This window comes from Tropicimonas sp. IMCC6043 (assembly GCF_004146235.1).
Lineage (GTDB): Bacteria > Pseudomonadota > Alphaproteobacteria > Rhodobacterales > Rhodobacteraceae > Tropicimonas.
In genome coordinates this window covers 1-54,164 of the sequence record NZ_SELO01000004.1, presented here as the reverse complement: position 1 = coordinate 54,164, position 54,164 = coordinate 1, and the positions used below count along the sequence as shown (strand labels likewise).

The following is a 54,164-nucleotide window of genomic DNA, read 5'->3' as shown; positions in this document are numbered from 1 at the left end:
CAGCCAGATCGTCAATGCCAGCGCGACGCGCCAGTCGATCGAGGTCAGCAGCAATGCCGAGCCGATCAGCGTCGCCAGTGCGAAGAAGACAACATTGACGATCTCGTTGACGACTTCGGTGACAGCCCGGGCGGTCTGCATCTGTTTCTGGGCGATGCGGCCGGCGAAATCATTGTCGAAGAAGGTAACGGACTGGCCGAGGGTCCAGCGGTGGAGCCGCGAGAGCACGAGCGGCGTCACGTTCGGCTGGACGACGACCGCGCTCGCCAGCGCCGAAGCGCCGAAAAAGACTGGACGCAGCAGCACGAAGAAGGCGACCGCGCCGAGAAGCAGCCACAGATGGCCGGAAAAGAAGGCGTCCGGGCCGGCATCGAGGGCCGTGTCGATGATGCGGCCGAGCAGCAGGGCGCTGACCACCTCAAGCGTGCCGACCATCGCGGAGATCACGCCCGCGCCAAGCAGCACCGGCAGTGCTCCCTTCAGGCACCAGCGCAGGAAGGCCAGCAGGTGGCGCGGCGGCGGCCCCTCGGTGGGCGCGAAGGCTGCGATCAGCGCGGAGGGCTTCACTGGGCCGCCTCGATGCCGGGTTCGGTCGGGTCCATGCCGATGAAGCCGCCCGACTGCCGTTCCCAGAACCGCGCGTAGAGCCCGCCGCGGGCAAGCAGTTCGTCATGCGTGCCCGACTCGGCGACATGGCCGCTGTCGAGCACAAGGATCCTGTCCATCCGGGCGATGGTGGAGAGCCGGTGCGCGATGGCGATGACGGTCTTGCCCTCCATAACGCCGTAGAGCGTGTCCTGAATGGCCGCCTCGACCTCGCTGTCGAGCGCCGACGTGGCCTCGTCGAGCAGCAGGATCGGCGCGTCCTTGAGGATCACTCGCGCCAGCGTGATCCGCTGGCGCTGGCCGCCCGAGAGTTTGACGCCGCGCTCGCCCACCTTGGCGGCATAGCCGGTGTTTCCGTCGGAATCGGTGAGATCAAGAATGAAATCATGCGCGGCGGCCCGCTTTGCCGCGGCGATCATTCCCGTCTCGCTGGCTTCGGGCCGGCCGTAGAGGATGTTTTCGGCGATTGAGCGATGAAGCAGCGCGGACTCCTGCTGAACCATCCCGATCCGGCGGCGAAGCGAATCCTGCGTCACGGCGGTCACGTCCTGCCCGTCGATCTCGATTCTGCCGCCCTCGGGGTCGTAGAAACGCAGGAGCAGTTTCACCAGAGTCGACTTGCCAGCCCCGGACCGGCCGACCAGCCCGACCTTTTCGCCCGGCTCGATGGTGAGCGACACCCGGTCGAGCCCGCCGGCACCGCGGCCGTAGTGGTGGCTCACTTCGTGAAAAGCGATCCGCCCCTCGGTCAGTGCCAGCTCCGGCGCGTTGGCCGCATCGGTGAGGGTGATCGGCTGGGCGATGGTCTCCATCCCCTCGGCCACCACGCCGAGGTTACGGAAGAAGCTGGACACCGCCCACATGATCCAGCCGGTCATCGCATTGAGCCTCAGCGTCAGCGCCGTCGCGGCAGCGACGACACCGACCGTCGCAGCGCCCTGGGACCAGAGCGCGATCGCCCAGCCGACCACGCCGACGATAAGCCAGCCGTTGATCAGCGTGAGCGCGATGTCCATCACGGTGAAGATCCGCATCTCCACCTGGAAGGTGCGGCGGGTGTTCTCGATCGCCTCGCGGGCATAGTCCATTTCCCGGTCGTGATGCGCGAACATCTTGACCGAGTGGATATTGGTATAGGCGTCGACCACCCGGCCGGTGACCTCGGAGCGCGCGTCCGAGGCGGCCTTCGCGGCCGGGCCGACGCTCCGGATCGTCCAGCGCAGCAAAATGGCATAGGCCGCAAACCAGAGGGCCAGCGGCACCGCGAGCCGCGGGTCGGCCTGCATCAGCAGCACCGCGGCGCCGGCGAGATAGGCCAGCGCGAAGGTCAGCGCGTCAAAGATCTGGAAGATCGCCTCGCCGGCGGCCGGCGGCGTCTGCATGATGCGGTTGGCGATCCGGCCGGCGAAATCGTTCTCGAACCACCCGACCGACTGGCGCAGCACGTGCCGGTGCGCGCGCCAGCGGATCAGCGTGCCAAAATTCGGCATGATCGCGTTGTTCAGTACCAGAACGTCGAGGGCCTGGAGTGCCGGGCGCAACAGCAGGATGAAGGCGGCGATTCCGACGAGTTCCCAGCCGTATTCGTCCCAGACCGCACCGGGGGAGCTTCCCGACAGGATGTCGACCACCCGGCCCATGTAGTGGATCAGCCCGACCTCGACCGCCGCCACCAGGACCGAAAGCAGCGCGGCCAGCGCAAATACCCGCCGGAACGGCCGGGCATAGACCGCTAGAAATGGCCAGAGCCGATGCGGCGGGGTGTCGGTCTCCTCATACGGTGTATAGGGATCGACGAGGGTCTCGAAGTGACGGAACACGGAAGGCACACCTTGGAAACAGGACGGGGCGTGGGGATCGCCCGAACCTGTTATCGCAAAAGCGGCACATCCGAAAGGCGGCTCACCCGAGCAGGAGGGCCAGCACGCTCGCCGCGATCACCGCGGCCATGACGAGGTTGAAGCGGCGCAGGTGATGCGCCTTGGTGAGCCAGCGGGTGAAGGCGCGGCCGAGGATGGCCTAGGTGGTGGCACTGCCGAGCCCCATGATGACGAAAACCGCGCCGAGCGTGAGCGCCGAGGCGAACGGGGCCTCGGGCTGGATGAACTGGGAGGTGACCGCCACGGCCAGCGCCCAGCCCTTGGGATTGATCCACTGAAAGGCCGCGGCTTCCAGGAGGGTGAAGGGCCGCTGCTCGCCGTCGGCGCGGCTCATCCCGCCCGACGTGGCGATCTTCCAGGCGATCCAGAGCAGGATCGCCGCACCGATCCAGCGCAGCGACTCGCGCAGCAGCGTCGAGGCCTGAAAGAGACCGCCGAGGAAAAATCCGACAAGGAAGATCATCAGCGGAAAGACAATGCCGATTCCGAGCACATGCGGCAGCGTGCGTCGCAAGCCGAATGTGGCCCCGGAACTGGCGACCAGCGCGTTGTTCGGCCCGGGCGTGAACGCGCCGACGGAAGCGATCGCCAGGAGGGCGAGGAAGCTTTCGAGGCTCATTCGCATCCACCCTTGAGAAGATCGGCGCGGTCCAGCCGGAAGCCGGAATCAATCCATCGCCGCTCCATCGCCTTCATCGCCGTGCCGATCTCGGGGCCCCGATGCGCGGGCATCAGGTCGCGCGCACGAACCGGGAAGACCGCCCGCGCGCCCTGATCGACCGCCGCAAGGGTCGCGGGCGCCACGGACACCCCCATCAGCGCGGCGTGGAGAATGATTGCCGCCGGCCCGTCGACCCGGCCGAGACGGTACCCGGTCTCGCCCGGCGACATCTCAGACCGCGCGGCCTGCGAGATCGCCGCCAGTCGGCGTGCATCCTTGCGGCTGAGCCGCAACCTCTCCTCAACCGATTCCCCACCGAGCGCGGCGAGGCGGAGCACCGGGTCGGGCCGACGGCCGAGCTGGCCTTCGAGATGCACCAGGATCGGCAACGCAGTCACGTCGGCACCGGGCAGGATTGCCGGCAGGACGCCGGTTGTCTGCATGACGCCGGCCGCGTGGCTCGGCTCGGGCGCGGCGAGCAGCTTGCGCATCTCGCTGCCGATCCGCTCGGCAGAGATCTGTGCGAGCCCCGCGCTCTGCGTGGCGCAGGCGTCGAGCGCCTCCGGGTCCATCCCCTGCTCGGGATCGGCGAACCAGGCGGAGAACCGGAAGAACCGCAGGATGCGCAGGTAGTCCTCCTGCACCCGGTGGGTCGCATCGCCCACGAAGCGCAGGCGGCGCGCCCGCAGGTCGGGCAGGCCGTCCAGCGGGTCGTGGATCTCGCCGCGGGCGTCGCAATAGATCGCGTTCATCGTGAAGTCGCGCCGCCGCGCGTCGTCGGCAACGTCGGTTGCGAAGCGTACAACTGCACGGCGGCCATCGGTGGCCACGTCGCGGCGGAATGTCGTGATCTCGAAGGGCTCGTCATCCACCACGACGGTGACGGTACCGTGGTCGATCCCCGTCGGAATGACCTTCAGCCCGGCATCCCGCATCAGCAGGGTGACGTCCTCGGGAGTCGCGTCGGTCGAGAGGTCGTGGTCGGTGACCGGGAACCCCAGCAACGTGTTGCGCACGCAGCCGCCGACGAAGAGCGCCTGGAAGCCGCCAGCTTCAAGCATGGCGCAGACATGCTGCACCGCCGGGATGTCGAGCCAGTGTGCCTCGATCCGCATCAGGGTTGCATCCTGTCAGCGAGGACGCGGAGGATGCGCGCGGTCGCGCCCCAGATGTAATAGGGGCCGTGCGGCACGGTGTAGAAGCTGCGCCAGGTGCCGCGCCAGCGTCGGCGCTCGATGGAAAAGCGGGCCGGGTCGGTGACCAGCGCGAGCGGAACGCGAAAGACTTCCTGCACCTCGCCCGGCTCCGGCACGGGCTCGAACGTGTCACGCAGCAGGCCGACAACGGGCGTAACCCGGAAGCCGGTTACCGTTTCGTGGCTGGGGAGGCGGCCGAGGATCTCGACATTCCCGGGAACGAGGCCGATCTCCTCGCGCGCCTCGCGAAGCGCCGCGGCCTCGAGGCCGGTATCCGTCTCGTCGAGCTTGCCGCCCGGAAACGCGACCTGGCCTGGATGGTGCTTGAGCCGGGAAGAGCGCTTGGTGAGGTAGAGGCGCTGGCCGCGCGGCTCGAGCGCGATAGGGACGAGCACCGCGGCGTCGCGCAGCTTCCGGTTCGGCGGCAGCACGACATCGCGGTTCAGGTCATAGTCCGACGAGGGCAGGCCCGGCGCCGCGATGGCCCTCAGGAGCCGGGTGCGAAGGGTGTCACGCTCCGTCACCCGGTGCCTCCTCGGCCTCGAAGCCGAGCGTTTTCGGGTCGAACACGTAATGCGCGCCGCAGAACTGGCAGTCGGCGGTCACGGTTCCGGCCTCGGTCGTCATGTGGCCGATATCCTTGGCCGAATAGATCGACAGCGACTGGCGCACCTTCGCAGGCGAGCAAGTGCAGCCGAATTCGACCGGCTGGCTTTCGAACACGCGCGGGCTCTCCTCGCCGAAGAGCCGGACCAGGAGATCGGTCGGCTGGACCGCCGGACCGACGAGCTCAAGCGTTTCGACCGTGTCGAGCAGGATGTTGGCCCGGTCCCAGTTCTCTTCTTCCTCGCCCTCGAGAATGTCGCTCGCCTGCAAGAGGCGCGGCGCGTTCTCGTCGGTGTCGGAGGATACGGCGGACGACGCCTTCGGCATCGTCTGCAGCATGATTCCGCCACCGCGCCAGCCTTCGCGGTCGGCTTCGGTCGAGTGGCCGAAGCTGAGCGCGAAACGGGTCGGGAGCTGCTCCGACTGCGCGAAATAGGTCTCGGCGCACTGCGCGAGGCTGCCACCCGCGATCGGCGTGATGCCCTGGTAAGGCGTGGTGCCCTGGCCCTGGTCGATCAGGATCGCGAAATAGCCCCGTCCGACAAGGTCGAAGGGCGGCGCGTCGAGTGGCCGGTTCTCGTCGAAACTGGCATAGGCCCGGATCTGCGCCGGAGCGCCGTCCTGCGCCGGAGCGAAGTAGTCCGTGGCGATCAGCCGGGCCGGCCCGTCGCCGCGAACCTGCAGCGACAGTTTCCAGCGCAGCTTGATCGTCTGGCCGATCAGTGCGGTGAGCAGGACCATCTCGGACACCAGGGCCTCGATCGCCGGCGGGTAGTCGTGCTGTTCGAGTACACGATTCAACACCCCGTCGAGGCGGGCGATCCGGCCACGCATGTCGGAGCGATCGAGTTGAAACGGCAGGACGGTATCGTCCCACGCAATACGGGATCCAAGTGTCATAGGGTTTCCTTGCGTGCCTTGGGCTGGCATATCGCAGCCATGTAGGCGCGGCAATGCGCGGTGAAAAGGGGGGCGGCATGATCCGGCGTGTCGGCGAACGGGTTCAGGCGACGCAGCGATACCAGCTGAGGCCCGGTGTCTATGCGATCCTGCGGCGCGGCGATCTGGTCCTTCTAACCCATCAGGCCGAGCCGGTTCCGGAGCTCCAGCTGCCCGGTGGTGGAATCGACCCCGGCGAGCAACCGATCGCGGCGCTGCATCGCGAGGTCTACGAGGAAACCGGCTGGACGATGCGGGTCACGCGCCGGCTCGGCGCCTTCCGCCGCTTCACCTACATGCCGGATTACGACATCTGGGCGGAGAAACTCTGCGCGGTATATCTTGGTGCGCCCGTGCTCCGGAAAGGATCGCCACCGGAGCCGGGTCATCTCGCGCTGTGGTTGCCCGCTGTGGAGGCGGCTGATGCGCTGGGCAATGCCGGGGACCGGCACTTCATGAGGCGGTTGCTCGGTAAGTGATGCCGGCGAGACTCGGTCAGTCCGCGTTCTGCTTGGGCCCGTCGAATTCGAAGAGCACGGCGGAGACGTCGTCGGTGAACTCCCGGTCTCCGGCATGGTGGCCGAGATCCCAGGTCAGCGCTTCCAGGAACGCCTGTCCTTTCAGAGCCGAATGCGCCGCCATCGATCGGCGGATGCCATCCTCCTCGAACATCTCGCCCTGCGGTGTTTCGCATTCGGTGACACCGTCGGAGGCAATCAGGAGCCGGTCGCCGGGCCGGAGGTCGAACTCGACCCGTTCATAGGATGCCCCGGCCACAAGGCCGATCGGCAGGCCGCCGAACCCCTGGAACTCGACCGATCCGTCGGCCCGCTGGACCGCAGGGTGCGGATGCCCGGCCTGAACCATGGAGACGTGGCCGCTCACAAGGTCGACCTCGGCGAAGAGCAGCGTGAAGTAGGTTTCCGTCTGGATCTCGTCCAGCGTGAGCGCGTTGAGCCGCGCCGCCACCTCCTCGGGAGGATGCGCGTCGTAGATGCCGAACTCGCTCTCGAACAGCGCGAGATTCTGCTCTGGCGAACCGCCGGACAGGTAGCCCGCCAGCCGCGCCGTCATCAAAGCGGAGGCCACACCGTGGCCCGAGACGTCGAGCGCGAACATGGCGATACGGCTGGCGCTGATCGGGAAGAATCCCACAAGATCGCCGCCGACATGTCCACTCGGCCGAAGCAGGAGAGAGATCTGCGAGTCGCCGAAGCTGCGAAACCGCTCCCTGACGAGCGATTGCTGCAGCTTTCGTGCCTCAACAAGATCACTGTCGAGCGAGTCGTAGAGTGTCTGCAGCTCGTGCAGCGTGGCCGTCAGGAGCCGGTTCTTGTCGACCAGTTCTTTCTCCATCCGAAGAATCCGGTCGCCGGCATTGAGACGCGCGCGCAACTCGTCGCCGCTGACCGGCTTGGTGAGGAAATCGTCGGCGCCGGCGTCGAGGCCGTGCGCGACTTCCACTGCCTCGGATTTCGACGTGAGGAGAATGAAATACCCGTAGCTCTCGCGCTCCATCGCCCGGAAGGCCCGGCAGAAATCCGGGCCATTCATTCCGGGCATCATCCAGTCGCTGATGACGAAGTCCGGTTGCAGCGCGGCGCACATTTCCAGCGCTTCTGGCCCGGAAGCTGCTTCCTGGACCTCGAAACCCCAATGTTGGAGCGAGGCGGTAAGAATCCGCCGCTGCAGGCGGCTGTCATCCACGACCAGCACACGCGACCAGGCCCCCGGCCTCTCCTCGATTGCGCGATCCGCTCGCATCCGGTCTGGGATTTCCTTCGCTGTTCGGGCCGTTTGCGGCGCCTCTGACGCCAATGGGTGACACAGCTCCGTTAATGCCCGGTGAAATGCGGCGGCTCGCGGTGGCCTTGCGGGATAAGGCTTTTTTAAGGTCGCGTGGCTAGGTTGCGGTCACGATCACCGGAAACAGGCAGGAGAGGTTCTGACATGATCGACTGGAAACGCGTGTCTGACCTGCACGCCGAAATCGGCGATCCGGATTTCGAGGAGGTGGTCGAGCTGTTCATGGAGGAGGTGGAGGGCGTGATCCTTCGCCTGAGAACCGATCCCAAGCCGGAGCTTTACGCCGAAGACCTCCACTTCCTGAAGGGTTGTGCCGCAAATCTCGGATTCGTCGTATTCGCAACGCTTTGCCTCGCCGCAGAGAACAGGGCGGCGCGCGGTGCGGCAGACACGGTCGACCTGAATGAAATCTTCGATTGCTACGCGAGCTCGAAGGCCGATTTCCTGAGTGGCGTGGCCGAGGGGCTGGCGGCATGAAGCGCCTGATCCGGTGCGCCGATTGAGGCGCGTCAGATGACGAACTCGGCGAGCGTCTCGTCGCGCGTGATGTCGCTGTAAACGAGCCCCGCCGTGTCCAGCCGGGCAAAGAGCGCGGCGAAATTCGCCGGATGGGACGTCTCGATTCCGAGCAGCACCGAACCGAAGTTTCGCGCGGATTTCTTCATGTATTCGAACCGGGCGATGTCGTCGTCGGGTCCGAGGAGATCGAGGAAGTCGCGGAGCGCGCCGGGCCGCTGGGGCAGGCGCAAAAGGATGTATTTCTTGACTCCGGAGTAGCGCTGGGCGCGTTCCTTGACCTCCGGCAGCCGCTCGAAGTCGAAATTCCCGCCCGAGGTGATGCAGACGACGCGCCGGCCGCGGATCTGGTTGGCAAGATCGGGCAAAACGTCGACTGCGAGCGCGCCGGCCGGCTCGAGAACGATGCCCTCGACGTTTAGCATCTCGAGGATCGTGGTGCAGATCCGGTCCTCGGGCGCGCGCAGCACATCCGCGGGCGCCACATGGTCGAGCGCGGCGAAGGGAAGATCGCCGATTCGTGCTACCGCCGCCCCGTCGACAAAGGAGTTCACCTGCGCGAGCGTGACCGGATGTCCCGCGGCGACGGCCGCCGTCAGGCTGGCCCCGCCTTCCGGCTCGACATAGCGCAGCCCCACCATTGGCGCGGTTTCGCGCAGATAACGGGTCGCGCCGGCCGAGAGGCCGCCGCCGCCCACCGGCAGGATCACCACGTCGGGCGGCTCGATTTCATCGAGAATCTCCACCAGGACCGAAGCCTGCCCTTCGATCACGTCGGCATCGTCGAAAGGTGCGAGAAAATGGCCGCCCTCGGCGGCACACCATTTCTGTGCCTCCGCCAGCGTGTTGTCGAAATAGTCGCCGGTGAGCCGGATCTCGATGGAGTCGCCGCCGAAGATCCGCGTCTTCTGGATCTTCTGCTGCGGCGTCGTCACCGGCATGAAGACCACACCGCGCACGCCGAAATGTCGGCAGACATAGGCCATGCCCTGCGCGTGGTTGCCGGCGGAGGCACAGACGAAAAGCGTCTGGCTTGGCCGGGCAGCCAGCACCTTGCGCATGGCGTTGAACGCCCCGCGCAGCTTGTAGGAGCGCACCGGGGCCAGATCCTCGCGCTTGAGCAGGATCTCCGCGCCGTAGCGGTCCGAAAGGTGATCGTTGCGCTGAAGCGGTGTCGGCGGAAACAGGTGACGCAGTTCCGCAGTGGCCGCGCGGGCATTTTCGGCAAATGTGGTCATGCTGCCGGCCCTAGCAGGGACAGCGCTCTCATGCCACGGGAATCCGCCTTGCCCGGCCCCGGCATCCCGTCTAAACGGCAGCGTCTGTTGCAGATTGCGAGGAGCGAGATATGGCCCAGCCAAAGAAAGTGGTGCTTGCCTATTCCGGAGGGCTCGACACCTCGATCATCCTGAAATGGCTGCAGGTCGAATATGGCTGTGAGGTCGTGACCTTCACCGCGGATCTCGGCCAGGGCGAGGAACTCGAGCCCGCGCGCAAGAAGGCCGAGATGCTCGGCATCAAGCCCGAGAACATCTTCATCGAGGATCTGCGCGAGGAATTCGTGCGCGATTTCGTCTTCCCCATGTTCCGGGCAAACGCGCAATACGAGGGGCTCTACCTGCTCGGTACCTCCATCGCGCGGCCACTCATTTCCAAGCGCCTCGTCGAGATCGCCGCCGAAACCGGAGCTGACGCGGTCGCCCACGGCGCGACCGGCAAGGGCAACGACCAGGTCCGCTTCGAGCTTTCGGCCTATGCGCTCAACCCGGAGATCAAGGTGATCGCGCCCTGGCGCGAATGGGATCTTGGCAGCCGCACGAAGCTTCTGGAATTCGCCGAGGAGCACCAGATTCCGATAGCCAAGGACAAGCGCGGCGAGGCGCCGTTCTCGGTCGATGCGAACCTTCTGCACACCTCCTCCGAGGGCAAGGTCCTGGAAGATCCGGCGCAGGAAGCGCCCGACTACGTCTATCAGCGCACCGTGCATCCCGAGGATGCGCCGGACACGCCCGAATTCATCGAGATCACGTTCGAGAAGGGCGATGCAGTTGCCATCAATGGCGAAGCGATGAGCCCGGCAACGATCCTGACCACGCTCAACGAATACGGTGGCAAGCACGGCATCGGCCGGCTGGACCTCGTCGAAGGCCGCTTCGTCGGCATGAAGTCGCGCGGCGTCTACGAGACACCCGGTGGCACGATCCTGCTCGACGCCCATCGCGGCATCGAGTCGATCACGCTCGACCGGATGCAGATCCATCTCAAGGACGAGCTGATGCCCCGCTATTCCGAGATGATCTATAACGGCTTCTGGTACAGCCCCGAACGCGAGATGCTGCAGGCGGCCATCGACAAGAGCCAGGAGCACGTGAGCGGCACAGTGCGGATGAAGCTTTACAAGGGGCTTGCGCGCGTCGTGGCCCGCTGGTCCGATCATTCTCTCTATTCGGAGGAGCAAGTGACCTTCGAGGAGGACATGGGGGCCTACGACCAGGCGGATGCGCAGGGCTTCATTCAGCTCCAGGGTCTCCGCCTCAGGCTTCTGGCAAACCGGGACCGGAAGTTCCGCTGAGCACGCCGAGCGGATAGCGCGCCAGTTCCTCGTGGCGCGCTGGGCCGTGGCCGAGGGTCGAGCGGAAGAGCGCGAAGCTTTCGGCCTCGAACCCTGGGAGAGGTGCCAGCGCGTTGTCTGCGAGGAAGGCTCCGAGCCGGTCGGTCGCGGGCGGGCGGTTGAACCGCGCCAGCGTGACATGCGGCCGGTAGCGACGGCGGGCAAGCGACAGACCGGTGCCGCGGGCCGCCCGCAGCACGCTCTCGTGCAACTGGATCAGTCCCGGTGCCTGCCGGACGCTCGCATGTAGGATTTCCGGGCTTCTTGCTCCGAAGAGGTCGAGCCCTGTGAAGGCGACCGGAACCGATGGGAGATGGATCGCGCCGAGCGCGTCATCGAGCTCAGGTAGCACCGTCTCCGCGACTTCGTCGAGGAAAGCCAACGTGAGGTGAAGGTTTTCCCGCGGTGTCGGGCGACCGAGTGCCAGCCGGGCCGCCAGCGCTTCGAGGCGGTCCAGTAATCCCTCGGGCAGGGAAATCGCAACGAAGAGCCGCATCGCGCCTCAGCCCGCGCCGAGCTTCTCGCGCAGCTCCCGCAACACCGGCAGCGCCTGGCGGACGCGCTCCGGGCCGATCTCCTTGACCACTTCGGCGATGATCGGCGAGACGGCGGCGATCGCAGCCTCGCGCGCCGCGCGCCCCGAGGGGCTGATTGAGACGAACTTGCGCCGCGCGTCGTCCCAGTCGGGCCGGACGTGGACATGGCCGGCCCATTCCAGCTTGGACAGCGTATTGGTCATTGCGCCACGAGTGAGATGGAACGCCTGGGCGAGTTGCGCCGGCGTGCGTTCCTCGCCGACGCGCGCGAGGTGGTTCAGCACCGAGAACTGGCTGATTTCCATGCCGTTCGGGAGCGCCTTGGACAGGCGGTTATGGGCAAGCTGGTCGATCGTGAAGATCTCGGAGAACAGCGCCACGGCCAGGCTGTCAGTCTGCTGGCTCATCCGGGGCCTCCGAACGGCCGGTCATGGGCGAGCGAGGGCACGCGGGCGCGGGCGCGGGCGACCGCCTGGAGGTTGAGATCGACGAGCGTGATCCCGGTGTCCGTTCCCGCATCTGCCAGCACCTCGCCCCAGGGCGAGACGGCCATGGCATGACCATGCGTGTTGCGGGCGCGGCCGCGACTGGCCGCATGGGTCCCGGTCTGGGCGGGCGCCAGCACGTAGGCGCCGCACTCGATCGCCCGGGCCCGCAGGAGCGGCTCCCAATGCGCCGCGCCGGTGACGGGCGAGAAGGCCGCCGGGATAGTCAGGATCTCCGCGCCGGCCTGGGCAAGGCGGCGGTAGAGCTGCGGGAAGCGGATGTCGTAGCACACCGTCATGCCGATGCGGCCGATCGGCGTTTCGGCCAGCACCGCCTCCGCACCCGGCCGAAAGCCCGCGGACTCCCGATAGGTCTCGGTCTCGGAGACCTCGACATCGAACATGTGGATCTTGTCGTAACGCGCGACGATCCCGCCTGAAGGGTCGATCAGGAAGGAGCGGTTGGCGAAGCGGCCGTCAGGGTCGTCGGTCTGGAGCGCGAGCGAGCCGATCAGCAGCCAGATCCCGTGCAAAGCCGCAGCCTCGCGAAGGCCGGCGAGCGTCCGGTCTTCCGCCTCGGGCTGCAGCACCTCGCGCTGGCGCGTCCGGCTGGCCGAAACGCAGTTCGTCACCTCCGGCGTCAGCACGAAACCGGCGCCCTCGCCCACCGCTCGGTCCAGCAGCTTGCGTGTCTCCGGCAGGTTGGCTGCAGGATCGTCCGAGACGTTGAGCTGGAGGAGGCCGGCGCGCATGACGATCTCAGGCGACTGCGCTCAGCAGCGAATCCAGCCTGCCGGCACGTTCCAGCCCGTAGAGCTCGTCGCAGCCTCCGACATGGGAGCCGCCGATGAAGATCTGCGGCACGGAATAGCCGCCATTCGCTCGATTCATCATCTCCTGCCGACGCTGCGGTTCGCGCGCGACATCAACCTCGGAAAAGGCGACGCCCTTCTCTTCGAGAAGGCGTTTGGCGGCATGGCAATAGCCGCAATAGGGTGTTGTGTAGATCTCGACGGGTTGCATGTTACTTGCCTCAGACTGGTCCGGGCGAGACCTTACCTGTCCTTGACAACACGCGCCAGTGCCAGCACCCGCACATCCCCTGCGCCCGCCGAATAGCAGGCTTCCGCACAGGCGGCGAGCGTCGCGCCCGAGGTCAGCACATCGTCGACGAGAAGCACGGGCCGGTCCGCGATCCGTGCGTGATGGCGGGGCGGCACGCGGATCGCTCCGGCGACGTTGGCGAACCTGGCGTCCACGCCCTTGCCCTCTTGGGTTCCGGTGAAACGGTGCCGGACGAGCAGGTCGGGGCAATGCTCGAGGCCAAGCTCCCGGGCGACCACCGACCCCAGCAGCCCGGCCTGGTTGTAGCGGCGCCGGAACAGGCGGCGCCAGTGCAGCGGTGCCGGGGCGACGATCTGGCCGGGCAGGCGGATATCCTGCGCGACCCGCGCCATCCAGCGGCCGGCCGGCTCGGCAAGGTCGGTCCGGTCGCCGTGCTTCAGGGCGAGCACGAGGGTCCGGGCATTGTCGCGATAGGCCAGAACCGCGCGACCGCGGGTCCAGAGGCGCGCGGAGACGCGGCAATCGTCGCAATGGACGATTTCGGTCGGGTCATCACCGAGCAGCGGCGCGCCGCAGAGGTCGCAGCGGAGCCCTGCGAGGAATGGCGTCCTGCTCCAGCAGTCCGGGCAGAGGCCGTGATCGGTTCCGACGATCGCGTTGCAGGTCAGGCAATGGGGAGGATAGACAAGGCGCATCACCGCCTGAACTCCGGATTGCAGAACGGCCGATCTCATCATGACCCACCCCCGATTGACCGACCGTGCCGCCCTCGCCCGCGCGCGTGACCGTGCGCGCCGCAGCCCGGGCGGCATGGCGGATTTCCTCCACCGCTGCGTTGCGGACGATCTGGAGGAGAGACTTCTGATGATTAACAAAAGCTTTACGGATCCGGTTGTGATCTCGGGATATCCCGATCTGTGGGCGGAGCTGATGCCATCGGCGCGGCAGGTCGCCGACGACGAGGTGCTGGCGCTGGAGGCCGGCGCGCATGACCTCGTTGTCCATGCGATGGCGCTGCACTGGGCCGACGACCCTGTGGGCCAGCTCTCGCAGGCGCGACTCGCGCTCCGCCCCGACGGTCTGTTCCTCGGTTTCTCCTTGGGCGGCGAGACATTGACGGAACTGCGGCAGGCGCTCGCCGCGGCCGAGGTTGCGGAGATGGGTGGGCTCTCGCCGCGCGTCGCGCCGATGGGCGAGATCCGCGACATGGGCAGCCTTATGCAGCGCGCGGGCTTTGCCTTGCCGGTCGCCGACAGCCTTCCCCTGACGGTCAGCTACGAGACGCCTTTTCACCTGATGCGCGACCTGCGCGCTATGGGCGAGAACAACGTATTGGCCGAGCGGCACCGCGTGCCGGCGCCGCGCCGCCTCTTCCAGCGCGCGGCCGAGGAATATGCGCGCGCGCATGCCACTGAGGATGGCCGCGTGCGCGCCACCTTCGAGATCATCGTGCTGACCGGTTGGGCGCCGGATACCTCGCAGCCGAAACCTTTGCGCCCAGGATCGGCGGCCATGCGGCTCGCCGACGCGCTCGGCGCGAAGGAAATCGGTCTCGGCGAGAAAGCGCGCCCCGGAAGACGCGACGACGAGGATTGACCCTCAGGGTCAGGCCGCTATGTCGCCAGAAGCGAAATCGTCACCCAGGACACTGCCATGATCATGACCCGCCCCGCCGACCATCCCGAGATACCCGAGGAAAAGATCGGCGTGCTGTTGGCAAATCTGGGCACGCCGGACGGGACGGATTACTGGTCGATGCGCCGCTACCTGAACGAGTTTCTCAGCGACCAGCGGGTCATCGACTACCCGAAGTGGAAATGGCAGCCGCTTCTTCAACTTATCATCCTGTCGAAACGTCCGTTCAGTTCCGGTGCGGCCTATCGCTCGATCTGGAACAACGAGCTCGACGAGAGCCCGTTGATGACGATCAGCCGAGCCCAGAAGGAGGCGATCGCGGCCAATATAGCGGATCGTTTCGGCGACCGGGTCGTGGTCGACCTCTGCATGCGCTACGGCAACCCCTCGACGAAGGAGCGGGTCAAGGCGCTGATCGCGCAGGGTTGCCGGAAGATCCTGTTCCTGCCGCTCTACCCGCACTATGCCGGCGCCACTTCGGCCACGGCGAACGATCAGTTTTTCCGCGTGCTGATGCAGGAGAAATGGCAGCCGACGGCGCGCATCGTGCCGCCCTATTTCGACGAGCCGACCTATATCGACGCGCTGGCGCAGTCCGTGGAGCGCCGGTTCGCGGACATGGAGACGCCACCCGACATGCTCGTCTGCTCCTATCACGGCGTTCCGAAGCGCTACCTGATGGAGGGCGATCCCTATCACTGCCAGTGCCAGAAGACGACGCGGCTCCTGAAGGAACGACTGGGGATCGACGAAGACCGGATCTGCACGACCTTCCAGAGCCAGTTCGGACCGGAGGACTGGCTCCGGCCCTACACGGTCGACCACGTCGCCGACCTCGCGCGGGAGGGCAAGAAGCGGATCGCGGTGATCGCGCCGGCCTTCTCGGCCGATTGCATCGAGACGCTCGAGGAGATCAACGAGGAGATCCGCGAGAGTTTCGAAGAGGCGGGGGGCGAGGAATTCACGTACATTCCGTGCCTTAACGATGATCCGGCGCATATCGCGGCGCTGAGCGAGGTCATCGCGACGAATCTGCGCGGCTGGATCGAGTAAGAATCGGACGCCTGATGGCAGGGATGCCGGGATGTTCCTGGAGAACGGAAATCAGAGGATTCCGGAGCTGATCGAAACGCGATCGCTCGTGGTCTTGCCAGACGGTGCTTGCTCGTCGCTCCCTCGACGACTCAGATCTCAGGTCGCGTCATCGGCAATGTCCGCGCAGGGGACGCAGCCGCCATCAAAGAGCGCCGTCTCGGCCCCGCCTGTGCTGGCCTCGGTGCAATGCACGGCATAGCCGAGGACGATCGCCACGGCGAGCAGGGTCGGCTTGAGATTGTACAGAACGGCCTTCATCTTGCGCTCCTTTCGATGGAAACCATTCTGCTGGGGCAGGTCGCTCGCCGGCAACACACCGGCGCGTGATCTCACGCAGTGGTGACGCAGGTTACAGGCTTTCCTTCGACCGCCGGCCGGCCTAGCGTCTGCGCCATGACAGAACATGACGCGATCACCACCCACCAGGCGGCCGAGGACGCCCGCAACGACACTATCCTGATCTGGCTCAACGGCCGGGTTGTGCCGAAGCCGGAGGCGGTTGTGTCGGTCTATGACAGCGGCTTCATGCTGGGCGATGGCGTCTGGGAGGGGCTCAGGCTCTACGACGGACGCTGGGCGTTCCTCGACGAGCATCTCGACCGCCTCTTCGAGGCAGCGAAAGCCATCGATCTCGACATCGGGATGGATCGCGCCGGCGTTGCCGCGGCGCTGGAGGAGACGCGCCGTGCAAACGGCATGGAGAGCGACGCCCATGCGCGGCTTATGGTGACGCGGGGCGTGAAGAGCCGGCCGTTCCAGCACCCGTCGCTCTCGCGGCAGGGGCCGACGGTCGCGATCATCATGGAACATTCGAAGCCGTCGCTGCCGCGCCCGATCCGGCTGGCGACGGTGCCGCATATCCGCGGGCTGCCGATGAGCCAGGACCCGAAGCTCAACTCGCATTCCAAGCTCAACTGCATACTGGCCTGTATCGCCGCCGAGAAGGCTGGGGCGGACGAGGCGCTGATGTTGGACGTAAATGGCTTCGTGAACACCACCAACGCCTGCAACTTCTTCATCGTCCGAAAGGGGGAGGTTTGGACCTCCACCGGCGATTACTGCATGAACGGGATCACCCGCCAGAAGGTCATCGACCTTTGCCGGGCGAACGATATCCCAGTCTTTGAACGGAACTACTCGCTTGTCGACACCTACGGCGCCGACGAGGCGTTCCTGACCGGCACCTTCGGGGCGCAGACCCCGGTAGGCGAGATCGACGGGCGGCAGATCGGCAGCGGCGAACTTGGCCCGGTGACGGAGCGTATCCGCGGGCTCTACAAGGCGCTGGTCGCCGGGGAGTGCGACTGATGCGAATCGCGATGTGGTCCGGGCCGCGAAACCTTTCGACGGCGATGATGTATGCGTTCGACAACCGGGCGGATTGCGCGGCAATCGACGAGCCATTCTATGCCGCCTATCTCGCCGCGACCGGGCTCGACCACCCGATGCGCGAGGAGATCCTGGCCGCGCAGCCGACCGACCCGAATGAGGTGGTCTCCGCTCTCACCGGATCGGTGCCGGGCGGCAAGGCGCATTTCTACCAGAAACTCATGTGCCACCACATGGTGCCGGGCGTGCCGCGCGGCTGGATGACGGATGTGGTCAATGTCTTCCTGATCCGGCACCCGGCGCGGGTGATCGCGAGCTATGGAGCGAAGCGGGAGAACCCGTCGCTTGACGACATCGCCTTCTGGCAGCAGGCCGAGCTCTATGACCAGGTGGGCGGCATCGTGATCGACAGCCACGACATCCGCGACGATCCGGAGGGGATGCTGCGCGCGCTCTGCGCTGAAATCGGCCTCGATTTCGACCCTGCGATGCTGAACTGGCCAGCGGGTGGACGCGGTTGCGACGGCGTCTGGGCGCCGCATTGGTACAATGCCGTATGGAAGAGCACCGGATTCGCCGGGCGCGAGGGCCCGCTTCCCGAGATCCCCGCGGATCTGCGCGCCGTGTCCGACGCCGCGCTTCCGTACTACGAGCGGATGGCGGCGAAGGCGCTTCGGTCCTGACGTCAGCTTGCCGTCTTCAGATCGGCAATGAGCGCGTCGATATTGCCTCCGCGCCGGTCAAGCATGGCGCCGATCTCGGTCTTCTCGGTCAGTACCATGTTGACGCCCTCAATATACATGTTGATGAACTTTTCGCGCCCCGAGCGGTCCGAGATCACGAAGGCGACCTCGAAGGGATCCTCGCCGCGCAGGAACGCGGTGGTTTTCACCTCGACGTATTTCTTCACCGTCTTGGAACTTTCGATTTCCAGCCGTCCACCGATGAACTCGCGGAATCTCCTGCCGTATTTGCGCGAGATGTAGCCCTGGAAGGCCGCGACATAGGCGCGCTTCTGGGCGTCGGTCGCGCGGCGCCAGTCCGCTCCCAGGGATACGCCGGCGATGCTCGGTACATCAGCATATGTCACGAAGATCCGCTCGAAATCGCGATACATCGACCGCTCGGACTTGCCGGAATTGATGACGTTGTTGATATCGGCGATCAGGCTTTCGACCAGCTTGCTCGCCGATTGCGGCGTCGAGGCGTGTGCCGCCGCCGGGAGGAGGGCGGCGGCCAGTCCCAGCGTGGCGGTGCGGGCAAAAGTTCGGCGGGTCAGGTCAGTCACCATAAAATTCCTCAAACAGGTCCAGGCTTTCATCGTTCTCGGCCAGTTCGCCGCGGCTCAACTCGAAGCGCCGGTTCTGAAGGTAGATCAGGCGCGATTGGGCATAACTGTCCTCGGAATCATATAGGATCGATTCCACGGTTTCCCCATAGCGAATGCGATCCGTCGCCTCGCTCGCCCAAGTCGCCCCATTGGCTACAATACTTTGTGGCCACGGAAAGACATACCACAAGGGGTTCATAGCGAAATCCACAACGCGCCCGGCGGTATCCCGCCGGGTCGAGGGGCCGACGACTGGCAGCTCCTGATAGGGGCCTTCCGGAAAACCCCAGACATGCAGGGTTTCGCCGAAATTCGTGTCGACCTCGGGCAGACCGGCGGCGCGGGCGACATCGAACAGGCCGAGCAGGCCGACTGTGGAGTTGAGTCCGAATCGCATCGTGTTGCGCGCCGCGTCGCCAGGGCGCACCTGCAACAGGGAATTCACGATCTTGCGCGGCGTATCGAGATTGGTGCCGAAATTGCTCACCGCGATCAGCGTCGGGCTGACCGGTTTTAGTGGCGCGTCGCTTGCCTCCGTCCCGTCGCTCTCCGCGTCGCGTCCGCCGCCAAGCGATTGGTCCAACGACTTGTTGAAGGCATGAACGCGCCGGTTTGCGGTTTCGTAGGGGTCGTCGATCCCGGTCGGGATGGCCGCCGGTCCGCAGCCTGCCAGCAGCGCGATTCCGCCCAGGAGACCCGCGGCGGTGCAATGCTGACGGAAGCCCTTTCCGCGGCGGGTCGTTGTCTTTATCAAAAGCTTCATCATATTTTGCCATCCAGACCGCAAGGCGCCCCGCGCGGCCCCAAACGGGCTCAAACCTATCCGCCTCAGAGCGCGGAAACAACCGGCCGAACGTCAGGGAGACGATCAACCATGCGGGAGTCCGATATCGAGCGCGGCCGCAACGAGCTTCGCGCTGCACGGGCAGAAAGCCGGGAGCTTTTCGCTGCGGCCTTCATTTTCTCGGTCTTCGTCAACCTGCTGATGCTCACCGGCCCGCTCTACATGCTGCAGGTCTATGACCGGGTGCTGGGGTCCCGCTCCGAGGAGACGCTGATGGCGCTCTCGGTGCTTGTAGCGTTCCTCTACCTCGTCATGGGAATTCTGGATTACACGCGCGGTCGAGTCATGGCGCGGGTGGGAGCGCGGTTTCAGACGCGCCTGGACCGCCGCGTCTTTTCTGCCGTGTTGCGCAGCGAAACCGGCGCGCCCGGCAGCGAGACCACGGCATCGAGCCTGCGAGACCTTGAGATCGTTCAGAGATTCCTCGGCTCCCCCGCGCTCCTCGCTCTGTTCGACATTCCCTGGACGCCGCTCTTCATCGCCGCAATTTTCGTTTTTCACACCTGGCTCGGGGTGCTCGCTATTGTCGGAGGCGCCCTCCTCATCAGCCTCACGCTGCTCAACCAGTGGCGCACCCGCCGCCCGGCGATCGAGGCGACGCGGCTGAACCAGGCGGCCGAACGCATGTCGGACCAGATGCGGGAGGAGGCCGAATCGATCGAGGCGCTCGGCATGCGCAATGCCACGTTCGAGCGCTGGCAGACGGCGCGCGACGCGGCGCTGTCGGCCGGCCTCGGCGCGACGGACCGCGCCGGCGGCTTCACATCTGCGACCAAGGCATTTCGGCTCTTCCTGCAGTCGGCAATGCTCGGCCTCGGCGCCTATCTCGTCCTGCAGGGCGAGCTGTCCGCCGGCGCGATGATCGCCGGTTCGATCCTGCTCGGGCGCGCGTTGGCGCCGGTGGAACAGTCGATTGGTCAGTGGGAGCTGCTTCAACGCGCCAGCCGCGGCTGGCAGAACCTGTCGCGCCTCCTTGGCGAGGTGCCGCCGGTGGTCGAGCGCACGCCACTGCCGGTGCCTGCCGCGCGCCTCGAGGGCAGCCAGGTCACCGTGGTGCCGCCGGGCGAAACGCAGGCGTCCCTCCGGATGGTGAGCTTCCTTCTACCGCCCGGTCAGGCGATGGGCGTGATCGGCCCCTCGGGCTCCGGCAAGACGACGCTGGCGCGCGCGATCACCGGCGTCTGGCGCTGTGCGGGCGGCAAGATCCGGCTCGATGGCGCGGCTCTGGACCAATATGACCCCGACGTGCTGGGCAGGCACATCGGTTACCTGCCCCAGCGCATCCGGCTCTTTGACGGCACGATCGCCGAGAACATCGCCCGCCTGTCGGTCCGGCCGGACGCCGCAAAGGTCGTCGAAGCGGCCAAGAAGGCCGACGCCCATGCGATGATCCTGAAGCTGCCCCGCGGTTACGACACGCCGCTCAAGGCGGCGGCGAACCGGCTGTCGGGCGGCCAGATCCAGCGGATCGGTCTGGCGCGGGCGCTCTATGGCGATCCGCGCATCCTCGTTCTCGACGAGCCGAACTCGAACCTCGACAATGAGGGGTCCGAGGCGCTCAACCGGGCGATCCGGCAGATGAAGGCCGAGCAGCGCTCGGTTATCATCATGGCGCACCGGCCGGCGGCGATCCAGGAATGCGACCTGCTGCTCGTGCTCGACGGCGGTGTGCGGCGCGCCTTCGGACCGCGCGACGAGGTGCTGCGCGACACGGTTCAGAACGCCCGCGAGATCCAACGGGCAAAGGGTCAGGGAGGGGTCCAGTGACGCAGGTTCCAAGCGCGCGGTTTCATCTCGCCCTGGGGTTTCTGGCCCTGCTGCTGCTGGTGGGCGGCTTCGGAAGCTGGGCGGTTCTGACTAATATCTCCGGCGCGATCGTCGCCCCGGGCCAGCTCGAGGTCGACCAGAACCGGCAGGTGGTCCAGCATCTCGACGGCGGGATCGTCGACAAGGTTCTGGTCGAGGAGGGCGACACCGTCGTGGCCGGTCAGGTGATGATCGAACTCGATTCCAGCGACCTGACCTCGGAGATGACCATCGTCGAGGGCCAGCTCTTCGAACTGATGGCCCGCGTCGGAAGGCTGGTCGCGGAGCGGGATGGTTCGGAGACGATCGAATGGCCCGAGGAGTTGGTGCAGGCGGCGGCAGAGCGCGCGGAGGTCGCCGATCTGATCGACGGGCAATGGCGCCTCTTCGAGGCGCGGCGCGAAACTCTTGCCCGGGAGACCGAGCAGCTCGCGCGTCGCCGTGACCAGATCGGGAACCAGGTCGAGGGAATCGATTACCAGAGCACCGCGCTTGCAGAGCAGCTGGCGCTGATCGAACAGGAGCTGGCGGACCAGAAGACGCTTTTCGACAAGGGGCTTGCACAGGCCTCGCGGGTGCTCGCGCTACAGCGGGAGAAGGCCGAGCTCTCCGGCTCGATCGGCGAGCTGAAGGCGTCCCGTGCCGAGGCGCTCGGCCGGACGACCGAGATCGAAATCGAGATCCTCAAGCTGGAGACAAACCAGCGCGAGGAAGCGATCACCCAGCTCCGCGACCTGCAATACAACGTGCTCGAACTGGCGGAGCGCCGGCATTCACTGCGCCAGAAGCTGGCGCGGCTGGAGATCACCGCCCCGGTCGGCGGCGTGGTCTATGCCATGACGGTCAACACACCGCGCTCGGTGGTCCGCGCCGCCGATCCGGTCGCCTATATCGTGCCGCAGGACCGCCCGCTGGTGATCGCCGCGCGGATCGAGCCCGTGCATGTCGACGAGGTCCATCTCGGACAGGAGGTCGTGCTGCGCTTCCCGGCTTTCGACTCGCGCAGCACGCCGGAGCTCAGCGGCCGCGTGGTGAAGATCTCCGCCGACGCCTTCACCGACGAGCGCACCGCCGCCTCCTTCTACCGCGCCGAGATCGAGTTGACTCCGGGCGAACTCGGCAAGCTCGGCGAAGGCAAGGAAATCCTTCCCGGCATGCCAGTCGAGGCCTATATCCGGACCGGAGACCGAACGCCGCTCGCCTACCTGGTCAAGCCGTTCACGGACTATTTCAACAAGGCCTTCAGGGAGAGCTGACGGTCGAAAGGAGCGCCCCATGCCCGGAGCCATTGAAACCCGACTTGCCGAGCTCGGCGTGACCCTGCCGGACGCGCCCGCGCCCAAGGCGAACTACGTCCCCTTCGTGCGGGTCGGCGACCTTGTCCACGTTTCGGGCCAGGTCAGCAGCGGCCCGCAGGGGCTCATCGTCGGAAAGCTCGGAGCAGACATGGATGTCGCGGCCGGTGCCTCGGCGGCGCGGAGCTGTGCGATCGCTCTTCTGGCGCAATGCCGGTCGGCCTGCGATGGCGATCTCGAACGGTTGGTGCGTGTCGTCAAGCTCACCGGTTTCGTCAACTCGACTGCCGAGTTCGTGGACCAGCCGCAAGTGATCAACGGCGCCTCGGACTTCCTCGTCGAGGCACTTGGCGACGCCGGACGCCACGCCCGATCGGCCGTCTCCGCAGCGTCGCTGCCGCTTGGAGTTGCTGTCGAGATCGAGGCAATCTTCCAGACCCGCTGAGCAACGAGACGATGGCCCTGCATCCCGGTTTCCTGACCCGTCCGCTCGCCCACCGGGGGTTTCACGACCGCGCGGCCGGGCGGCCGGAAAACTCCCGCGCCGCCATCCGCGCGGCGATCGCCCGCGGCTACGGAATCGAGATCGACCTGCAGCTTTCTGCGGACGGGCAGGCGGTGGTCTTTCACGACGACACCCTTGATCGTCTGACCGACGAAGTCGGACCGGTGCGCGAGCGCCCGTTTGCCGAGCTTTCGCGGATGGTCCTGAAGGGCAGTACGGAGACGATCCCGAGCTTTTCCGACGTTCTCGATATCGTCGCCGGCCAGGTCCCTCTGCTGGTGGAGATCAAGGACCAGGACGGCGCGCTCGGGCCCGATGTCGGCGCGCTCGAGAAGGCCGCGGCCGCTGCGGCCCGGGACTATTCCGGCCCGCTCGCGTTCATGTCCTTCAATCCGCATTCGATGATCGCGCTCAAGCGCATCGCGCCGAAATGCGTGCGCGGCATGACGTCCGATGCCTTCTTGGAAGAGGACTGGCCCGATGTTCCCGCGCCGGTTCGGCAGCGGCTGTCCGGAATCCCCGACCTCGAGGCCGTGGGCGCGGCCTTTGTCAGCCATGACGCGCAGGCGCTCCGCATGCCCCGCATCGCCGAGATCAAGGCAGCCGGTCTGCCTGTCCTCTGCTGGACGATCCGGACGCCCGAAGCGGAAGCAGAGGCCCGGCGAATTGCCGACAACGTGACGTTCGAAGGCTACGAAGCGGCTTGAACCTCGCGCGCCCAGTGACAAGTCTGGAGGAGCGGAAAGTACAGGCAACATGACGGAAACCGCCATCGACATCGAGCTTCTGCCCTCGATCGCCGCAATACCGGCGTCGGAGTGGGATTCCTGTGCCTGCCCTGAGGCCGCTGACGGTTTCCGCCCGAACGACCCGTTCACCACGCATCGTTTCCTCAGAGCGCTTGAGGACAGCGGATCGGTCGGCCCCGGCACCGGCTGGCAGCCCTCCTATCTGGCCGCCCGCCGCGACGGCGAACTTGTCGCCTGCGCGCCGCTCTACGCCAAGACGCACAGCCAAGGCGAGTATGTGTTCGATCATTCCTGGGCCCATGCCTATGAGACGGCCGGCGGCGCGTATTACCCCAAGCTGCAGGTCGCTGTGCCCTTCACCCCCGTCACCGGCCGCCGCTTCCTGGCGAAACCCGATCACGAGGCGCTCGGCCTGTCGGCGCTGGTTCAGGGGGCAGTCAAGCTCGCGGCCACGAACGACGTCTCCTCGCTTCACGTCACATTCTGCACCCCGTGGGAGGCCGAAGCCGGCCGGAAGATCGGGCTCATGCACCGACGCGGTCAGCAATTCCACTGGGAGAACAATGGTTACGAGGATTTCGACGGTTTCCTCGCAGCACTTTCCTCGCGCAAGCGCAAGAACATCCGAAAGGAGCGCCGCACCGCGCAGGACTTCGGCGGACGCATCCGGCAGCTCTCCGGCGACGAGATCGCGCCGCATCACTGGGACGATATCTGGGCCTTCTACCAAGACACCGGGGCGCGGAAATGGGGCCGGCCCTATCTCACCCGCGCCTTCTTCGAGATTGCCCATGACACGCTGCGCGACGACATCCTATTGGTGCTGGCCGAGCGCGACGGTACCAACATCGCGGGCGCTCTAAATTTCATTGGCCGAACAAGGCTCTACGGCCGATACTGGGGGGCTATCGCGCATCATCCCTGCCTGCATTTCGAGATCTGCTATTATCAGGCCATCGACTACGCGATCGCGCATGGTCTCGCCACGGTCGAGGCCGGCGCGCAGGGGGAGCACAAACTGTCCCGCGGATATCTTCCGGTCGAAACCCATTCGCTGCACTGGGTGGCCGATCCGGGGTTCGAGCGGGCGATACGAGAGTTTTTGCGGGGTGAGTCCGCGGCAGTGGACGAGGAAATCGAGATCCTCACCAGCTACGGCCCGTTCCGCCAAACAGGGGAGGACCACGATTGACCCAGAAAGACTATGACCCCGCCGCCCTCGACGCGCTCCTGGCCAATGGCTGGGCGCTGACGCAGGAGAGCAAGGCACTGGAAAAGACCTTTCAGTTCCGTGACTTCATACAGGCGTTTGGCTGGATGACACGTCTTGCCATCCAGGCCGAAAAAATGAACCATCACCCCGAATGGAAAAATGTCTACCGCTCCGTCACGGTGACGCTGACAACCCATGATACGGGCTCGCTGACCGGCAAGGACATCGCACTTGCCGAGGCCATGGACAGGGAAGCGGACTGATCGCCGGTTGCCCGGCGGCAGACAGCACACGGGACCCGCGGCGCAGCCCGGGCGATGGAGGAATGCATGTCGGGGATCGTGATCTTGGGCGCCGGACAGGCCGGAGCGTCCCTCGCGGCGCGCCTGCGGAGCAAGGGCTACACGGGGCCGTTGACCCTCGTTGGCGAGGAGGACGTGCCGCCCTACCAGCGCCCGCCACTGTCGAAGGCCTATCTCCTGGGCGAAATGGAACGGGAGAGGCTCTTTCTGCGGCCCGAGTCCTTCTATGCCGAGAACGACATAACCTTGCGCACCGGTTGCCGGGTGGACGCGATCGATTGCGGTGCCCGCAGCCTCGGTCTCGGGAGCGAGTCGCTCGTCTATGACAAGCTGGCGCTGACCACAGGCGCGGTTCCGCGCCGGCTGCCGTCCGGCATAGGCGGGTCGCTCGACGGCGTTCACGTCGTGCGCACGCTGCGGGATATCGACCGGATGGCGCCCGAGATGACGGCCGGTCGCCGGCTGCTCGTCGTCGGCGGCGGGTATATCGGGCTCGAGGCGGCCGCGGTGGCGCGGAAACTCGGGCTCGACGTCGTGCTGGTGGAAGCCGCGGAGCGGATCCTGCAGCGGGTGGCGGCGCCCGAGACATCCGCCTTCTTTCGGGCGCTGCATCGGGGTCAGGGGGTGGATCTTCGCGAAGGTGTCGGGCTCGAGCGCCTGACGGGCGAAGGGCGCGTGACGGGCGCCGTACTCGGCGACGGCACGGAATTGGCCGTGGATCTCGCGATCGTCGGCATCGGCGTGACACCGGCGACCGGGCTGGCCGAGGCCGCCGGGCTCGCCATCGACAACGGAATCGCGGTAGATGCGCAGGGTCGGACGTCCGATTCCCATATCTGGTCGGCCGGCGATTGCGCCTCCTTCCCGCGGAACGGAGTGCGCATCCGGCTCGAAAGCGTGCAGAACGCCATCGACCAGGCGGAACTGGTGGCCGACAACATGCTCGGCCCCGGGGTCGCCTACGATCCGAAGATCTGGTTCTGGTCGGATCAATATGACGTCAAGTTGCAGATCGCCGGACTCAACACCGGCTATGACCGTGTCATCGTGCGGCAGGGTGAGGCTGCGGTATCGCATTGGTATTTTGCGGGCGCGCGACTGCTCGCCGTGGACGCGATGAACGACCCCCGCGCCTACATGGTCGGCAAGCGGTTGATCGATGCCGGGCGCAGTGCCGACCCGGCGGTGCTGGCCGATCCAGCGACGGACCTCAAGGCACTGCTCCGGGCATGAGGATCATCGGCGGGCAGCACCGGGGGCTGGCGCTCGCCTCGGTCGGCAAGGGCGACGCGGCGGCGCATCTTCGCCCGACATCCGACCGGGTGCGCGAAAGCCTCTTCAACCTGCTCGCCCATGCCCATGGCGATCCTGTTCCGGGTGCGCGGGTCCTCGACCTCTTCGCCGGCACCGGGGCGCTGGGGCTCGAGGCGCTGTCGCGCGGCGCGCGCCACGTGACCCTGATCGACGAAGGCGCCAAGGCGCGCGCGCTCTGCCGGGAGAATATCGAGAAGATGAGAGCCTACGGCACAACGAAGCTCTACCGGCGCGACGCCACGCGCATGGGCGAGAATCGTGGCGAAACCTTCGACCTGATCTTTCTCGACCCGCCCTATGGCAAGGGCCTGGGCGTGCGGGCCATCGCCTCTGCGTTGGCCGGCGGATGGATCGCGCCGGGTGCGATGATCGTCTGGGAAGAAAATGCGCCGCAGGAGGCGCCGGAGGGTTTCGACCTGCTCGACCGGCGCACATATGGCGACACGCATGTCACCATTCTCGGGGCGCCGGGCTGACCGTTCATCGCGTCCGCCCGGCCGGTCCGGGATCACTTCGTGGCGTCGTCCACCATCGCCCGGACATCGGCGACGAGCCCGGCGCCGTCCAGCCCACGGCTGCTGACCTCCTCCATCCACTCCGCGACAACTTCATCGCCGAGCGCCTGGATCCGAGCGGTTTCCTCGGGGCTGATCTCGGCGATCTCGTTGCCGGCCGCTGCCATCTCCGCGCGTCCGTCCTTGTCGCCAGTGTCATGCGCCTTGCCGGCCCAGGCAGAGGCCCTGAGGCCGGAATTGGCGTCGATCACTGCCTTGAGATCGTCCGGAAGGCTCTCGTATTTCTCCTTGTTCATCGCCCAGATGAAATAGAGGTTGTAGAGCGCCCGGTCGCCGGCGACGTCGGTGTGGCTGTCGGTCAGCTCGTCGAGCTTGAGCGAGGGCGACATCTCCCAGGTGATCACGCCGCCGTCGAGTACGCCCTTGGCCAGCGCCTCCGGGAAGGCCGGGACCGGCATGCCGACGGGGTTCGCGCCGAGCTTCTTCAGGAGCAGGGTAGCCGGCCGCGAAGGGCCGCGCAGGCGCAGACCGTCAAAATCCTCAAGCGTTTCCAGCGCGTTGCCCTTCTTGTGGACGATGCCCGGCCCGTGCATGTGAGCGGCGAAGACGTGAACGTCGGCAAAATCGTCCATCAGGTATTTCTGGGTGAAGTTCCAGGCCGCGATTGAGGAGAGCTCGCCCGATTTCGGCATCATGAAGGGCAGTTCCAGCGCCTCTGCCTCCGGGAAGCGACCCGGCTGGTAGCCGGGGATGACCCAGCCGCCGTCGATCACGCCGTCGCGGATCATGTCGTACTGGCTCTGCGCCTTCCCCCCGAGCGCCATCAACGGGTAGATCTCGACCTTGATCCGACCGTTCGACTGCGCCTCGACCGCCTCCGCCCAGGGCTCGATGAAGTAGGTCGGGTTGGCGGATTTCGGCGACACGAAATGCTGAAAGCGCAGCGTCACCTCCTGTGCCGAAGCGAAGCCGGCGCTCGTGGCGAGCGCCGCGGCCAGGGTGAGGCTACGAAGGGTGATGGGCACGAGGGCGTCTCCTGTCGTGTTTCTCATCAGCGCGCTCCAATCGGAGCGCCGGCCGTATTTACTTTAGGGACGGAGCGGCGACAACCACCGCCAGCGTTCACTCCCAGGTCGGGTGGAACTTTCCCGCGGGCGAGAGGGTGAAGATCTCGAAGCCGTCGGCGGTCACGCCGATGGAGTGCTCGAACTGCGCCGAGAGCGACTTGTCGCGAGTCACGGCGGTCCAGTCGTCAGCGAGGACCTTGGTCTCCGGCCGGCCGAGATTGACCATCGGCTCGATGGTGAAGATCATGCCCTCCTCGAGCACCGGCCCGGTGCCCGGCCGGCCGTAATGGAGCACGTTGGGCGGCGCGTGGAAGACGCGGCCCAGCCCGTGGCCGCAGAAATCGCGCACGACGCTCATCCGATGTGCCTCGACATAGCTCTGGATCGCGTGGCCGATGTCGCCGAAAGTCGCGCCGGGACGGACGGCTTCGATGCCCTTGAACAAACCGTCATGCGTGACCTGGATGAGGCGCTCCGCCTTCCGTGGCAGCTTGCCGGCGACATACATCCGGCTTGTGTCGCCGAACCAGCCGTCGACGATCACGGTGACGTCGATATTCAGGATATCGCCATCGTGGAGCGTCTTGTCGCCCGGGATGCCGTGGCAGACGACGTGGTTGACCGAAATGCAGGTCGCGTGCTGGTAACCCTTGTAGCCGATCGTGGCCGAGGTGGCGCCTGCTTCCGTGATCATCTCCTCGACCGCCTTGTCGATGGCGGCGGTGGATTGCCCGGGAATGACGAGCGGCGCGACCCTGTCGAGAATCTCTGCGGCCAGCCGGCCCGCCTTGGCCATGCCGGGGAAATCCGACACGCTGTCATAGAGCCGGATGCCGTCCTTGGTCAGCTGTGCGCTGGTGTCGTCCACTTCGTCCTCGGTCTCGTCTGTCGCTTCAGGCGAAACATAATGTTCCCGAAAGAAAATTGCCAGACAGGCTGTCCGGTCACGTCAGCCGGTCGCGCGGGCCGCCTGTGACTCCATGGAGTCGTTCACGAATCTGGCGATCTTGTAGTAGCCGGCGCGGGTGTCGTCGTCGCTGTCCTGGGAATCCTCGAGCGCGAGCAGGCGGTCGAGATCGACGAGGCTGGCCTAGGGCGCGCGGGCGCAGGACTCGGCGCGCATCCGGTCGCTCGGGCCGGACTCCGGCAGGAAAGCGGGACCAAATGGCGGCTTGATGCGGGAAACCGTGGTCGCATAGGATCCGATCGTCACGGTAACCCCGGACGGAAGGCGACGGATGCGCTCCCATCGCAGGACCAAGAGGACATGCTTAACCGGCCTCATCGCCGGTCTCCTCGCGATTCTGTCGATGACCGTGCAGGCCGTCCTCTATGTCGACCATATCGGCGCCGTCGCGGCGAAATCGATCGCAGGCGGCGGTCCGGACCCGCGCTACGGTTTTCTCGAGATCTGCTCGGGCAACGGCGTCGAACTGATCCGGTTCGACGGCAGCCCGGCCGCTTCGCCGCACGACTGCCCGGTCTGCGAGAATGCCAGCATGATGGCGTTCGACTCGCCGGCAGCCCTTCCGGCCCCCGATCTCTGTCTCGTCGACGTCGCTTTGACGTGGTCGTTGCCCCGCAGCACCGATCAGGCGCAGGGGCATTTTCCCGGCAGGAAACCGATCCGCGCGCCGCCGGTCGCCGCCTGACCCGACCGGGCTTTCACCCCGGATCGTGCGTACGTTCCACGGCGCTGACCATCGGGGCAAATGACCCATTCGCGTAGTCCCGCCGCCCGGCGGCCCGTTCCCCGATCACCGGGGGACCGGCTGGGCGTGGCGAGGGGCAACCGGCGACATAGAACTTCGAAGGAAAACCTCATGAATCGTCGCGATTTCCTCGTGACCGGCTCCACCGGAGCCATCCTCGCCGCTGCCGGAACGGCCGGCGCACAGGGCAGCATGCCGATGCAGAGCCCCTGGGACTGGACCGATGAACACGGTCCGGCCAGCTTCCTCAGGACCGACCCAGACCCGCTGGAGAACGAGTTCGAGAAATATCCGCGCTGCCCCTATTGCGGCATGGTGCGCGAGATGTGGAGCCACACAAGGCACCTGATCGTCTATGAGGACGATGCGGTTGACGGCACCTGTTCGCTGCATTGCGCGGCGATCAGCCTGTCGATCAACATGGATCGCGGACCCAAGACGATCTATGCCGGCGATGCCGGGGCCGATGCCGAGATCAAGCCGCTCGCAGACAGCGCCGGGATGACCTACGTCATCGACCCGAGCAAGATGGGCACCATGACCAGGGTCTCGAAATGGGCCTATGCCGACCCTGACAAGGCCGAGGCGGCCGCGTCCGCGGCGGCGGATGCCCGCATGGTCGGTTTCGACGACGCGTTGCGGCTGGCCTTCGCCAGTATGGCCGAAGACACGATTGCCATCCGCAAGCGCCGTGCCGAGCGCCGCGCCCGCTCCACCCAGTAACTCAACAGCCCCTGGACCCGCCTGGCCCGGCGCCGGGCGGGTGTTTCCCCGAGCGAAGGAGAGACCGACATGTGCGGCCAGTCCAATCACCGCCCGAGCCGCCGCCGCGTGCTCGCCACCCTTCCCGCCGCCGCGCTCCTGAGCGGCTTCGGCCTCGGTGCCGCCCGTGCCGACGCACCAGGGATCGATCTGCCCGCGCCGGGGCCGCGCGACACCTGTCCGGTCTGCGGCATGTTCGTCGCCAGGTATCCCGAGTGGGTCGCCACAATCCTATGGGACGACGGCGAGGCGGTGCATTTCGACGGGGCCAAGGATTTCTTCAAGTATCTTCAGGACCTGGAAAAGTACGCTCCCGGCCGCAGCCCCGCCGGGATCGCCGGTATGGGGGTGACGGAGTATTACGGGTTGACCCTGATCGATGCGGGGCAGGCGGTTTACGTGATCGGATCCGACGTGTTGGGGCCGATGGGCCACGAGCTGGTGCCTCTGGCCAATGCGGCGGATGTGGCAGAGTTCTTCGAGGATCACGACGGCAAGCGACAGGTCACATTCTCCGAGGTCACGCCTCCGTTGCTGGCGGATCTCGACCGGGGGCGTTTCAAATGAGTGGGCGCGCGCCGTTGCCGCGCGCCACCCGGAGGCTGCGGCTGGTCCTCGCTCTGTTCGGCGCCGGATTGGCGGCACTGGCGCTGGAGGCGGCCCATGCAAGGCTTTCCCGCCCCGCCGCGGAACTGCGCATGGCAGCCTCGGCAGAGCTTGTGCGGGCCGCCGGCCTTACGGATCTCGCGCTCTTCACAGAGGCACGCCACAGCCGCAATCCGGCGCTGGCCGATCTGCACACGGCCTTTCAGGACGCGCCGATGTCCTTCGGGCATTTCCCGTCAGGCAGCTTCGCGCCGCGCCCTGCCGCGGGTTTCGGCAAGGGCACGCTGGGCTTCGACGCCGACGAGGTGCGCCGATGACACCGGGTCTCCGTCGCCAGCGGGCGCTGGCCGAATACACGCTCGCCGCGATGGCGCGGCGGCGCGGGAAGAATATCGGGCTCGTGGCGGTCTATGCCGCGGTGGTCTTCTTCGTCGCTTCGGCGATGCTTTTCTCGGCGGCGCTGCGCCGGGAGGCCGCGATCGTCCTCTCGGAGGCACCGGAACTGGTAGTCCAGAACCTGCTCATGGGGCGGCACGAGCTGATGCCCGGCGCGGCGGTCGAGACGCTCGCCGGTATCCGCGGTGTGGCCGGCGCCCAGGGCCGGCTCTGGGGCTATTTCTACGACCGCGTGAACGGCGCGAACTATACCCTGATGGTTCCGTTTGATCCCGCGCTCATACCGCCTGCCGGCGCGGCGATCTTCGGAGAGGCGATCCCGCGCACGCGCGACCACCCCTGGCTTGGCGCGCCGCTGTTTCTGAGCCGCCACCCCGGCGATCTGGTGCGCTTCAACGCGGCCGGGCAGCTCACCGCCGCGCAGGGGTTGGTGTCGAGCGATCTGATCCTGATCGGCGAGGCGGATTTCCGGGCGTTTTTCGGGCTGCCGCCGGAGGTCTATACAGACATCGCGGTCACGATCCGCAACCCGCGCGAGATTGACACCATCGTGCAGAAGGCCGAGGCGCTCCTGCCCGATGCCCGCTTCGTCACCCGCGACGAGATCCTGCGCACCTATCAGAAAATCTTCTCCTGGCGCGAAGGAATCCTGGTGGCGCTGGCCGGCGCCTCGATCCTCGCCTTCGCGATCTTCGCTGCCGAGAAGGCGTCGGGGCTATCGGCCGACGAGGCACGCGAGATCGGCATTCTCAAGGCGATCGGCTGGGATATGCGGGACGTCATCGCGATGAAGCTCTGGGAGGGTGGGCTGGTCTCGGTCGGTGCCTTCCTCGCCGGAACGGTGGCGGCCTATCTGCATGTCTTCGCGTTCGGCGCGGCACTCTTCGCGCCGGTCCTCAAGGGCTGGTCGGTGATCTATCCCGACTTCCCGCTTGCCCCGGAGATCGACGGCATCGAGATGACCGCGCTCTTCTTCCTGACCGTTCTGCCCTACCTGGCGGCAACGCTGGTGCCGATCTGGCGCATCGCCAGCGCCGATCCCGACCAGGTCATGCGATGAGGTGCCGAGGATGATTTCCCTTCGATCCGTTACCAAGCTCTACAACGAGGGGCGCCCCAACGAACTCCGCGCGCTGAGCGATGTGAGCTTGGAGATCGGCCGCGATGCGGTCACCGTGTTCAAGGGGCCCTCCGGGTCGGGCAAGACAACGCTACTGTCGATCGTCGGCTGCATGGCGCGCCCGACCTCGGGCCGGGTCCTGGTGGACGGCCGCATGGTCTCGGGCCTTCCCGAGACCTTCCTGACCGAGGAGCGGCGCAGCACCTTCGGATTTGTTTTTCAGCGTTTCAATCTGATCCGTGGCCTGACCGTGGCCGAGAACGTGGCGCTGCCGGCCGCGCCGCTCGGCCCTGATCCGCGCGCCCTCGCGGCGCGGATCGAGACGCGGCTGGAAGCGCTCGACCTCGCCGACAAGGCGGACACGCCGGTCGAACATCTCTCGGGCGGCGAGATGCAGCGCGCGGCGATCGCGCGCGCGCTCATCAACGACGCGCCGGTTCTGATCGCCGACGAACCGACGGCCAATCTCGATACCGACCTGACGCATCGCTTTCTCGATATCGTCGCCGACCTGCGCGCCGAAGGGCGCAGCGTGATCCTCTCGAGTCACGATCCGCGGATCTGGCAATCCGACCTCGTCGACCGGGTTGTCGGCATGGCAGACGGTCGTCTGGCGGAGGTGGCGGCATGATCCTGCAAACCCCGATCCTCGCTCTCCTGCTGGCGGCCGCGCTCTCGAACGCCGTTGCGCTCTGGACCGCCTGGTTCGGCCTCCGCGTGCTGCGCGGATGGGACATCGCCTCGGGCAGCCGCGCGCAGCTCCGGCTGGAACGCCGGACCGGACTCGCCTCGACGCTGTTCGGCTTCGTGATGCTGATCCAGATCGCGGCGCTGCTGCTCTTCGTCTTCAACGCCGACCGGATGGCCACGCTCTTTGTCGGCGCGATGTGCGCGGTGGGCACGCTGAATGTGAACGCCTACGGCTTTCCGGCGCTCTACCTCAAGATTGCGGTGTTCTTCGCGGCCAGCCTGTGGCTGATCCTCGATCGCGTGGACCGGCAAGGGCGGGACTACCCGCTCACCCGCCTGAAATTTTCCGGCGCACTGCTGATCGCGCCGCTCGTGCTGACCGGCGCCGGGACGGAGCTGGCCTTTTTCCTCGGGTTGAAAACGGATGTGATCACTTCGTGCTGCTCGAAGATGTTCACCCCGGCCAATGACGGGATCGCCGCAGAGATGACCGGGACCGCACCGGCGACGGCGCTCTGGTTCCTTGGGCTGGCGGGCGTGGCAGTGGCAGCCACCGGCACGGTCAGCCTCGCCGCGGCGCGGCTCCAGTGGCTCTTCGCCCTTGCCGGCGGAGTTTTCTTCGCCGCGGCGCTCACCGCCATCGTCTCGGTGATCTCGCTCTATGTGTACGACCACCCGAACCACCATTGCCCGTTCTGCCTTCTGCAGCGGGAATATGGCTATGTCGGCTATGCCCTGTACGTGCCGCTCTTTGCCGGCACCGCGCTTGCGATGGGCGCCGGGCTCCTGTCGCTCTTCGCCGGGACCGGAAGCCTGGCGACGGTCCTGCCCGGAGCGCTGCGCCGGCTGGTGTGGGCTTCCCTCATCTGTCACGGCCTCTTCGGCGCGGTCGTTCTTTCAGTGATTGCCACGTCGCGGCTCGTGCTCTTCGGGTAAGCCGAGGGTGTCACCCAATACAGGCCAGTAGCCTCTGTGCCTCGGAGGCGATTTCGCCTTTGCCGCGTTGGCGCACCGGCTGCGGTGGATCCCGCACCAGAGCGACGCGGCCCGGCGACGACGTGAGGAGAACGATCCGTTCGGCAATCCGCGCCGCCTCCTGCGCGTCATGGGTGATCAGCAGCGCAGTCGCGCCGTCCTGCTCCACCTGGTCGCGCACCAGCGCATGCATCTGCCGGGCCAACTGCGCGTCGAGCGCTCCGAACGGTTCGTCGAGCAGCAGCAGGTCGGGCTCGACCACCAGCGCCCGCGCGAGCGCCACCCGCTGGCGCATTCCGCCCGAGAGCTGGCGCGGGAACTTTGTCGCATCCTCGGCGGTCAGGCCGACGCGCGCCAGCATCGCCGCCGCCCGGTCACGCCGTTCGGCCGCCGGCAGGCCCTCCGCCTTCAGCGCGAAGGCGACATTTGCCAGGGCCGTGCGCCATGGGAGCAACAGCGGGTCCTGGAACATGATGGCGGACCGGCGGCACCGCCGCTCGACCTCTCCCGCGTTCGGACTCAACAGCCCGGCCGCCAGCAGCATCAGCGTGCTCTTGCCGCAGCCCGACGGCCCCATCAGAGCGGTCACGCGGCCCGTCGGCACGTCGAAGCCGATGTCCTCCAGCACCGCAGTGGCGCCATAGGCGAAGGCGATTCCGTCAAATCCGAGCGCGGCCATGCTCATCCCGCCCGTCCCCCGGTATCGGTGCGCCAGAGCTCCATGTGGCGGCGCAGGCGGCGCAGCAGCAGATGGTCCACCGTTATGAGCACGGCCACCACGACGACCACCCAGGCCATCGTTTCGGCCGTGTCGACCCGTGCCCGGGCGCCGGCGATCCCGTCGCCGATGCCGCCCGCGCCGGAGAGCAGTTCGGCCATCACCGAGACCTTCCATGACATCGCCAGCGCGGCGGCCAGGGCGGGGAAGAGATGACTGAACATGTGCGGGCCGTAGACGTCGAGCGCCATGGCAGCCGGTGGTGCGCGGAAGGCCCGCGCCATGCGGGCGAGGTCGCCATCGAGACTGCGAGCGCCCTGAACGGCGGCGGCGAAGATCAGCGGCCCGGTGGCGATGGCGACCGTGAAGATCACCGCCGACGCGCCGCCGAACCAGAGCAGCGCCAGCACGATCCAGGCAATCGACGGGATGCCGAGAAGCACCACAGAGACCGGTTGCAGCATGTGACGTATCCCGGCGCGCAGCCCCGCAGCGGTGCCGGCAAGCGTCCCGATCACGGCCCCCAGCAGCCAGCCGGCGCCGGCATGGGCCGCTGTTGCGGCAAGCGCCGGGCCAACGGTGCCGTCGCGGAGGAGACGCCACAGGGTTCGGGCGGTCTCGTCCAGCCCCGGCAGCACGATGGCGCCATAGGCACGATGCCCGGCTTCCCACAGGGCGAGCAGGGCGAGGATCCCGATGGCGCCATAGACCCGCGCCAAGCGTTCAGCCCCAGTAGAAACCCGGATCGGGCAGCTTGCCGCCGACGATGCCGGGGTCGAGATTCATCAGATTCTCGAAATAGATCTCGATATCCTCCCGCGCCTGCAGCGCCGACCTTACGTCAAGGTGAATGTAGAGCACAGATTTCGCGATGATTGGGGCCGGCAGCGGCAACGTCTCGCTGGCCAAACGCCCGGCCGCCTCCGGGTTGGCCAGAACCCACTCGCCCGCCTCGACACAGGCTGCGTGGACCGCCGATACGACATCCGCATGCGCCTCGAGGAAAGCCGGGTTGGCGGCCAGCCCGACCTGCGGGATTCGCGGGCCGCGGCCCGTGTGCCGGCCATAGACCTCAGTCACGTCGATGGCACGGAAAAGCGGCAGGCCCGCCGTGCTTGCCCGCACCAGAGCGGCGGTGGCGGCGGGCTCGTGCATCACGGCCACGTCGCCGCGGCCGGCGAGGTAGAGCGGAACGGCCTCGCCCGGGCTGCCGACATAGTCCAGTTCAACGTCTCTGTCCGGATCGAGCCCGGACCACTCCAGCACCATCCGAAACAGCAGATCCGGCGCCTCGTTCTTGTTCGACAGCAGAACCTTCCGGCCCGCAAGATCCGCGATCGTGGCGATGCTCTCGTCGCGCGCCATCACATAGAGCACGCCCCATGTCACGACATTAACCATGGTCGTCCCTGCGCCGCGATTGAAGAAATTGGCGGCCGCATAGGTCGAGGTGGCAAAGAGTTGGAAGTCGCCCGAGGCGATGCCGGCGCGCATCTGGTCCGTGCTCTTCCAGACATCGAAGGCGGTGCCGGGCGCGACGGTCTCCAATGCGCCGGACGCCACCGCACGGGCAAAGACCGCCGAGGGAGTGGCGGGAATGCCCCAGAGCGTCAGCCCATCGACGGGCGCGGCCGCCGCAGGACCTGCGCCGACGGGTGGAAGACCGGCCGCCCCGGCCGCGGCGAGCCCGCACAGGAACCGGCGCCGGTCGATCGGCATGGATTGGCTGAGTGGCATCGCAAGCTCCTTGACCTTTTCGGCGGCCCGAGCCGAATGGGGCAGGCCATTCGAACGTCGCACTGGCTGGCGCGGGCAGTTTGGCTCAATACACCATCGTGCTCATCGTGATGTCGTCCCAGATCTCCTTCACCGTGTACTGCATCTGGCGGCGGCGGTCCGTGTAGTGAGTGTGGAGCAGGTGATGGGCTTTCTCCGAGTTCGGCGCCTCGAGGAAATCCCGGTAGAGCGTCTTGACCTGCGCGTTGTTGTGCGACTGCCGGACGGTCTTCTTCCGGTCGACATTGTAGATCGTCTCGCGTCGTTTTATGGCCAATGGCAGGTAGGCCTTCTTGGAGCGCAGCGAGCCGCCGCCGTCGACGCAGCCGCCGGGGCAGGCCATGATCTCGATGAAATCGAAATCCGCCTCTCCGCTGCGCACAGCCTCAACCAGGGCGCGCGTCTCGCCGAGCCCGTGCGCCATCGCCACCCGGACCTCGCCGATCGGTCCGCCGAGATCGACCGTGGCGGCGCGCACCCCTTCGAAGCCGCGTAGCTGCTCGAGCTCGATATCCTCCAGCTCCTTGCCATTGACCACCGCATAGATTGTGCGGACGGCCGCCTCCATCACGCCGCCGGTCGTGCCGAAGATGGCGCCGGCGCCGGAATATTCGCTCATGTAGGGGTTGTCGAAGCTGGACGGAGCGATGGTCTTCAGGTCGATCCCCTCGCGCCGTAGCAGCCGGGCGAATTCGCGGGTGGTCAGCACCAGGTCTGTCTCCTGCATGCCATCGGTCATGTTCTGCGGCCGCACCGCCTCGTCCTTCTTGGCAATGCAGGGCATGATCGAGATCACCCGGATCTTCTCGGCCGGAACACCGATCTTCTCCGGCAAATAGGTCTTGGCCATGGTCGAGAGCACCTGCTGCGGCGACTTCGTCGAACTGAGCAGCGGCAGGATGTCGGGATAGTGGATCTCCGCGAAATTGATCCAGGCCGGGCAGCAGGAGGTGAAGGTCGGCTTCCGCCCGGCTTTCAGGCGGCTCAGAAGCTCAGTTCCTTCCTCCATGATGACCACGTCGGCGGCGAAGTTGGTGTCGAGCACGACGTCGGCACCAATCTTGCGGCAGGCGGCGATGATCTGGCCCTCCACATTGGTCCCCGCCGGCATGTCGAACTCCTCGCCGAAGGCCACCCGCACCGCCGGCGCAAACTGCACCACCGTGGTGATCTCGGGATCGCAGAGATAATCCAGCGCCCGGTCGGTCTCGTCCCGCTCGCCGAGCGCGCCGGTCGGGCAGACCAGCACGCATTGCCCGCAGGACACGCAGAGCGAACTAGCGTAGTCGTCCGCACCGCGAAGCGCCACCAGTCGGTCGAGCCCGGTGCCTTCCAGCACCAGCGCGTCGACCCGCTGATGGTAGCGGCAGACGGCGACGCAGCGCTGGCAGCGCACGCAGCGCTGCATGTCGCGGATCATCGAGGGCGAACTGTCGTCATGGACACGCGCTTCGGTCCGGGCCCGGTCGAAGAAGCGGTTCTCGGTGAGGCCGACGAACTGCGCGACATCCTGCAACTCGCAATTGCCGTGCCGCACGCAGGTCGCGCAATCCTGCAGGTGGTCGGCCATCAGCAATTCCACCTGCAACCGCTGCATGTCCCGCGCCCGCTTGCTTCGGGTTTGCACCACCATGCCCTCGCGGACCGGCGTGTTGCAGGAAGTTACGATCTGGTGCTTCTCCTGGCCGGCCTGGATGATCTCGACCAGGCAGACCCGGCAGGTGCCGGGCGTGTGGTCGATGTCGTCGAGTTCGCAGAGCGTGGGCACGTAGATATCGTACCTACGCGCGCAGGAGAGGATGGTCTCGTTCGGAAAGGCCGCGCAGTCCTTGCCGTTGATGGAGAGCGATATCGTCGCCTCGGCCGGGTCGCGCCCGATGACGTTCACATGGTCGGTGCACATGGCTCAAACCGCTCCTTCGGGGATAGGATGCTCGGTGACGACGGAATAGACCCGGTAGCAACGCATGCAGCGCTGCGCCTCGGCATAGGCTTCCGCATCGCTGATGGTCTGCTCGACTTCGCCGAACATCCGCTTGCGCAGGTCCGGGTCGAGTTCGGGATTGTGCACGCGGTAGGCGTTTCGCACCGGTGTCTCGACCACGTCGCTTGCGAGGATACTGTTGTCCGAAAGCAGGCTGCGCATGCGCGAGCGCTTGAAGAATCGCACCGAGCCGCGCTGGATCCAGTCGTCGATGCTGCGCGCCGCCTTCAGCCCCGCCGCCATCGCCCAGATCAGCGTCGACGCGCCGGTGACGCAGTCGCCCCCGGCAAAGACGCCGGGCCGTGCGGTTTCGAGCTTCGTGTTGGCCTCCACGCAGCGCCACTTGTCGAGCGCGATCCCGTCGCCTTCCACCAGGGCGCCGTCCTCGACCTGCTGGCCGATGGCCGGGATGAACGTGTCGCTGGGCAGGATGAACTCGCTGCCCCGGATCGGGCGCACGTTGCGGCGGCCGCTGGCGTCCGGCTCGGTCTGCTCCATGCGCACAAGTTCGACGCCTGTCACCTTGCCGTTCTCGGTAATCAGGCGGGTCGGATTGGTCAGGGTGTGAAACCGGATGTCCTCGGCATGGGCGGCGACGATCTCTTCGTGATCGGCCGGCATGTCGGCCTCCGTGCGCCGGTAGACGACGTGCACGTTGTCGGCCCCAAGCCGCACCGAGGAGCGGAGACAATCCATGGCGACGTTGCCGCCGCCGACCACGATCACCTCACCTTTCAGATCGAGCGGGGCGACCTTGTTCACGTGGTCATGCACCCTGAGCAGGAAGTCGATGCCGCTGTAATAGCCTTCACGGGCGGCCTCCTCGCCCTCGATCCCGAGCGCGGTGCCCTTCTGGCAGCCCAGCCCGAGGAACACGGCCTTGTAGCCCTGCGCGAAGAGGTCATCGATCGAGAAGTCGCGCCCGAGCGCCTGCCCGTATCGGAAGCGTCCACCAAGCTCGACGATGATGTCGGTCTCCATCGCCAGCGTGTCCTTCGGCAGCCGGTAGGAGGGGATGCCGATCTGCGCCATGCCGCCGGCCTGGTCCGACTTCTCGAAGACGTCGACATGGTAGCCATGCAGGAGGAGGTGATAGGCGCAGGAGATTCCCGCGGGACCGGCGCCGACCACGGCCACCTTCATCCCCTTGTCGAGCGGTGTGCGGATCATGTCGCGGGTGAACTTCAGCGCGTTCGGACCCTTCTGCTGGTCGGCGACGTAACGCTTTAGCGTCTTGATCCCCACCGCCTCGTCGACGAATTTGCGCCGGCAGGCCATTTCGCAGTAGCGCACGCAGACCCGGCCGCAGGTGGCGGCCATAGGGTATTTCTGGAGCAGCACCCCCAGTGAGTTCTCCGGCTTTCCGTCGCGGATATAGTCGATATAGCGCGGAACGTTGACCTTGGACGGGCAAGCTTCGATGCAGGGCGCCGTCATGTAGGCCATGCCGTGCTGCGCCTTGACCGGCCGTTGCGACTCGACTTCGGCCTCGACCCTGTCGCGGAAATTCCGAAGCACGTCGAGCAGGGCGACGGAACATGTCTGTCCCAATCCGCAGAGCGAGGTTTCCTTCATCTGCTCGCCCAGCATCTCGATGTCGTCGAAGCCGAGCGGCGAGTCGAGCCCGCGCCGCATCCGGTCAAGCGCGTCCCGCACCAGGACGGTGCCCATCCGGCAGGGCGTACAGGCGCCACAGGACTGTTCGGCAGCCTTTTCCATGTAGTGATACAGCCCGTCGATCAGGCTCACCTTCTCGTCGAAGACGAAGAAGCCGCGATCCCCGAAAAACGCCCGGATGCGGTTGCCCTCGTCAAATTCGTCGAAGTTTTTAAGTGCCGTGATCGGAGTCCCGGTGTCTCCGGTTTCGAGTCTCGGGTCGTGGACCACTCCGTCCCACACACCATAGGCGACTTGTGCCATACCATTTCCTCTCGTGACGACCGGACCGCCAGCGCAGGATAGCCCCGTGCCATGGGCCCTGCCGTGGATTCTGGCGGCGTCGCATGAGCCACGAAAGCCGAGGCGACACTGTCCGATCGTCGCGCCGGCAGTGCGCGGCGGCCGAGTCCATGGTGCACGTCTAGCGCGGTCGGACCGGACCGGGTAGGCGACATTTGATGGCAATTCGCACGGGGTGGCCGGGGCATCTTGCCGCGCCCGAAATCGAGCGCGCTGCGCCCGGCCCAATCGGCGGACGTGACCGTTGTCTTCCATCTTCTCTTTGTTTTTCCGACATATTCGAATATACGCGGTCCGCAGACCTCTTGCGGGACTGGCCCCCGGTTTCGACAGGGAAAGCACGCCGATGACGCTGCCAATGGCCTACGCGCCGCGACCGACATTCCAGGGAAACCGAGCCATGCCGCACACCCATCCGACACTGCGTCAGTTCCTTCTGAACGAATACAGGACCCACGGTACGGAAAAGGATCTGGTCTTCCTGCTGGAAGATATCGCCACGGCCTGCCGGGTGATTTCCAGCCGAATCCGAAATGGCTCCTTCGAGGGAGAACTGGGAAGCGCCGGCTCCACGAATATCCAGGGAGAGACCCAGAAACAGCTCGACGTGATCGCCAATGACGAGTTCGAGAGCCATTGCCGGAACTGCAGCCGCGTGGCGGCCCTTGTCTCCGAGGAGGTCGAAGAGGTGACCTGGCTCAAGCAGCGCCCGGTCGCCGGCGATTACGTGGTGTATTTCGATCCGCTCGACGGCTCGTCCAATCTCGACGTTAACCTGTCGGTCGGCTCGATCTTCTCGATCGTTCAGCTTGCCGAGGCGATCGACGCGACGGATGACCGCTCCGTGCTGCTTCCCGGCAGCGAGCAGATCTGCGCCGGATATGCGGTCTACGGCCCGGCTACATCCTTCGTCATCACCACCGGCTACGGCGTGCATGGTTTCACCAACCATCTCGGGCATGGTGAGTTCCGGCTGGTGTCGCACGGCATGACGATCCCCGAGGAGACAGAAGAATTTGCCATCAACGCGTCGCGTCACACGCGCTGGGACCCGCCTATTCGCCGCTACTTCGACGAATGCGTCGCCGGCAGTAACGGTCCGCGCGGCAAGTCATTCAACATGCGCTGGACGGCGTCGATGGTCCTCGACATCCACCGCATCCTCACCCGCGGCGGCGTCTTCCTCTACCCGGTGGACAGCGCGAACCGGGCGCAGGGCGGCAAGCTGCGCCTGCTCTACGAGGCCAACCCGATGGCAATGCTCATCGAGCAAGCCGGCGGCCGCGCCACGACCGGCCGGGAGCGCATACTCGAGATCCAGCCCGAATCGAGCCACGAGCGCGTGCCCGTCATCTTCGGCTCGAAAGCCGAGGTCGAACGGATCGAATGCTATTTCCGGGAGGACGCGTCCGGGCAGGCCGAAGACCCGGCCACCTGACGCTCCGGTCGCGCATCGGGACCTTCGCTTCCCAGAACCGGGCTCGGCTCCGCGAGACGCCGTGCCGCGGCGCGAATCGCTGCCGATCTTGATCTGGGTCATGGGCGTGCGCGACCGGATCGGCAGGATCGCCTCAGGTCCTGCCCGCCGTAACGATGTGCCCAAAGGAGATCCGAAATGAGCGGCCTGCCAATGAACTACACGACGTCCTACCGCTGGAGCGGGGAGGCCGAGCTCGGAACCTCCGGCGCCGAGGGGCGGTCCGATCTCCCGCTTGCCGGGCCGCATGTCGGCGACCGTTACAACCCCGAACTCTTCCTCGTCATGGCCGCCGAGAGCTGCCTGGCAAACTCGCTCTTCGCAGTCGCCGGTATGTCGCAGCTGGAGATCCGTGGTTACAGCTCCGAGGCCGAGGGCGAGCTGGAGCTCGAGAAGGGAAAGGGCTATCGCTTCAAGCGCATCACCATCCACCCCGTCGTCACCGTGGAAGCCGGCAAAGAAGAACGCGCCGCGAAACTGCTCGACAAGGCGCATGCGATCTGCCTGGTCTCGCGCTCGCTGAACTGTCCGGTGGAGATGGAGCCGGAAATCCTGGCGGGATGATCTTACGGCCGGGGGTGGCGGCTCCGGACGCATCCCGGAGTGCCGGTCCTGGGCGGGCGAAGAGGATTCCGGCATGACCGGATCACGGTATCTCATTCGCGGCCTCGTGCAGGGCGTGGGGTTTCGTCCGGCTGTGTGGAGACTGGCCCGCGAGATGGGGCTGGCCGGCGATGTTCGTAATTCGGCTGAAGGTGTCGAACTCCGGATCTGGGGCGAAGGTCACGAGGGGTTCCCGGAGCGGTTGCGTGCCACGCTGCCGGTCCTGGCGCGGATCGACGCCATCGAGGCGACCGCCCTCGCAGGTTCGCCGCCGCATTCCGGCTTCGAGATCATTGCGACCGACGGCAGCGGCATGCACACCGGCGTCGTGCCCGATGCCGCCACTTGCGACGCGTGCCGCGCCGAGATCTTCGATCCCGCCGCGCGGCGCCACGGCTATCCTTTCGCGAACTGCACGAATTGCGGCCCAAGATTCTCGATCGTGCGGGCCGGGCCTTATGATCGCGCGCGGACCACGATGGCGGGGTTCGATCTCTGCCCCGCCTGCGCCGCAGAATATGCAGACCCTGCCGACCGCCGGTTTCACGCCCAACCGATCGCCTGCCCGGATTGCGGTCCGCGGATCTGGCTCGAGAGCCTCCGCGCGGACACCGACCTTCCGCAAGACCTCCCGGCCCGGCAATGCGTCGATCTGCTGGCCAGGATGCTGTGCGAGGGCCGGATCGTCGCCATCAAGGGAATCGGCGGCGTGCACCTCGCCTGCGATGCGACCAATGCAGAGGTCGTTCAGGACCTGCGCCGTCGCAAACGCCGCCCCGCCAAGCCCTTTGCGCTCATGGCGCGCGATCTGGAGGTCATCTCGACATTCGCGCTGGTGACGGAGGAGGAAACGTCGGTCCTGCAGGCGAGCGCGGCGCCGATCGTGCTCCTCAGATCCCGCCCCGGCACCCTGCCCGAGGCGATCGCGCCAGGTCTCGACCGGATCGGCGTCATGCTGCCGCATTCGCCGCTGCATCACATGGTGCTGGCGGGGTTCGACCGGCCGCTCGTGATGACCTCCGGCAACGTCTCGGACCAGCCGCAATGCACGGCGAACCAGGAGGTGCGGGAGCGGCTCGTGACGGTTGCGGACTATGCCTGCCTCAACGACCGCGACATCGCCAACCGAGTCGACGACAGCGTGGTACGTGTCGACCTCGGACGACCCCGGCTGCTGCGGCGCGCTCGCGGCTACGCGCCGAAACCAATCCCCCTGCCGCGGGGCTTTGGTTGCACGCGTCAGGTGCTTGCGATGGGTGGGCACCTGAAGAACACCTTCTGCCTTCTGCGCGACGGTCAGGCTACGCTTAGCCAGCATATCGGCGATCTGGAGGACTCTTCGACCGCCGGCGAGCTGCGCCGCAACATTGCTCTCTACATGGATCTCTTCGACCACGCGCCGGAGATCTTCGCCATCGATTTCCATCCCGACTATCTCTCGACCCGACTCGGGCGGGAGATCGCCGGAGACCGGCCGGTGGTCGAGGTCCAGCACCACCACGCCCATGTTGCGGCCTGCATGGCCGATAACGGGCATCCGCTGGATGGCGGGCAGGTTCTCGGCATTGCCCTCGACGGGCTCGGCTGGGGTCGGGACGGCACGGTCTGGGGAGGCGAGTTCCTGATCGCCGACTATTCCGGCTATCGCCGGGCCGGCTGCTTGCGGCCCGTCGCGCTTCCGGGCGGCGCGGCCGCGGTCCGCGAGCCATGGCGAAACGCCTTCGCACAGCTGGCGGCGGGACCGGGATGGGAGAATGTCGCGCGCGATTACAATGGCTTGAGCGTCGTGCATCGACTGGATGAGTCGCCGGTCGAAACCCTCGCCGCTATGGTCCGAACGGGCCTGAACAGCCCGCTCTCCTCGTCCTGCGGCCGGCTTTTCGATGCCGCGGCGGCGCTCGCGGGGCTCGCCTGGGAGCGGCAGGACTATGAGGGGCAGGCGGCGATGCTGTTCGAAGCGGCCATCGATGCGATGGCGATGCGGGAGCCGGCCGAGTGCGCCTACGCCTTCGGCATCGTTGACGCCGATCCCGCCACGAATTGCCCGATCATCGACGCGTCCGGGGTATGGCGTGCGATGCTGGCCGACCTAGCCCGGGCGGTTCCGGTCGGCACGATCTCCGCGCGTTTCCACCGTGGACTGGCCTGGGCGGTGACCGACCTGGCGGCCCGGATCTGCCGTGCGCAGGGGCTATCCGCCGTCGCTCTGACCGGTGGCTGTTTTCAGAACGCGACCCTGCTAGGCTTGGTTCACGAGGGCGTGTCGGCGCAGGGGCTGGCGGTCCTGACACATGGCGAGGTGCCGGCCAATGACGGCGGGCTCTCGTTCGGGCAGGCGGTGGTCGCCCTGGCCCGACAGCAGCGGGGAGAAGAAGATGTGCCTCGGCATTCCGGGCCGGATCGTTGAGATCTCCGACCCGACGCGCAAGCTGGCAACGATCGATGTCGCAGGGGTTCGCCGGGAGGTCAACGTCATGTGCATCGAGGGCGACGCGCCGCTCGACACGCTCGTCGGGGCCTGGGTGCTGATCCATGTCGGCTTCGCGATGAGCCGGATCGACGAGGAGGAGGCCCGCGCGACCCTCGATATCCTCGCGCAGATGGGCGAGGCCGAAGACGAGGTCGCGGCGATGCGTGCTTCCGAGCGGATGCTGGGAGCGGAGAGATGAAATTCTCCAGCGAGTTCCGAGACCCCGAGCTGGCAAGGGGCGTGCTGACCGCGATCGCGCGGACGGTCGCGGAGATCGGGGCCACGGCGGAGCGGCCGGTCCGGATCATGGAGATCTGCGGCGGGCACACCCATGCCATCTTCCGCAACGGGATCGACCGGCTGGTGCCGGAGGGGCTCGAGTTCATCCACGGACCGGGCTGCCCGGTCTGCGTGCTGCCAATGGCGCGGGTGGACGAGGCGGTCCGCATCGCGCGGCTCCCGGGAGTGGTCTTCACCACTTTCGGCGACGCGATGCGGGTGCCGGGCACGCTCGGCTCGCTCAACCAGGCCAAGGCCGAGGGCGCGGACATCCGCATGGTCTATTCGCCTCTCGACGCGCTGGAACTGGCCCGCCGCTTGCCCGACCGGGAGATCGTCTTTTTCGGTCTGGGCTTCGAGACCACGACGCCGTCGACGGCACTGACCATCCGGCAGGCGCGGGACGAGGGCGTGACGAATTTCACCGTTTTCTGCAACCACATCGCCGTGACGCCTCCGCTTCGCGTGCTGCTCGAGGACCCTCACATGCTCCTCGACGGGTTTATCGGGCCGGGGCATGTGTCGATGGTGATCGGGACGCGACCCTACGCATTTATCGCCAACGAGTTCGGCAAGCCCATCGTGGTTGCCGGGTTCGAGCCGCTCGACCTGCTGCAATCGGTGCTGATGGTGCTGCGCCAGATTCGCGACGGGCGGGCCGAAGTGGAAAACCAGTATGCGCGGGTCGTGCCGGAGGCGGGCAACCCTGTGGCGCTGGCGGTCTGCGATGAGGTCTACGAGCCGCGCCGCTCCTTCGAATGGCGCGGTCTGGGTGAGATCGACCGCTCCGGCCTCCGGATTCGAGAAGCATACGCCGATTTCGATGCCGAACGCCGGTTCGAGATCGGCTACGGCGCCCGAAGCGCGGCGGACCCCGATGGCTGCGCCTGTGGCGAGGTCATGACCGGACGCCTGAAGCCCTTCCAGTGCCCGCAATTCGGCACCGGCTGCACGCCCCGCATGCCGCTCGGCGCATTGATGGTGTCGTCCGAAGGCGCCTGCGCGGCCTGCTACCAATATGGCGGGCAACGGCGGCCCGAACCGGTCGGGTGAGCGGGATGGCGGCAGGATCGCGGCTTCGGGACGATCGGATCACGCTGGCACATGGCAGCGGCGGAACCGCGATGCGGGACCTGATCGACGAGATATTCGTGACCGCCTTCGAGCCTGCCGAGATGGAGGACCAGGCGCGGCTTGCCGACGAGGCCATGCGCGCGGCGGGCGCCCGTCTCGCCTTCACCACCGACAGTTTCGTCGTCTCGCCACTCGAGTTCCCAGGCGGCGACATCGGCACACTGGCGGTGAACGGCACGGTGAACGACCTTGCCGTGGGCGGCGCGCGCCCGCTCTGGCTCTCGGCGGCCTTCATTCTCGAGGAAGGATTCGAGATCGTCCGGCTTCGCCGCATTGCCCGCTCGATGGCGCGTGCGGCGGCGGCGGCGGGGGTGGCCATCGTGACCGGGGACACCAAGGTGGTGGGCCGGGGAAGCGCGGACGGGCTCTTTGTGACGACGTCGGGGATTGGCGTGATCCCGCCCGGGCGGGAGCTCGGCGAGGTGCATGTCCGACCGGGCGACGTCGCCATCGTCAGCGGCGTGCTCGGCGACCACGGCGCGGCGATCCTGGTGGCGCGTGGCGACATGGCGCTCTCGGTCGATCTCGAGAGCGACTGTCAGCCTCTGAACGGCCTGATGGACGCCGTACTGGCGGCGGTTCCCGAGGTTCGGGCGGCGCGGGATGCCACGCGTGGCGGGCTTGCCGCGGTGCTGAACGAAGTGGCCGGGGCTGCGCGATGCGGCGTGGTCATCGACGAGGCGGCGCTGCCGCTGCGCGACGAGGTCACCGGGCTCTGCGAGATCCTCGGGCTCGATCCGCTCTACCTGGCCAACGAAGGCACGCTGGTGCTGTTCGTTCCGCCGGGGCGGGCTGCCGCGGCTCTCGACGCGATGCGCGCCACGGAGGCCGGGCGCGGCGCCGTGGCGGTCGGCCGGGCGGTGGCGGACCATCCGGGCATGGTGGTGATGCGCACGGCGCTCGGGGGCGAACGAATCGTCGACATGCTGGTCGGAGACCAGTTGCCGCGGATCTGCTGAACCGACCGAACCATGGACTCCCCTCCGCCGAGGCGTATGATCGTCCTGGAGGAAACCCATGCACGAGGTCGGACTTGCCCGGTCGATCTTTGCCATGGTCGCCGAACGTGCCGGCGGCCGCCCAGTCTCGTGTGTCCGCCTTTCCCTTGGTCCGCTCGCCTGCGTCGAACCGTCGGCGCTCGCGTTCAGCTGGCAGGTTCTGACCGAGGGAACAGCGCTTGACGGGGCGGCGTTGCAGTTTCTCGACGGCGAGGGTGACAGCCTCGTCGTGCGGGAGTTCGAATTTGCGGAGACTGTGTGATGTGTGAAAGCTGCGGCTGTGGTGATCCGGACTCGACGGTGACGCTGACGGATCTCGGGAGCGGCGCCCGGACGGTCCTGCGCGCGCCGCACGCGCATTCCCACCCTCACGGGCAGGACATCGGTCAACTGGATCACGCGCCGCATCGGCACGGCCCCGGTGGCGAGGTGATCCGGCTGGATGAGCCGGTGCTGGCCGCGAATGCCAGGATCGCCGCGCGCAACCGCGGCTGGTTCGAGGGGCGCGGCGTGTTGGCGCTGAATCTCGTCTCCTCGCCCGGGTCCGGCAAGACGACCCTGCTGGAACGCACCATCGCTTCGCTGGCCGGCGAGATCGAGATTTGCGTCATCGAGGGCGACCAGATGACCGATAGAGACGGCGAACGCATCCGAGCGGCCGGCGCTCGGACGGTTCAGATCAATACCGGGGCCGGCTGTCACCTCGAGGCCGACATGGTCGCCAGCGCCGTCGAGACGCTCGACCCCGCCAGCGGATCCATCCTGATGATCGAGAATGTCGGCAACCTCGTCTGTCCGGCGATGTTCGATCTCGGCGAGCGGATGAAAGTGGCGGTGATCTCGACCCCGGAAGGCGACGACAAGCCGCTGAAATACCCGCACATGTTCCGTGCCGCGGGGTTGGTTCTGATCAACAAGACCGACCTCGCGCCCTATCTGGATTTCGACGAGGGCGCTTGCCGTCGCAACCTGGCCGAGGTCAACCCCGCCGCGGAAATGCTCAGCCTGTCGGCCCGGACCGGTGCGGGCATGGATGCCTGGCTCGACCGGCTGCGCGCGATGCTTGCGTCGGTGTCGGGAACATCCGGCTCGGCGCGGGCCTGATCTCCGGCGGTCAGGGCCGGGGAATGGCTCTCTCCGCCGCAGCGAGGCAGGCGGGGATCTCCGCGACACAGCGCTCCACCGCCGCCGAGACCGCCGGCGTCATCGCTGCTCCGAGAGAGAAATCCGCGCCCTCGATCGCCCAGAGGTCGCAACGCTCCGGCAGAACGCCGAGCGCCCGGCCGAGGCGAATGGCCTCTTCGACGCCGGAGCCGTGGCTCGAGACCGCGCGCGGGGAGGCGGGCAGGGTGCCGGTGATGGCGTCGAAGCGCAGCAACGTGCCGGGTGCCGCGCCGGACCGGCAGGCATCGACGACAAGCACCCGCGCCCGCCCTTCGAAGAGGAGAACAAGATCGGCGGCCATGCCCTGGCATTCGGCGATGTCGAAGCCGCGATCGTTCCCAGCGAGCCTCTGCGCGACGAGCCGGCCGGCGGCGTCGTCTCCGGCCATGGGCATGCCGACACCGATCACCAGCGGGCGGGCCACCGGCTCAGCCCCGGTCGATGGTGAGGTTGAGGAAATGCGTCGCGCAGGAGATGCAGGGATCGTAATTCCGGATCGTCTGCTCGCAGAGTTCCCGTATCTCCTGCTCCGGCCGGTCGAGGATGTCGCCGATGAACTGCGCGAGATCCTCCTCGATCGACGGCTGATTCTGCGATGTCGGCGGAACGATCTGTGCCGTCCTGATCGTGCCGTCGTCGGCCAGCGTGTACTGGTGGAAGAGCATCCCCCGCGGAGCCTCCGTCGCGCCCATCCCGGTGCCGGCCCGCAGCGTGACCTCCACGGCGGGCGCGCCGGGTTCCTCGTATGCCTCAATCAGCCGAAGCGCCTCTTCGATGGCGCAAAGCGCCTCCACCGCGCGAATGGTGATCGAGCGATAGGGGTTGCGGCAGTCCGGACCGATCCCGACGCGTCCCGCCGCCGCCTTCGCGCGGGGCGGAAGCTGGTCGAAGCAGAGCGCGAAACGGGCGACCGGGCCCACGAGATAGCGCCCCACGCCGACCATGTGGCAGTGCAGGGCATTGGACTGGGCAACGTGATCCTCGGTAAAATGCGCGCCGAACTCCGCAACCGGGATGTCGAGGCCACGGTTCGAGACGATCCGTCCCTCGCCCATCGGGTACTCGTCCGGGTGGCGCAGCGACACCAGGGCGTAGTCACGCGCCTTGTCGGGAAAGTCAAAACTCGCTGTCCAGTCGATGAACGTCTCGCACATCTCGCCCGCGCGCAGCAGTTTCTCGCGCAGCGGCGCGAAGTCCTGCCTGCGGGGGACTTTGTAGAAACCGCCCACCCGGACGTTGATCGGATGGATCTCCCGCCCGCCGAGGAAAGCGACGACATCGTTGCCGATCTTCTTCAGGTCAAGCGCGAGCTTCACAGTGTCGGCATGGCCGTCATTGGCCATCTCCACGGCACCGGCATAGCCCAGGAAGTCGGGCGCGTGCAGCATTGCGGCGTGCAGGATGTGGCTCTCGATCCATTCGCCGCAATAGAGCATCCGGCGCAGGTCGCGGATCGGTTGCGGGACGGTGACGCCGAGCGCCATCTCCATCGCCTGCACCGAACTCATCTGGTAGGCCACCGGGCAGATGCCGCAGATCCGCGCGGTGATATCCGGTGCCTCGCGGAAATCGCGCCCGCGCAGGAATGCCTCGAAGAAGCGCGGCGGTTCGAAGATGCGGAACTCGGTGGCGACGATCCGGCCGTCGCGAACCGTGACCTTGAAGGCGCCTTCGCCCTCGACGCGTGCGAGAAGGTCGACCTTGATCGTCTTGTCAGCCATGCCGCTGGGCCTCCTGACGGAACGCCGGCGCGTTGGTGTTGAAGGTGGAGAACAGGCGCCGAATGGCGCGCCCGTCGGCGCCATTTTCCGCGAGCCGCGCAGCCAGCGCGGAGGTGTTGGCCCGTTCTTTCGGCCCGAAACAGCCATAGCAGCCGCGCGCATAGCCCGGGCAGAGCGCGCCGCAGCCTGCATGCGTCACCGGGCCGAGGCAGGGAGAGCCGGCAGCGACCATCACGCAGACATGCCCGGCCCGCTTGCATTCCATGCAGGTGGCATGCGGCGGGGTCTGCGGCCAGCGTCCCGCGAGAGTCGCGGCGATCAGTTCGATCAGCTGATGCTTGGATATCGGGCAGCCGCGCAGCTCGTAGTCGACCGGGACGTGATCCTTGATCGGCGTGCAGGAATCCAGCGTGCTGATGAATTCGGGGTTGGTGTAGACCGCAGAGATGAAATCCGCGACGTCGGCGCCGTTCTTCAGCGCCTGGATGCCGCCCGAGGTGGCGCAGGCGCCGATGGTGATGAGCTTCGTCGAACGGTCGCGGATCGAGTGGATGAACTTTGCTTCGTGTAGCGTCGTCACCGAGCCTTCGACGAGCGCGATGTCGTACTGGCCTTCGTCCTCGGCCCGCGTCGCTTCGGGAAAATAGGCGATGTCGACGGCCCCGGCGACCGCGAGAAGCTCGTCCTCGCAGTCGAGAAGCGAGAGCTGGCAGCCGTCGCAGGAGGAGAACTTGAAGACTCCGATCCGCGGTTTCGCGCCCATCTCACAATTCCTCCTGCATCATCAGTGGCTTCAATCGCGCCCAGTCGAAGATCGGGCCGTCGCGGCAGATGAAGACCGGGCCGAGCTGGCAATGGCCGCAGAGGCCGATCGCGCAATGCATGTTGCGCTCCATCGACATCCAGATCTCACCGGGCGCGACGCCGGCATCGACAAGCGCGCGGGCGGCGAAGCGCATCATGATCTCAGGGCCGCAGACAAAGGCGCTGGTGCTGGCCGGATCGAACCCGACATTCCGCAGCAGCGAGGTAACCACGCCGACATGCCCGTGCCAGCCGATGGCGGCATGGTCGACGGTCACCGCGACCTCGATGTCGAACCGCGCCCGCCAGGCGGAAAGCTCGCCGGTGAACAGCATCTCCTCCGGACGCCGCGCGCCGTAGAGCAGGATCACCTTGTTGAAATCATTTCGGTTCTCGAGAAGATGGTAGAGAACGGGCCGCACCGGGGCGAGGCCGAGCCCGCCGGCGATGACGACGACGTCCCGGCCCCGGGCGGTCTCCACGGGCCACTCATTGCCGAAGGGGCCGCGCAGACCGAGTGCGGCGCCCTCGGCGAGCCCGGCGAGGGCGCGCGAAACCGGACCCACGGCGCGAATGGTGTGGACGAGGCGGTCCGGCTCCGAGGCCGGGCCGGAAATCGAGATCGGGATCTCGCCGACGCCGAAGACGCCGAGCATGTTGAATTGCCCGGGCGCGAATCCGTTCCAGTCCGGCGCCTCCATCTCGAAGGTGACCACGTCGGGGACTTCCTCGATCCGGCGCGTGATCCGCGCAAGCACCGGAACCATCGGGTCGGCTTGGGGGTTAGGAGCGAGCACCGTAGACATCCAGCAATTGCAGTCGCGTATCGTGCAGGCGCTTCACGATGGCCGGCATGAAGCGTTTCATAACCTCGTAGCCGAGCGCTGGATCCCGGTCGCACTTGCCGCGCAGGCAGGTGGCGTCGAGCGAAATCGCCCGCACGTCGTCCTGCGCGCGGGCGTCATAGGTCCAGCGATAGGGCGGCACCAGCCAGGCGAGGCCAATTACGCTGTTCGGACCGATCGTCAGGAAGGTCATCCGTCCCTGTCCCGGCGCGCCGATTTCCTGCGCCACATGGCCGTCGCGCACCATGAAGATCTGGTCGGCGGGATCACCTTCCCGGCAGAGATATTCTCCGGCGCGGAAGCGTACGTTGCTGGCGCAGCCGCTGACCAGTTCGAGAAACTCGTCGCCGAAACCGGCGAACAGGGCATGCGCACCGACGATCCTTTCCAGCCCCTCGATGGCCATCCTATCCTCCCTCGGTTGAGCCGCGTATCGCCGCGGCCTCTTCGGTGATGTCGATCCCGACCGGGCACCATGTGATGCAGCGCCCGCAGCCGACGCAGCCCGAGGTGCCGAACTGGTCGTGCCAGGTCGCGAGCTTGTGGGTCATCCATTGCCTGTAGCGTGAGCGCGAACTCTCGCGCACCGCGCCGCCGCCGTGCAAATAGGTGAAATCGGCGGTGAAACAGGAAGCCCAACGCTGGACGCGGGCGCTGTCGCCGCTGGCGAGATCGTTGATCTCCTCCACGTCGGTGCAGAAGCAGGTCGGGCAGACCATGGTGCAATTGGCGCACCCGAGGCAGCGCGCTGCAACTTCGTCCCAGCGCGGGTGTTCGGGAGACGTCTTCAGGATTTCCGGAAGCCCGCGCGTTTCCAGGCGCCGGGTGATCTGGCGGGCGGCCGCGTCGGTCGCGGCCTCGGCCGCATCGACATCCGCCGCGTCCGCCGGGCGGCCGGACAGCGCGCCGAGGATCTCCGTGCCTTCCGTGCTGCCGGCATTGGCGAGAAACCGGCCGTCGGAGAACTCGGTCAGCGTGATGTCGTAGCACTCCCGCGCTTTCGGACCGGTGCCCATGGAAGTGCAGAAACAGGTTTCCGCCGACCGACTGCAATTCACCGCGACGATGAACAGACCCTCGCGGCGGGCCGCATAATGGGGGTCGCGATACGGCCCATCGAGAAACACCTTGTCCTGCATTGCGATCGCCGCCAGCTCGCAGGGACGCACGCCAAGAAGCGCGTGCCGGGTCTCGTCGACCGGGGCGGCGTCGATCCGGATCTCGCCATCGCGTGTCCCGCAGCGCCAAAGTGGCTGCTCCGGCGGGTGCAGGAGCCGTTTCCACGACGAAGGACCGACGGTGTAGCCGAAATAGGCGTCTCCCTCCTGATGGAGCCGGTAGCGGCCGCCACTCTGCGCATCGACCCAGCCACGCGGCAGGTCCGCACTGGATTCGACGTGATCGTGGATGATCGCACCATCACGCCGAACCGGGCCGAGAACTTCGAACCCCTTGCTTTTCAGGATAGAGATCAACTGATCGAGCGCGCTGGCTTCGATGACGACGGGTGTCGCGGCGTCTGCCATGGACATGTCGCCTCCCTTCGAAAATGCAATTTCGGCGACACGCATTGAGCGTCAGTTCCGAACTGCGAAGCGACTCCGTTCTGTCGCTCATCGTGACAGCCAGACCCGCTGAGTCAAGGAAATTGGCGCTTGAAACGACCACCTGGAACCAGACGCCGCAGCCGGTCTTATCCCAGCTTCGGAGATCGCCCGAGCCGCCGCTTGGCACCACCGCAGCCGCTTGGCCGCTCGGCGCAGATGTTTACGCGAACGGAGCCATACGACGGCCCCTCCCGAGGGGAATCCAACACCACCCCCGGGGCGTCAGACGATCTGACCTGAGACCCGGCTTCCCTCCAGCCTTTGGGAGAATCCGTCGGTTGATTTCTGGCCTTATGCGGCCTTGGTTTCCAGTCTCGATTTCATTGCGAAATCCCGCGGCGTGAGATTGCCGAGGGATGAGTGGGGCCTGTTGCGGTTGTAGTCCTCCTTCCAGGCTGTGATTTTCTCGCGGGCCTCCGCCAGCGATGAGAACAGGGTTTCGTTCAAGAGTTCGTCCC

The 54,164-nt window shown here is 66.6% G+C and carries 60 protein-coding genes and 1 pseudogene (1 of these 61 running past the window's edge); 30 read left to right on the top strand and 31 right to left on the bottom strand.

Annotated features, from left to right (window positions below; translation table 11 throughout):
* The 6 genes from EU800_RS06260 to EU800_RS06235 form a co-directional block, all read right to left on the bottom strand.
* On the bottom strand, positions 1-567 hold the start of the coding sequence (locus EU800_RS06260) for an ABC transporter ATP-binding protein (RefSeq protein ID WP_129629694.1). The gene continues 1,272 nt to the left of window position 1, outside the view; 567 of the gene's 1,839 nt are visible here — the first part of the coding sequence; its start codon is at positions 565-567; its stop codon lies off the left edge, out of view.
* Complete coding sequence (locus EU800_RS06255) at positions 564-2,426, bottom strand: ABC transporter ATP-binding protein (RefSeq protein WP_129629692.1); 1,863 nt, start codon at positions 2,424-2,426, stop codon at positions 564-566. Before EU800_RS06255 ends, EU800_RS06260 begins: the two co-directional genes overlap by 4 nt.
* A 199-nt stretch (positions 2,427-2,625) precedes the next feature.
* Complete coding sequence (locus EU800_RS06250; RefSeq protein ID WP_165354577.1) at positions 2,626-3,105, bottom strand: LysE family translocator; 480 nt, start codon at positions 3,103-3,105, stop codon at positions 2,626-2,628.
* The gene (locus tag EU800_RS06245) at positions 3,102-4,262 is read right to left on the bottom strand and encodes a CCA tRNA nucleotidyltransferase (protein ID WP_129629688.1); all 1,161 of its coding nucleotides are present in this window, start codon (positions 4,260-4,262) and stop codon (positions 3,102-3,104) included. Before EU800_RS06245 ends, EU800_RS06250 begins: the two co-directional genes overlap by 4 nt.
* Entirely contained in the window at positions 4,262-4,867 is a 606-nt protein-coding gene (locus tag EU800_RS06240) for a CoA pyrophosphatase (RefSeq protein WP_129629686.1), read from the bottom strand. The genes EU800_RS06245 and EU800_RS06240 overlap by 1 nt, the downstream gene beginning before the upstream one ends.
* Positions 4,854-5,849, bottom strand: a complete 996-nt coding sequence (locus EU800_RS06235; RefSeq protein WP_129629684.1) for an Hsp33 family molecular chaperone HslO — start codon at positions 5,847-5,849, stop codon at positions 4,854-4,856. The genes EU800_RS06240 and EU800_RS06235 overlap by 14 nt, the downstream gene beginning before the upstream one ends.
* Positions 5,850-5,926: 77 nt before the next feature.
* Between EU800_RS06235 and EU800_RS06230 the strand changes: the two genes are divergently transcribed.
* Positions 5,927-6,367, top strand: a complete 441-nt coding sequence (locus EU800_RS06230) for an NUDIX domain-containing protein (protein WP_129629682.1) — start codon at positions 5,927-5,929, stop codon at positions 6,365-6,367.
* Between the two features lie 16 nt (positions 6,368-6,383).
* On the opposite strand, the gene EU800_RS06225 is transcribed toward EU800_RS06230, so the two are convergent.
* A complete protein-coding gene (locus EU800_RS06225) occupies positions 6,384-7,652 on the bottom strand; it encodes a PP2C family protein-serine/threonine phosphatase (protein ID WP_129629680.1) in 1,269 nt (422 codons plus the stop codon).
* A gap of 186 nt (positions 7,653-7,838) precedes the next feature.
* Between EU800_RS06225 and EU800_RS06220 the strand changes: the two genes are divergently transcribed.
* Positions 7,839-8,171 carry an Hpt domain-containing protein gene (locus tag EU800_RS06220; RefSeq protein WP_129629678.1) on the top strand — a complete coding sequence of 111 codons (333 nt, stop codon included), beginning with the start codon at positions 7,839-7,841 and terminating at the stop codon, positions 8,169-8,171.
* Between the two features lie 32 nt (positions 8,172-8,203).
* Here EU800_RS06220 and ilvA read toward each other — a convergent pair whose 3' ends face one another.
* Positions 8,204-9,448 (bottom strand): threonine ammonia-lyase IlvA, encoded by a 1,245-nt coding sequence (gene ilvA / locus EU800_RS06215; RefSeq protein WP_129629676.1) that lies wholly within the window; start codon positions 9,446-9,448, stop codon positions 8,204-8,206.
* Between the two features lie 110 nt (positions 9,449-9,558).
* Between ilvA and EU800_RS06210 the strand changes: the two genes are divergently transcribed.
* On the top strand, positions 9,559-10,782 hold the full coding sequence (locus tag EU800_RS06210; RefSeq protein ID WP_129629674.1) for an argininosuccinate synthase: 1,224 nt from the start codon (positions 9,559-9,561) through the stop codon (positions 10,780-10,782).
* Here EU800_RS06210 and thpR read toward each other — a convergent pair.
* Genes thpR through EU800_RS06185 form a run of 5 tightly spaced genes read right to left on the bottom strand, consistent with a single transcriptional unit; the run spans position 10,745 to position 13,644 of the window.
* Entirely contained in the window at positions 10,745-11,317 is a 573-nt protein-coding gene (gene thpR / locus EU800_RS06205) for an RNA 2',3'-cyclic phosphodiesterase (protein WP_129629672.1), read from the bottom strand. The two genes, EU800_RS06210 and thpR, sit on opposite strands and share 38 nt — an antisense overlap.
* Before the next feature lie 6 nt (positions 11,318-11,323).
* The gene (locus EU800_RS06200; protein ID WP_129629670.1) at positions 11,324-11,764 is read right to left on the bottom strand and encodes a MarR family winged helix-turn-helix transcriptional regulator; all 441 of its coding nucleotides are present in this window, start codon (positions 11,762-11,764) and stop codon (positions 11,324-11,326) included.
* A complete protein-coding gene (locus tag EU800_RS06195) occupies positions 11,761-12,594 on the bottom strand; it encodes a carbon-nitrogen hydrolase family protein (protein ID WP_129629668.1) in 834 nt (277 codons plus the stop codon). The genes EU800_RS06200 and EU800_RS06195 overlap by 4 nt, the downstream gene beginning before the upstream one ends.
* 7 nt (positions 12,595-12,601) lie before the next feature.
* A complete protein-coding gene (gene grxC / locus EU800_RS06190; protein ID WP_129629666.1) occupies positions 12,602-12,865 on the bottom strand; it encodes a glutaredoxin 3 in 264 nt (87 codons plus the stop codon).
* A gap of 32 nt (positions 12,866-12,897) precedes the next feature.
* The gene (locus EU800_RS06185) at positions 12,898-13,644 is read right to left on the bottom strand and encodes a double zinc ribbon domain-containing protein (RefSeq protein ID WP_371685583.1); all 747 of its coding nucleotides are present in this window, start codon (positions 13,642-13,644) and stop codon (positions 12,898-12,900) included.
* Between EU800_RS06185 and EU800_RS06180 the strand changes: the two genes are divergently transcribed.
* Positions 13,643-14,503, top strand: coding sequence for an SAM-dependent methyltransferase (locus EU800_RS06180; RefSeq protein ID WP_129629664.1), 861 nt, complete (start codon positions 13,643-13,645; stop codon positions 14,501-14,503). The two genes, EU800_RS06185 and EU800_RS06180, sit on opposite strands and share 2 nt — an antisense overlap.
* A 57-nt stretch (positions 14,504-14,560) precedes the next feature.
* Positions 14,561-15,595 (top strand): ferrochelatase, encoded by a 1,035-nt coding sequence (gene hemH, locus EU800_RS06175; protein ID WP_129629663.1) that lies wholly within the window; start codon positions 14,561-14,563, stop codon positions 15,593-15,595.
* A 138-nt stretch (positions 15,596-15,733) separates the two neighbouring features.
* On the opposite strand, the gene EU800_RS26735 is transcribed toward hemH, so the two are convergent.
* Positions 15,734-15,895 (bottom strand): hypothetical protein, encoded by a 162-nt coding sequence (locus EU800_RS26735; protein ID WP_165354576.1) that lies wholly within the window; start codon positions 15,893-15,895, stop codon positions 15,734-15,736.
* Between the two features lie 135 nt (positions 15,896-16,030).
* Between EU800_RS26735 and EU800_RS06170 the strand changes: the two genes are divergently transcribed.
* Together EU800_RS06170 and EU800_RS06165 are read left to right on the top strand one after the other, a co-directional pair.
* Positions 16,031-16,945 (top strand): D-amino acid aminotransferase, encoded by a 915-nt coding sequence (locus EU800_RS06170; protein WP_129629661.1) that lies wholly within the window; start codon positions 16,031-16,033, stop codon positions 16,943-16,945.
* Positions 16,945-17,649: an HAD family hydrolase gene (locus EU800_RS06165; RefSeq protein WP_129629659.1), complete on the top strand. Its 705-nt coding sequence runs from the start codon at positions 16,945-16,947 to the stop codon at positions 17,647-17,649. The genes EU800_RS06170 and EU800_RS06165 overlap by 1 nt, the downstream gene beginning before the upstream one ends.
* Positions 17,650-17,651: 2 nt before the next feature.
* On the opposite strand, the gene EU800_RS06160 is transcribed toward EU800_RS06165, so the two are convergent.
* Entirely contained in the window at positions 17,652-18,257 is a 606-nt protein-coding gene (locus EU800_RS06160) for a phospholipid-binding protein MlaC (RefSeq protein WP_129629657.1), read from the bottom strand.
* A complete protein-coding gene (locus EU800_RS06155) occupies positions 18,247-19,059 on the bottom strand; it encodes a VacJ family lipoprotein (RefSeq protein ID WP_129629655.1) in 813 nt (270 codons plus the stop codon). The genes EU800_RS06160 and EU800_RS06155 overlap by 11 nt, the downstream gene beginning before the upstream one ends.
* A 111-nt stretch (positions 19,060-19,170) precedes the next feature.
* Here EU800_RS06155 and EU800_RS06150 point away from each other — a divergent pair, with 111 nt between their 5' ends.
* The 8 genes from EU800_RS06150 (at position 19,171) to rsmD (ending at position 26,800) form a co-directional block, all read left to right on the top strand.
* The gene (locus tag EU800_RS06150) at positions 19,171-20,907 is read left to right on the top strand and encodes a type I secretion system permease/ATPase (RefSeq protein ID WP_129629653.1); all 1,737 of its coding nucleotides are present in this window, start codon (positions 19,171-19,173) and stop codon (positions 20,905-20,907) included.
* Positions 20,904-22,202 (top strand): HlyD family type I secretion periplasmic adaptor subunit, encoded by a 1,299-nt coding sequence (locus EU800_RS06145; RefSeq protein WP_129629651.1) that lies wholly within the window; start codon positions 20,904-20,906, stop codon positions 22,200-22,202. Before EU800_RS06150 ends, EU800_RS06145 begins: the two co-directional genes overlap by 4 nt.
* Positions 22,203-22,221: 19 nt before the next feature.
* Positions 22,222-22,686 carry a RidA family protein gene (locus tag EU800_RS06140; protein ID WP_129629649.1) on the top strand — a complete coding sequence of 155 codons (465 nt, stop codon included), beginning with the start codon at positions 22,222-22,224 and terminating at the stop codon, positions 22,684-22,686.
* A gap of 11 nt (positions 22,687-22,697) precedes the next feature.
* Complete coding sequence (locus EU800_RS06135; RefSeq protein ID WP_129629647.1) at positions 22,698-23,453, top strand: glycerophosphodiester phosphodiesterase family protein; 756 nt, start codon at positions 22,698-22,700, stop codon at positions 23,451-23,453.
* A 49-nt stretch (positions 23,454-23,502) separates the two neighbouring features.
* Positions 23,503-24,687, top strand: a complete 1,185-nt coding sequence (locus EU800_RS06130; protein ID WP_129629645.1) for a GNAT family N-acetyltransferase — start codon at positions 23,503-23,505, stop codon at positions 24,685-24,687.
* Complete coding sequence (locus tag EU800_RS06125) at positions 24,684-24,971, top strand: 4a-hydroxytetrahydrobiopterin dehydratase (protein WP_129629643.1); 288 nt, start codon at positions 24,684-24,686, stop codon at positions 24,969-24,971. The genes EU800_RS06130 and EU800_RS06125 overlap by 4 nt, the downstream gene beginning before the upstream one ends.
* 66 nt (positions 24,972-25,037) lie before the next feature.
* A complete protein-coding gene (locus tag EU800_RS06120) occupies positions 25,038-26,243 on the top strand; it encodes an NAD(P)/FAD-dependent oxidoreductase (RefSeq protein WP_129629641.1) in 1,206 nt (401 codons plus the stop codon).
* Entirely contained in the window at positions 26,240-26,800 is a 561-nt protein-coding gene (rsmD, locus tag EU800_RS06115; protein WP_129629639.1) for a 16S rRNA (guanine(966)-N(2))-methyltransferase RsmD, read from the top strand. The genes EU800_RS06120 and rsmD overlap by 4 nt, the downstream gene beginning before the upstream one ends.
* 32 nt (positions 26,801-26,832) lie before the next feature.
* Here the strand turns inward: rsmD and EU800_RS06110 are convergent, their stop codons facing one another.
* The 3 genes from EU800_RS06110 to EU800_RS06100 all read right to left on the bottom strand — a co-directional run bounded on the left by EU800_RS06110 (position 26,833) and on the right by EU800_RS06100 (position 29,191).
* Positions 26,833-27,891, bottom strand: a complete 1,059-nt coding sequence (locus EU800_RS06110; protein ID WP_129629637.1) for a TRAP transporter substrate-binding protein — start codon at positions 27,889-27,891, stop codon at positions 26,833-26,835.
* 70 nt (positions 27,892-27,961) lie between these two features.
* Entirely contained in the window at positions 27,962-28,774 is an 813-nt protein-coding gene (gene map, locus EU800_RS06105) for a type I methionyl aminopeptidase (RefSeq protein ID WP_242500418.1), read from the bottom strand.
* A 222-nt stretch (positions 28,775-28,996) separates the two neighbouring features.
* Entirely contained in the window at positions 28,997-29,191 is a 195-nt protein-coding gene (locus EU800_RS06100) for a hypothetical protein (RefSeq protein ID WP_129629635.1), read from the bottom strand.
* A gap of 25 nt (positions 29,192-29,216) precedes the next feature.
* Here EU800_RS06100 and EU800_RS06095 point away from each other — a divergent pair, with 25 nt between their 5' ends.
* The 7 genes from EU800_RS06095 (at position 29,217) to EU800_RS06065 (ending at position 34,128) form a co-directional block, all read left to right on the top strand.
* Positions 29,217-29,558: a hypothetical protein gene (locus EU800_RS06095; RefSeq protein WP_129629633.1), complete on the top strand. Its 342-nt coding sequence runs from the start codon at positions 29,217-29,219 to the stop codon at positions 29,556-29,558.
* A 171-nt stretch (positions 29,559-29,729) separates the two neighbouring features.
* Positions 29,730-30,341, top strand: coding sequence for a nitrous oxide reductase accessory protein NosL (locus EU800_RS06090; RefSeq protein WP_129629631.1), 612 nt, complete (start codon positions 29,730-29,732; stop codon positions 30,339-30,341).
* Positions 30,342-30,410: 69 nt separating this feature from the next.
* The gene (locus EU800_RS06085) at positions 30,411-30,947 is read left to right on the top strand and encodes a nitrous oxide reductase accessory protein NosL (RefSeq protein WP_129629629.1); all 537 of its coding nucleotides are present in this window, start codon (positions 30,411-30,413) and stop codon (positions 30,945-30,947) included.
* Entirely contained in the window at positions 30,944-31,303 is a 360-nt protein-coding gene (locus tag EU800_RS06080) for a hypothetical protein (RefSeq protein WP_207209863.1), read from the top strand. The genes EU800_RS06085 and EU800_RS06080 overlap by 4 nt, the downstream gene beginning before the upstream one ends.
* Entirely contained in the window at positions 31,300-32,442 is a 1,143-nt protein-coding gene (locus EU800_RS06075; RefSeq protein ID WP_129629627.1) for an ABC transporter permease, read from the top strand. The genes EU800_RS06080 and EU800_RS06075 overlap by 4 nt, the downstream gene beginning before the upstream one ends.
* A 10-nt stretch (positions 32,443-32,452) precedes the next feature.
* Positions 32,453-33,133 carry an ABC transporter ATP-binding protein gene (locus EU800_RS06070; RefSeq protein ID WP_129629625.1) on the top strand — a complete coding sequence of 227 codons (681 nt, stop codon included), beginning with the start codon at positions 32,453-32,455 and terminating at the stop codon, positions 33,131-33,133.
* Positions 33,130-34,128, top strand: a complete 999-nt coding sequence (locus EU800_RS06065; RefSeq protein WP_129629623.1) for a hypothetical protein — start codon at positions 33,130-33,132, stop codon at positions 34,126-34,128. The genes EU800_RS06070 and EU800_RS06065 overlap by 4 nt, the downstream gene beginning before the upstream one ends.
* A gap of 10 nt (positions 34,129-34,138) precedes the next feature.
* Here EU800_RS06065 and EU800_RS06060 read toward each other — a convergent pair whose 3' ends face one another.
* The 5 genes from EU800_RS06060 to EU800_RS06040 all read right to left on the bottom strand — a co-directional run bounded on the left by EU800_RS06060 (position 34,139) and on the right by EU800_RS06040 (position 40,565).
* Complete coding sequence (locus tag EU800_RS06060) at positions 34,139-34,852, bottom strand: ABC transporter ATP-binding protein (protein ID WP_129629621.1); 714 nt, start codon at positions 34,850-34,852, stop codon at positions 34,139-34,141.
* The gene (locus tag EU800_RS06055) at positions 34,849-35,604 is read right to left on the bottom strand and encodes an ABC transporter permease (RefSeq protein WP_242500417.1); all 756 of its coding nucleotides are present in this window, start codon (positions 35,602-35,604) and stop codon (positions 34,849-34,851) included. Before EU800_RS06055 ends, EU800_RS06060 begins: the two co-directional genes overlap by 4 nt.
* A gap of 4 nt (positions 35,605-35,608) precedes the next feature.
* On the bottom strand, positions 35,609-36,622 hold the full coding sequence (locus tag EU800_RS06050) for an ABC transporter substrate-binding protein (protein ID WP_129629617.1): 1,014 nt from the start codon (positions 36,620-36,622) through the stop codon (positions 35,609-35,611).
* Positions 36,623-36,707: 85 nt separating this feature from the next.
* The gene (locus tag EU800_RS06045) at positions 36,708-38,564 is read right to left on the bottom strand and encodes a [FeFe] hydrogenase, group A (protein WP_129629615.1); all 1,857 of its coding nucleotides are present in this window, start codon (positions 38,562-38,564) and stop codon (positions 36,708-36,710) included.
* 3 nt (positions 38,565-38,567) lie between these two features.
* The gene (locus EU800_RS06040; protein WP_129629613.1) at positions 38,568-40,565 is read right to left on the bottom strand and encodes an FAD-dependent oxidoreductase; all 1,998 of its coding nucleotides are present in this window, start codon (positions 40,563-40,565) and stop codon (positions 38,568-38,570) included.
* 385 nt (positions 40,566-40,950) lie between these two features.
* Here EU800_RS06040 and EU800_RS06035 point away from each other — a divergent pair, with 385 nt between their 5' ends.
* From EU800_RS06035 to hypB, 8 genes are all read left to right on the top strand, one after another.
* Positions 40,951-42,042: a class 1 fructose-bisphosphatase gene (locus EU800_RS06035; protein ID WP_371685581.1), complete on the top strand. Its 1,092-nt coding sequence runs from the start codon at positions 40,951-40,953 to the stop codon at positions 42,040-42,042.
* Positions 42,043-42,219: 177 nt separating this feature from the next.
* Positions 42,220-42,645: an OsmC family protein gene (locus EU800_RS06030; protein WP_129629611.1), complete on the top strand. Its 426-nt coding sequence runs from the start codon at positions 42,220-42,222 to the stop codon at positions 42,643-42,645.
* Positions 42,646-42,718: 73 nt separating this feature from the next.
* Entirely contained in the window at positions 42,719-45,091 is a 2,373-nt protein-coding gene (gene hypF / locus EU800_RS06025; protein ID WP_129629609.1) for a carbamoyltransferase HypF, read from the top strand.
* Positions 45,060-45,353 (top strand): HypC/HybG/HupF family hydrogenase formation chaperone, encoded by a 294-nt coding sequence (locus tag EU800_RS06020; protein WP_129629607.1) that lies wholly within the window; start codon positions 45,060-45,062, stop codon positions 45,351-45,353. Before hypF ends, EU800_RS06020 begins: the two co-directional genes overlap by 32 nt.
* Positions 45,350-46,486 carry a hydrogenase formation protein HypD gene (hypD, locus tag EU800_RS06015; RefSeq protein ID WP_129629605.1) on the top strand — a complete coding sequence of 379 codons (1,137 nt, stop codon included), beginning with the start codon at positions 45,350-45,352 and terminating at the stop codon, positions 46,484-46,486. The genes EU800_RS06020 and hypD overlap by 4 nt, the downstream gene beginning before the upstream one ends.
* Positions 46,487-46,491: 5 nt before the next feature.
* Positions 46,492-47,526 (top strand): hydrogenase expression/formation protein HypE, encoded by a 1,035-nt coding sequence (hypE, locus tag EU800_RS06010; protein ID WP_129629603.1) that lies wholly within the window; start codon positions 46,492-46,494, stop codon positions 47,524-47,526.
* Positions 47,527-47,584: 58 nt separating this feature from the next.
* Positions 47,585-47,827, top strand: coding sequence for a hydrogenase maturation nickel metallochaperone HypA (locus tag EU800_RS06005; protein WP_129629601.1), 243 nt, complete (start codon positions 47,585-47,587; stop codon positions 47,825-47,827).
* On the top strand, positions 47,827-48,669 hold the full coding sequence (hypB, locus tag EU800_RS06000) for a hydrogenase nickel incorporation protein HypB (RefSeq protein WP_129629599.1): 843 nt from the start codon (positions 47,827-47,829) through the stop codon (positions 48,667-48,669). Before EU800_RS06005 ends, hypB begins: the two co-directional genes overlap by 1 nt.
* A 10-nt stretch (positions 48,670-48,679) precedes the next feature.
* On the opposite strand, the gene EU800_RS05995 is transcribed toward hypB, so the two are convergent.
* The 7 genes and pseudogenes from EU800_RS05995 to EU800_RS05965 form a co-directional block, all read right to left on the bottom strand.
* On the bottom strand, positions 48,680-49,153 hold the full coding sequence (locus EU800_RS05995) for a hydrogenase maturation protease (protein WP_129629597.1): 474 nt from the start codon (positions 49,151-49,153) through the stop codon (positions 48,680-48,682).
* Positions 49,154-49,157: 4 nt separating this feature from the next.
* Entirely contained in the window at positions 49,158-50,450 is a 1,293-nt protein-coding gene (locus tag EU800_RS05990; protein ID WP_129629595.1) for a Ni/Fe hydrogenase subunit alpha, read from the bottom strand.
* Complete coding sequence (locus EU800_RS05985) at positions 50,443-51,213, bottom strand: oxidoreductase (protein ID WP_129629593.1); 771 nt, start codon at positions 51,211-51,213, stop codon at positions 50,443-50,445. The genes EU800_RS05990 and EU800_RS05985 overlap by 8 nt, the downstream gene beginning before the upstream one ends.
* 1 nt (position 51,214) lies before the next feature.
* On the bottom strand, positions 51,215-52,051 hold the full coding sequence (locus tag EU800_RS05980; protein WP_242500416.1) for an FAD/NAD(P)-binding protein: 837 nt from the start codon (positions 52,049-52,051) through the stop codon (positions 51,215-51,217).
* Positions 52,038-52,505 carry a cyclic nucleotide-binding domain-containing protein gene (locus EU800_RS05975; protein WP_207209862.1) on the bottom strand — a complete coding sequence of 156 codons (468 nt, stop codon included), beginning with the start codon at positions 52,503-52,505 and terminating at the stop codon, positions 52,038-52,040. Before EU800_RS05975 ends, EU800_RS05980 begins: the two co-directional genes overlap by 14 nt.
* A gap of 1 nt (position 52,506) precedes the next feature.
* Positions 52,507-53,631: a 4Fe-4S dicluster domain-containing protein gene (locus EU800_RS05970; RefSeq protein ID WP_207209861.1), complete on the bottom strand. Its 1,125-nt coding sequence runs from the start codon at positions 53,629-53,631 to the stop codon at positions 52,507-52,509.
* Positions 53,632-54,030: 399 nt separating this feature from the next.
* A pseudogene (locus tag EU800_RS05965) lies at positions 54,031-54,164 on the bottom strand (transposase); the annotation flags it as partial.

Bases quoted from the DNA above. Each gene is read 5' to 3' on its own strand.
- EU800_RS06250 (WP_165354577.1), bottom strand. From the start codon at position 3,105: ATGAGCCTCGAAAGCTTCCTCGCCCTCCTGGCGATCGCTTCCGTCGGC.
- EU800_RS06245 (WP_129629688.1), bottom strand. From the start codon at position 4,262: ATGCGGATCGAGGCACACTGGCTCGACATCCCGGCGGTGCAGCATGTC.
- EU800_RS06235 (WP_129629684.1), bottom strand. From the start codon at position 5,849: ATGACACTTGGATCCCGTATTGCGTGGGACGATACCGTCCTGCCGTTT.
- EU800_RS06230 (WP_129629682.1), top strand. From the start codon at position 5,927: ATGATCCGGCGTGTCGGCGAACGGGTTCAGGCGACGCAGCGATACCAG.
- EU800_RS06225 (WP_129629680.1), bottom strand. From the start codon at position 7,652: ATGCGAGCGGATCGCGCAATCGAGGAGAGGCCGGGGGCCTGGTCGCGT.
- EU800_RS06220 (WP_129629678.1), top strand. From the start codon at position 7,839: ATGATCGACTGGAAACGCGTGTCTGACCTGCACGCCGAAATCGGCGAT.
- ilvA (WP_129629676.1), bottom strand. From the start codon at position 9,448: ATGACCACATTTGCCGAAAATGCCCGCGCGGCCACTGCGGAACTGCGT.
- EU800_RS06210 (WP_129629674.1), top strand. From the start codon at position 9,559: ATGGCCCAGCCAAAGAAAGTGGTGCTTGCCTATTCCGGAGGGCTCGAC.
- thpR (WP_129629672.1), bottom strand. From the start codon at position 11,317: ATGCGGCTCTTCGTTGCGATTTCCCTGCCCGAGGGATTACTGGACCGC.
- EU800_RS06200 (WP_129629670.1), bottom strand. From the start codon at position 11,764: ATGAGCCAGCAGACTGACAGCCTGGCCGTGGCGCTGTTCTCCGAGATC.
- EU800_RS06195 (WP_129629668.1), bottom strand. From the start codon at position 12,594: ATGCGCGCCGGCCTCCTCCAGCTCAACGTCTCGGACGATCCTGCAGCC.
- grxC (WP_129629666.1), bottom strand. From the start codon at position 12,865: ATGCAACCCGTCGAGATCTACACAACACCCTATTGCGGCTATTGCCAT.
- EU800_RS06180 (WP_129629664.1), top strand. From the start codon at position 13,643: ATGACCCACCCCCGATTGACCGACCGTGCCGCCCTCGCCCGCGCGCGT.
- EU800_RS06185 (WP_371685583.1), bottom strand. From the start codon at position 13,644: ATGATGAGATCGGCCGTTCTGCAATCCGGAGTTCAGGCGGTGATGCGC.
- hemH (WP_129629663.1), top strand. From the start codon at position 14,561: ATGATCATGACCCGCCCCGCCGACCATCCCGAGATACCCGAGGAAAAG.
- EU800_RS26735 (WP_165354576.1), bottom strand. From the start codon at position 15,895: ATGAAGGCCGTTCTGTACAATCTCAAGCCGACCCTGCTCGCCGTGGCG.
- EU800_RS06170 (WP_129629661.1), top strand. From the start codon at position 16,031: ATGACAGAACATGACGCGATCACCACCCACCAGGCGGCCGAGGACGCC.
- EU800_RS06165 (WP_129629659.1), top strand. From the start codon at position 16,945: ATGCGAATCGCGATGTGGTCCGGGCCGCGAAACCTTTCGACGGCGATG.
- EU800_RS06160 (WP_129629657.1), bottom strand. From the start codon at position 18,257: ATGGTGACTGACCTGACCCGCCGAACTTTTGCCCGCACCGCCACGCTG.
- EU800_RS06155 (WP_129629655.1), bottom strand. From the start codon at position 19,059: ATGAAGCTTTTGATAAAGACAACGACCCGCCGCGGAAAGGGCTTCCGT.
- EU800_RS06150 (WP_129629653.1), top strand. From the start codon at position 19,171: ATGCGGGAGTCCGATATCGAGCGCGGCCGCAACGAGCTTCGCGCTGCA.
- EU800_RS06140 (WP_129629649.1), top strand. From the start codon at position 22,222: ATGCCCGGAGCCATTGAAACCCGACTTGCCGAGCTCGGCGTGACCCTG.
- EU800_RS06135 (WP_129629647.1), top strand. From the start codon at position 22,698: ATGGCCCTGCATCCCGGTTTCCTGACCCGTCCGCTCGCCCACCGGGGG.
- EU800_RS06130 (WP_129629645.1), top strand. From the start codon at position 23,503: ATGACGGAAACCGCCATCGACATCGAGCTTCTGCCCTCGATCGCCGCA.
- EU800_RS06120 (WP_129629641.1), top strand. From the start codon at position 25,038: ATGTCGGGGATCGTGATCTTGGGCGCCGGACAGGCCGGAGCGTCCCTC.
- rsmD (WP_129629639.1), top strand. From the start codon at position 26,240: ATGAGGATCATCGGCGGGCAGCACCGGGGGCTGGCGCTCGCCTCGGTC.
- EU800_RS06110 (WP_129629637.1), bottom strand. From the start codon at position 27,891: ATGAGAAACACGACAGGAGACGCCCTCGTGCCCATCACCCTTCGTAGC.
- EU800_RS06100 (WP_129629635.1), bottom strand. From the start codon at position 29,191: ATGAGGCCGGTTAAGCATGTCCTCTTGGTCCTGCGATGGGAGCGCATC.
- EU800_RS06095 (WP_129629633.1), top strand. From the start codon at position 29,217: ATGACCGTGCAGGCCGTCCTCTATGTCGACCATATCGGCGCCGTCGCG.
- EU800_RS06090 (WP_129629631.1), top strand. From the start codon at position 29,730: ATGAATCGTCGCGATTTCCTCGTGACCGGCTCCACCGGAGCCATCCTC.
- EU800_RS06085 (WP_129629629.1), top strand. From the start codon at position 30,411: ATGTGCGGCCAGTCCAATCACCGCCCGAGCCGCCGCCGCGTGCTCGCC.
- EU800_RS06080 (WP_207209863.1), top strand. From the start codon at position 30,944: ATGAGTGGGCGCGCGCCGTTGCCGCGCGCCACCCGGAGGCTGCGGCTG.
- EU800_RS06075 (WP_129629627.1), top strand. From the start codon at position 31,300: ATGACACCGGGTCTCCGTCGCCAGCGGGCGCTGGCCGAATACACGCTC.
- EU800_RS06070 (WP_129629625.1), top strand. From the start codon at position 32,453: ATGATTTCCCTTCGATCCGTTACCAAGCTCTACAACGAGGGGCGCCCC.
- EU800_RS06065 (WP_129629623.1), top strand. From the start codon at position 33,130: ATGATCCTGCAAACCCCGATCCTCGCTCTCCTGCTGGCGGCCGCGCTC.
- EU800_RS06060 (WP_129629621.1), bottom strand. From the start codon at position 34,852: ATGAGCATGGCCGCGCTCGGATTTGACGGAATCGCCTTCGCCTATGGC.
- EU800_RS06050 (WP_129629617.1), bottom strand. From the start codon at position 36,622: ATGCCACTCAGCCAATCCATGCCGATCGACCGGCGCCGGTTCCTGTGC.
- EU800_RS06045 (WP_129629615.1), bottom strand. From the start codon at position 38,564: ATGTGCACCGACCATGTGAACGTCATCGGGCGCGACCCGGCCGAGGCG.
- EU800_RS06040 (WP_129629613.1), bottom strand. From the start codon at position 40,565: ATGGCACAAGTCGCCTATGGTGTGTGGGACGGAGTGGTCCACGACCCG.
- EU800_RS06035 (WP_371685581.1), top strand. From the start codon at position 40,951: ATGACGCTGCCAATGGCCTACGCGCCGCGACCGACATTCCAGGGAAAC.
- EU800_RS06030 (WP_129629611.1), top strand. From the start codon at position 42,220: ATGAGCGGCCTGCCAATGAACTACACGACGTCCTACCGCTGGAGCGGG.
- hypF (WP_129629609.1), top strand. From the start codon at position 42,719: ATGACCGGATCACGGTATCTCATTCGCGGCCTCGTGCAGGGCGTGGGG.
- EU800_RS06020 (WP_129629607.1), top strand. From the start codon at position 45,060: ATGTGCCTCGGCATTCCGGGCCGGATCGTTGAGATCTCCGACCCGACG.
- hypD (WP_129629605.1), top strand. From the start codon at position 45,350: ATGAAATTCTCCAGCGAGTTCCGAGACCCCGAGCTGGCAAGGGGCGTG.
- hypE (WP_129629603.1), top strand. From the start codon at position 46,492: ATGGCGGCAGGATCGCGGCTTCGGGACGATCGGATCACGCTGGCACAT.
- EU800_RS06005 (WP_129629601.1), top strand. From the start codon at position 47,585: ATGCACGAGGTCGGACTTGCCCGGTCGATCTTTGCCATGGTCGCCGAA.
- hypB (WP_129629599.1), top strand. From the start codon at position 47,827: ATGTGTGAAAGCTGCGGCTGTGGTGATCCGGACTCGACGGTGACGCTG.
- EU800_RS05990 (WP_129629595.1), bottom strand. From the start codon at position 50,450: ATGGCTGACAAGACGATCAAGGTCGACCTTCTCGCACGCGTCGAGGGC.
- EU800_RS05985 (WP_129629593.1), bottom strand. From the start codon at position 51,213: ATGGGCGCGAAACCGCGGATCGGAGTCTTCAAGTTCTCCTCCTGCGAC.
- EU800_RS05975 (WP_207209862.1), bottom strand. From the start codon at position 52,505: ATGGCCATCGAGGGGCTGGAAAGGATCGTCGGTGCGCATGCCCTGTTC.
- EU800_RS05970 (WP_207209861.1), bottom strand. From the start codon at position 53,631: ATGTCCATGGCAGACGCCGCGACACCCGTCGTCATCGAAGCCAGCGCG.